Raw genomic sequence first — 57,671 nt, 5'->3', positions numbered from 1 at the left:
AAGCCGTTTTATTGTGTTTATTTCACCGCCTGCGTTAGTTAACAGTGCTGCTTTGCATCATTTAGGTGTTGATATTAGTCAAGTGTTAGTACTGTATCCTGAGCAACATAAAGATGCGCTTTGGGCAGTAGAACAATGTTTACAAAGTGGCAGTTGCAGCGATGTTATTTACTGGCCGCAGCAAGATTTAACGATTTCCCATATCCAGCGCTTTCAGCAAGCAAGTAAATCGGGTAAAAACCGTTTGTTTTACTTAAATAGCTATAAAACCAGTCAAGCGAGTTTGCCTGCTACTTTAAGCTTAACATTACAAGCACATCCACAAGGACTGAAAGTAAAGATAAACCGTCGAAAAGGCGGTTGGCCAAGTGATTATTTTATTGTTGATATGCAAACGACATGGCCTTATTGCACCATTGCATCTTCGCCTATCAGCAATGTTATTGCATTTCCGGTTGATAAGGCTGGTTAATGTTAAATTGGCTTTATCTTTACTTTCCACAGTTACAACTCGATACGCAATTTGCAATGTCGAGCACCGAGGTAATTGCCTTGGCCAATCACCAAGGTAATTTAGTACAACTTTCAACGGCGGCTAAAAAAAAAGGATTAACGCAAGGGCAAGGGTTAGGGCAAGCTAGTTTATTAGTTTCTGATCTTGCGGTTTACCCTTATCAAGAAGAAGTGGAAGTAGCAGAGCTTAAGCGCATAGCCAGTGTACTTTATAACTACACTGCAGATATTTGTATTATGCCGCCAAAAGGTTTACTGATAGCGTGTGATGGTATGCAGTCCTTATATAACAACAGTGATCAGTATTGGCATGTGCTTGAAACACAGTTAAAAACATTGGGGATTAAGTATTATTTCGCAAGCGGATCTTCACCGTTGTTGGCAAAAGCATTAGCACAAGCGGGTACTAATGTGATTTTTACAAACCAGCAAAATGCGCGTAATCAGCTTGCGTTATTGTCATTACAATTTGCTGATATCACTACAAAAGAAATTGCTTTGCTAACCCGCGTAGGGATTACGCACTTTAAGCAGTTGTTGAGTGTATCGCTTGATGAATTAGCTAAGCGCTACTCACGTGAATTAGTAATGTATGTAGGTAAATTAACAGGCCAATATCCGCATCGAGTGACTTTTTACATACCTGATACGCATTTTGAAAAACAACTAACCTTACATTATGAAGTATCGCTTACTAAGCATCTTGAAAAACCACTTTTGCTTGTATTAAAGCAACAACAAGCTTTTTTACTCTCTACTTGTAAGTTAGCAAAGCAAGTGACCCTTATTTTGCATTTTAGAGAAGTAGCCAATTTGGTATTTGAACTATCGTCAGCGCATGCTGAATATCGCGCTGAGCACTGGTTAACGCTTTTTTTATTACGTTTAGAAAATACCGAGTTACCAGCACCAGTTATCGCATTAACTATAAAAAGTGATTACCTTGTATCTAATTTAGGTGAAGAAGGCGATTTGTTTTCACAGCATAAATCAGGCTTAGATACTGCAATGTTAACTGCAATATTACAGGCAAAACTTGGGCAGGAGCAGGTTAAAACCTTAACTGTTTATAATGATCTAAGGCCAGAAATAGCCAGTCAAGAGAATACATTCAACACGTTATCAAATGCGCCACAAATGAAGTTAATCCGGCCAAGCTTTATGTTGCGCTCACCTGTAGAACTCACTCAGCCGATCACAATATCGCACGGCCCTGAACGCATCGTGACGGGTTGGTGGGATAATAATAATGTTGCTCGTGATTATTTTATTGCACGAGATGAGAGTGGACGGTGGCTGTGGGTTTTTCGTACGCCAAAAAAACAATGGTTTATTCATGGGTTTTTTAGCTAATGAATTATGCAGAATTAGTTTGCCAATCAAATTTTTCTTTTTTACATGGGGCATCACATCCCGAAGAACTGGTTGCCACTGCCGATAACCTTGGTTACTCCCATATTGCGATTACAGATGAATGCTCTGTTGCTGGAGTTGTACGTGCACACCGAGAGATTAAAAACCACAAACGGGCACTTAAGTTAATTGTTGGTAGCTTATTTACGCTTGAAGATAGTTTAACAGTTGTTTTGTTATGTCCAACAAGAAAAGCTTATGCAGAGTTATGTCGAATAATCACCAATGCACGGCGACGCAGTGAAAAAGGTAATTACCTGCTGACTCGGTGGGATTTAATGTCAATCAAACACTGTCTTTTTATTTGGTTACCAAAGGGCGAAAATATCGATCATCATTGGGCTAATTGGCTTAAAAAACACCATGAAGATCGTTTATGGCTGGGACTAACACGCTTTTTATTAGCGCACGAGTCAGAGTATATGGAGCACTGCCAACGCTTGATGGCGCAATATGATATAACGCCTGTGGCATGTGGTCATGTGCTGATGCATCAAGCCAATAGGTTGCCGTTACAGCACGTATTAAGTGCCATTAAAGCACGTAAAACCGTCGCTCAATTAGGGCAGCAACTACTTTCCAATGAAGAATATGCATTACGTGAAAAACAAAAGTTGTCACGTTTATTCTCACCTGATGCTCTAGCGCAAACGACGGTTATTGCAAACAGGTGCCATTTCAACCTTGATGAATTGAGGTATGAGTACCCAAGTGAATTAGTGCCAAAAGGCGTTAGTGCAACAGCTTATTTAAGGCAATTAGTGAAACAGGGCATTGCGCATCGTTTTCCAGAAGGGATCAGTGCGGATATACAGGCGACCATTGATAAAGAACTCGCATTAATTGAAGAGTTGGATTATCCATTTTATTTTTTAACTATTCATGACATTGTTATGTTTGCTAAAAATAATGGCATTTTGTACCAAGGCCGAGGATCTGCTGCTAACTCAGTAGTATGTTATTGCCTTGAAATTACCGCAGTTGATCCGCGACAAATAGCCGTATTGTTTGAGCGTTTTATTAGCAAAGAGCGAAATGAACCGCCTGATATTGATGTCGATTTTGAACATCAAAGGCGTGAGGAAGTGATCCAATATATTTATCAAAAATATGGTAGAGAACGCACCGCATTAGCCGCAACTGTGGTGAGTTTTCGTTTTAAAAGTGCCATTCGAGAGGTTGGTAAAGCACTGGATATTGAAAGCAGCAAGCTTGAATACTTTATTAAAAATATCAATCGTCGAGATAAAACAACGCACTGGCAAACGCAGTTACAGCAGCTGGGGTTAGATCCACAATCAAATAAAGCCCAGCATTTTGTATCGCTCACGGAGCAAATTTTAGGATTTCCAAGGCATTTATCGCAACATGTTGGGGGCTTTGTTATTTCATCAGGCCCGTTATATGAACTGGTTGCTGTTGAAAATGCCGCGATGAAAGAACGCACGGTGATCCAATGGGATAAAGATGATTTAGAAACCCTTGGTTTATTAAAAGTCGATATTTTAGCCTTGGGCATGCTCAATGCGATACGTAAATGTTTTCAAGAAATTAAAATGCGTCATCAAAGGCAGCTGTCTATCGCTGATATTACCCGGGTAAGCGATGATGCAGCTGTTTATCAGATGATCCAAAAAGCCGATACGGTTGGGGTATTTCAAATCGAATCGCGAGCGCAAATGAGCATGTTGCCGAGGCTAAAACCGGCAAGTTATTACGACTTAGTAATCCAGATAGCCATAGTGCGGCCTGGACCTATTCAAGGTGATATGGTGCATCCGTTTTTGAAACGACGTAATGGCATTGAGGCCATTTCATATCCCTCAAATGAGGTTAAAGAAGTATTGGCACGTACGTTAGGCGTGCCTATTTTTCAAGAGCAAGTTATCAAAATAGCCATGGTCGCCGCGGGCTTTACTGGTGGTGAAGCCGATCAGTTGAGACGTGCGATGGCCAGTTGGAAAAAGTCAGGGGAATTACAAAAGTTTAAGCAAAAACTGATAAATGGCATGTTGTCTCGAGGTTACCAAATGCAGTTTGCAGAACGTCTTTACCAACAAATATGTGGCTTTGGGGAGTATGGTTTTCCTGAATCGCATTCGGCGTCATTTGCCGTGCTTGCATATGTATCGGCTTGGCTTAAACATTATTATCCTGTCGAATTTTATACGTCCTTACTAAATAGCATGCCTCTTGGTTTTTATAGTGTGTCGCAGTTACTGCAGGATGCAAAACGACACAATATTGAAATTGCTCCGGTATGTGTTAATCACTCACATTATCAACATACAATTACTAAAGAAGGTGTATTACAAATCGGTTTTTGTATTATTAAAGGTGTTACTGCATCTGATATTGAACAGCTTATCAACCAGCGACCTAAAACAGGCTACGAAAGTGTTGAGCAGCTTAAAAAACAGGGCATTAAAGCTCGATTATTAGCGCAACTTGCTAGTGCCAACGCGTTATCTGTGCTTGCAGGAAACCGCTTTGCAACACGTTGGCAGATCATGAACAGTGAAAGTGATTTACCACTCTTTAACGGCTTTAACACTAATCAGGCAACAGAGCAAAGGCCAGCAGTGCAGTTTCATCAAGCACCCAGTGAATTAGATAATGTCGTTGAAGATTATCAATCAACCGGGTTTTCCCTTGGTTTACACCCAATTGACTTATTAGAAGCTGAGGGAGTATTACCATCGTTTTGTAAGGCAAATGAGTTAACAGGAAAAACACATAAATCATTAGTGACAGTGATTGGCGTTGTGACAGGAAAACAAGCGCCGGGCACTGCTGCTGGCGTGACGTTTATCACGCTTGAAGATGCGACAGGAAATATCAATGTGGTCGTGTGGCAGGGCACATCACACGCACAGAAAAAAGCATTTCTTGGCGCGAAAATTTTACAAGTTAAAGGAGTATTAGAACGAGAAGGCGATGTTATTCATATTATTGCAGGCAAACTTATCGACCTAACTGATAAGTTAGATAAATTAGCCGCGAAATCTCGGGAGTTTCATTAGTGCTTAAATGAGAATATGCAGTTAATGCTTTTCTTATACTAAGTTAAATGGCGTTAGCCTCTGTGTTTACGTGCTTTCCATTGTTTTAGTACTGAATAACGCCATAAATAATCAATACCAAAATAACCAATAGCAGAGGCTGCTGCTGCACACACTAAACTGCCTACCATAAACGCAGGACCAATGCTTGATAAGCTGTCAACAAACCACTGCCAGCTTGCTTGGAAGGTAAAATCTTGTTTTTGTTGCCCTAACACCAAATAGCCAACAAGGTAGTTAAAATAAAAAATCGGTGCCATAGTTAAAGGGTTGGTGATCCAAACCAATGCTACAGATAGCGGGAGATTTACGCGAAATGGAATCGCGATTGCTGCGCTTAGCAGCATTTGAAAAGGAACTGGAATAAATGCCCAAAATAACCCAACTGCAAATGCACCACGCGCTGAGCGTCGATTTAAATGCCATAAATTTGCATCGTGTAACATATCGCCAAAAATACTAAGCGTTTTGTTTTGCTTAATCTTATTATGATCAGGTAACAGCTTTTGGATCGTCTTTTTTGGCATGGCGGTTTACATCTTCCTTTTTGGCAAAGCATAGTGTGCTTTGTTGTTGGCTGCATATTGTCACTATTTTTCTTCAATACGCTAGTCTTTTTTTCGACAATTATACTGGTTGTACTAGTCATCGTCGCTATTACAACAAAAAACACCGCCAAATTTTACTCGATAATCACGCTACTAGTCGGTGCTAGTTACCCCATTTTATATTATCACTGTGTTTATAGTAGCAACCTAAGCTACGACGAGTTACAACAAAAACAAGTACTGCACGGGGTTATAGAACAAATAGATAACTATCAATTTAATGACCGTCTAATTGTTAAAACAACAAAAATTGCCCATACGAATTTAAAGCCTTATGCGTTAATGCGAGTACAAGTTTATATATCTCGTGCAATCAATACTCAGTATAGCCCCAAAGTAGGCGACACCATATCAATACGTGCCAAGTTCAAACCAATTAAACCCAGGTTAAATGAGGGATTGTTTGACAGGCGCTTACATAATTTTTATGTGGGATTAAAGTACAAAGGCAGCGTTTCGAAAACTGATGATTTTGCTGTGTTAACACGCGCTGCGCCGTCGCACATTACTAATCTGGGAAGTTTATCTCGTTATAGTTGGCTATATCGAGGCGTATTATTTGGTGATACAAGTGCAATGCCTGCAAATATTAAAAGCGCGGTTCGAAATTTAGGAATTGCACATTTATTTGCAGTTTCTGGCCTGCATATGGCAATTGTATTTGGCTTTTCATTTTGGTTAGGGAAACTAACGCTATTACTTGTGAGCAAGTTTGCATTTCACAACATACTCAGAATTGCACCTTATTTTATTGCCATAGCGGCGTGCGCAACTTATCTTCACGCTGCTGATTATGCCACCTCAGCAATACGTGCATTTATTATGATTGCATTAGTATGTTTATGCTTATTAGTAAATCGCAGTTATACCAGTAAGCGGGCATTATTGTGCGCGTTATTGCTGGTTATATTAGTTAACCCATTTGTGTTGTTAAGTGCGGGGTTTTATTTTTCATTTATTGCAGTTGCCAGCATTCTGGTTGCCCTTGATTTGGCAAATAAGCGGCGCATCACCCGTCCTCTGTATCAACTCGCATTTATTCAATTGGTAATTAGCATTACGATAGCGCCGTTGACTGTGTTGTTTTTTAACGGCACCAGTGTATTGAGTGTTTTTGTAAATCTTATAGCAATTCCGCTGTTTTCGTTCTTTGTAATGCCATTAATGCTTTGCGTGGTGTTAGTTGATTATGCGTTTTCTTTTTCAACGCCGTATCGTTGGCTGGATGCGCTATTGACATTACTTATCAAGTATATCGAGCGTATTGGTGAACATATAACATGGCATTATGTGCCTCAAATTAGTTGGCAGTTAATAATGCTAACAATCGCCGCTGTTTTATTGCTGCTTTATTATTATCGCAGCGCGTTGCTGACATTACCTATTCTAGTATTTTATTACGCCAATGCTCTTAATAAAGAGCCGAACCTGACAATACGTATATTGGATGTGGGCCATGGCTTATCGGTGATCATAAGTAAAAAAGGTGAAGCGGTGCTCTATGATTTAGGCGCGCGATATCAAGACTTCAGCTATTTTAATCATCTGGTGTTACCCACCTTAGCGATAAACCGTTTGAACTTAATCAAAACAGTGATAAGTCATGATGATAATGATCACAGTGGTGGGTTAACCGATTTACGACATGCTGGTTATTTTTCGACGATAAGTGGGTTTGAAAAAGCCTGTAATATAAATGCAAATTGGTTAGAAAATGTAAGGTTTAAGTCGTTTGCAGCACCTCATACAGCACACAGTGATAATAACAGTTCCTGTGTTCTACTTATCACAAGTGGCACATTTAAACTGTTATTAACAGGTGATATTGAAGCTGAGCGGGAGAATATGTTGTTATCAGAGCCGAGCATTCAGAATATCGATGTGCTTATTTCGCCCCACCATGGCAGTAATAGTTCATCAACCGAAGGCTTTATTAATAAAACGCAACCACGTTGGGTAGTTCATTCGGTGAATGCATATAATCGTTGGCGATTACCAAGTTTAGCGGTTGTTACGCGTTATGCTGAATATGGCACCAAGCAGCTGGCAACCTCGCGCGGCGCAGTCAAAATAGTGGTTACATCAAGCGGATATACTCTCAGTTATGCAAAACAGCAAAATTACTGGTTTCTCGTTGATTAACACTGCGAAATTCTTGGGTTTTGCATCATAGCGCTATACAATAGGCGCAAATAAATTCAAGTTAGCACCATGACAACCTCATCTGATTACTACAAGCGTTTATTAACCTACGTCAAACCGCATAAACTCGCAGCCACATTCGCCATTATTGGTATGTTAGGCTATGCCGCAATGGACGGATTATTTGTTTATTTAATGGACCCGTTTATTGAGCAAGGTTTGACGGCGAAAAATCAAGAGGTGATGAAGTGGGCACCGGTTGTGGTGATTTTATTGGTGCTATTTCGCGGTGTGTTTAACTTCGTTTCAAGTTACTGCTTAGCCAATGTGGGCTCACACGTGGTGATGGCAATTCGCAAAGAATTGTTTGCTAAGTTACTTCATTTACCAGTGTCATTTCACGATCAGCATTCAACCGGTGAATTAATTTCAAAAATTACCTTTGATGCAGAACAAGTACAAACAGCGATAACAAAAGCCTTGATCACCATAGTGCGAGAAGGGGCGTTTGTTATTTTCTTAGTGATCAATATGTTGATTGCCAGCTGGCAATTATCATTGTTATTTATTTTAGTCGTGCCCATTGTTGCAGGCATTGTATCAATCGTGTCTAAACGCTTTCGTGTTATTGCAAAACGTATTCAAGATGCCATGGGGGGCGTAACACGTGCGTCAGAACAAATGGTAAAAGGGCATAAAGTCATTCATTCATTTGGTGGTCAAGAGATTGAACAGCAGCGTTTTGCTGATGTGAATAACCGTAATCGCCAACAACGCGTAAAAATGGATGCGACGAAAGCGCTGAGCGTTGCCAGTATTCAAATTATTGCTGCATCTGCCATCGCCATGGTGTTGGCCGCAATTGGCTTTAAACTTGTTGAGCCTATTTCTACAGGCGCGTTCGTTAGCTTATTAACTGCAATGATGATGATGCTACGCCCGTTAAAACAGCTATCAAATGTGAATGTAGAATTGCAGCGTGGTATTGCTGCGGCAAAAAGTATTTTTGATATCTTAGATTTGGAGAATGAAAAAGACACCGGCTCAAAAACGCTGGAAAAATGTCAGGGCCATATCACAATCGAGAGCTTGTCGTTTGCCTACCCAAATACCGAGCGCAATATTTTAAACGAACTAACCATGGATATTAAACCTGGGCAATCGGTAGCCTTAGTTGGCCGTTCAGGCTCAGGAAAATCAACACTCTCTAACCTGTTACCACGTTTTTACGATACCTACACTAATGGCGATATCAAACTCGACGGGCTATCGGTTAATACCTTTGATTTAACTTGGTTACGCGAACAATTTGCTATCGTGTCGCAACAAGTAGTGTTATTCAACGATACTATCGAGAACAATATCACTTACGGCTTTAAAGGTGATATCACCCCTGAAAAGCTGCAAAAAATTGTTGAGCAATCGCACGTTTGGGAATTTGTAAAAGACTTACCAGGAGGTTTACAAACTATTGTCGGTGAAGATGGCGTAATGCTTTCTGGCGGACAACGTCAACGCATTGCTATCGCACGAGCATTGCTTAAAAACGCGCCAATTTTAATTTTAGATGAAGCTACGTCAGCACTCGATACTGAGTCAGAAAAATTAATTCAACATGCGTTAAACGATTTAATGAAAGGGCGCACGTCAATTGTTATTGCGCACCGCTTATCAACGATTGAAAATTCTGATGTCATTTATGTATTAGATAAAGGGCAAATAATCGAGTCGGGTTCGCACGCTGAGTTAATTGAAAAGCAAGGCGCCTATTTAGCATTGCAAAAAATGCAGGCTAACGACTAATGAATGTGATTGAAAAAAGCTGGTATCAAAAATTTGGTATTACTTGGCTTTTATTACCGCTAAGTGCGCTGTTTTATCTAATTACGCTATATCGCTTCAATCGCAAGCGAAAATTACAATTGGCGACTGATAAACCGAAAGTCATTGTTGTGGGTAATATTGCGGTAGGTGGCACAGGCAAAACACCATTTACCTTGTTTCTTGTCGATTATTTGAAGCAAAAAGGTTTATCGGTTGCGGTTATTTCACGTGGTTATGGTGGTCAAACTCAAAGCCAACCTTTATTAGTGACAGAAAAGGTATCACCTGAAGTTTGTGGTGATGAACCTAAGTTGATAGCCGTTCGCACAGGTGAACCTGTTGTAGTGTGCCCAAATCGAAATTTAAGTATCGATTATTTAAAGAAGCACATTAACCCTGATGTGATTATTGCTGATGACGGATTGCAACATTACCAAATGGCGCGTGCTATGGAGCTTTGCATTGTTGATGGGAAGCGTCGCTTTGGTAATGGCTTTGTTATGCCAGCCGGTCCACTTCGCGAAGCGAAAAGTAGACTAAAACATGTTGATTTAACCATTACTAATGGCACAGCAGTGGATAACGGTTACCAGCTAGCGGTAGATGGTGTATATGGCATAATTGATGGACAAAAAGTTTCCAATTTAGACAGCCCAGTTTACTTAGTGAGTGCAATAGGTAATCCCAGCCGCTTTGAGCAAAGTGTAAATGAGCAGAATATTCTGGTGCACGGGCATACTATTTTTAAAGATCATCACACATACAGTGAAAGTGACTTTGACGCACTAGACGGTGCCATCTTAATGACTGAAAAAGATGCGGTAAAATGCCAGTCATTCGCGAAAGCAAATTGGTATTATTTAAAAGTTACCGCTAAACCGACTAAACAACTGGTTGACAAACTCGACCAGTTATTAATTGAAAAAGGGATCCATAATCATGGCGTTTGACACAAAACTACTCGAAATCATTGCTTGCCCTGTAACAAAAGGTCATCTTAAATTTGACCGCGAGAATTTAGAGCTTATTAGCACTCAAGCAAAACTGGCTTACCCAGTAAGAGATGATATTCCGGTATTGCTTGAAGAAGAAGCACGCGAATTATCACTTGAAGAGGTTGAAAAGTGGAATTCGTAGTCATTATTCCAGCGCGCTATGCGTCGAGCCGTTTACCGGCTAAACCATTGGCTGATATACAAGGCAAGCCAATGGTACAGCACGTATATGAAAAAGCGCTGGCATCAGGTGCTAAACGGGTGATTGTCGCAACGGATCATATTGAGATAGAAGCAGCTGTTAAACGCTTTAATGGTGAAGTTTTAATGACTCGTGAAGATCATGAGTCGGGTACAGAACGCCTTGCTGAAGTAGTGACAAAACTTAACTTACCAGATGACACAATTGTGGTAAATGTGCAAGGTGATGAACCGTTAATTCCGCCGAAAAACATCGCGCAAGTAGCAAGTTTGTTAGCATCTGATTCAGCGCCAATGGCAACGTTAAGCGTGGCAATCGATGATATTGAAGAAGCTCTTAACCCTAACGCGGTAAAAGTTGTGGCTGATAATCACAATAATGCTTTGTATTTTTCGCGTGCAACGATTCCTTATGATCGAAACCGCTTTTTAGGCAAAGATGAAATTTCTGAAATTGGCGATTTCTATCAACGCCATATTGGTATTTATGCGTATCGTGCGGGTTTTATAAAAGAATATATTACACTCGACGTATCACCGCTTGAGCAAATCGAATCATTAGAGCAGCTACGTGTGTTGTATCATGGCAAAAAGATAAAAGTACAAACGGCAATCGAATCGCCGCAGCCAGGAGTTGATACGCCTGAAGATCTCGCTAAGGTGAATGCTTTTTTAAGCAAGTAAGTTGATGAGTTATCCAATAGTATTCGCATGCGATGAATTTTATGTGGTGAATAAACCCCATGATGTAAGCTTCCATAGCGAAGATGGAGAGGGTTTTTTTGTACTGTTTGAAAAGCAGGTGAATGAAAAGCTCTATCCGGTACATCGTTTAGATAAAATGACATCGGGCTTAGTTATTGTTGCAAGAACTAAACAAGCGGCTGCAGAATTTGGTGATTTGTTTAGTCAGAAGCATAAAAACAAACTGGAAAAATACTATTTAGCCGTTGCCCAAGGTAAACCAACAAAAAAGCAGGGTTGGGTAAAAGGCGACTTAGTTAAAGCGCGTCGAGGGTGCTATAAACTACAGAAACCCATGAAAAACCCGTCAATTACGCGTTTCCAATCGCAGTTAATTGAGCCCAGTTTACGTCTTTATTTGCTGCAACCAATTACTGGTAAAACGCATCAGCTGCGGGTTGTGCTTAAAAGCCTATCGGTGCCGATTTTAGGCGATGAACGCTATGGCGGTGAGCATAGCGAACGTGGTCATTTGCATGCATATGCCATTAAGTTCACGTTTGGTAATACACCATATCATTTTAGTGTTAAGCCATGCGGTGGCTTATTTGAGCACTGTGAAACAAAAAAGCTTATCGAACAATGGCACACGCCTTGGCACGAATTTAATTAAGGTTAGAAATTACATGACAGAGTCTTATCAAAATCGTTTTGGCGGCATTGCGCGTCTTTACGGAATTGAACAGCAAAAACTACTTAATAATGCCCATTTTTGTGTTGTTGGCATAGGTGGAGTGGGTAGTTGGGTCGCTGAAAGTTTAGCGCGTACGGGACTTGGTAACATTACCTTAATTGATTTAGATGATATTTGCGTTACCAACGTTAACCGTCAAATCCACGCGTTGACATCGACTATTGGCGAGGCGAAAGTTGACGCCATGGCAAGTCGAATTAACGAGATAAATCCTGATTGTAATGTGTCAGTTATCGATGATTTTTTAACACTTGAGAATATCAGAGAACATATTGAAAAATTTGATTATGTTATTGATTGTATTGATCAAGTAAAAGTTAAAGCGGCACTTATTGCCCATTGTAAGCGCAACAAATTACCGATTATCACAATAGGCGGCGCGGGCGGACAAATCGACCCAAGCCAAATCAGAATAGGGGATGTGGCTAAAACCAAGCAAGATCCTTTGCTTGCGAAAGTACGCTATTTACTGCGTAAGCAATACAACTTTTCAAGTAATCCAAAACGTAAATTTGGTGTGGATTGTATTTATTCAGAAGAGCAATTGGTGTACCCATCAAGTGATGGCAGTGTGTGTCATGCGAAAGCCGGTGCAGATGGCAATATGAATATGGACTGTCAAACAGGTTTCGGCTCGTTAACCATGGTGACAGGTAGTTTTGCGTTTTTTGCAGCGGCAAAAAGTGTGAAAAAATACTTAGAAAAATGTGAGCGTAACAATCAAAGTTAGTTGCTTTGATTGTTACCTATAAAACTTTGTTATAAAAATTGTATGCAATATAATCTTGTGAGCAGGCTTTAATCATCACTTTGTATTGCAAATTGTGTGATCGCATCTGCAATCGCTAAAATACCGTTCCCACGACTTGGGCTTAAGTGCTGTAAAAGCCCCAATTCATTGAATTCATGTTGAATATTTATGCGCTTAATTTCATCCACAGTTAAGCCGTTAACCAGTGTAGAAATAATGTAAATGAGTCCTTTCACAATGCGTGTATCAGAGTCTGCTGTCACGACAATATGCTTTTCGCTTTCGTCAAAGTCGACATAAAGCCAAACATTGCTTTCGCAGCCATTCACTTTTGCGTGGCCAACTTTGAGTTCAGCTGGTAATTTTGGTAACTGTTTACCAAGCAACATAATTTCACGGTACTTATCTTGCCATGCTTTTTTGGCGATAAAGTGCTGTTTTAATCTTTGATATTGTTCTGTCATAGTTAATCTAGTAATTCTATAGCTTGTTTTAATGCAACAATAAAGCGGTCAATATCATCAAAGCTGTTATAACAACTTAAACTGACACGAATGGTACCCGCAACACCGAGTAGATTTATCAATGGCTGAGTACAGTGGTTACCTGAACGTACAATAATGCCGGCTTGGTCGAGTAGGGTCGCAACGTCTAGGTTATGCTCATCTTTGTAGTTAAAACTAATTGTGCCGATATTATTGTTTAAATCGCCGTAAATTTTTATTCCATCAATCTGTTTAAGTGCGTTTAGCGTGTATTGATAGAGCGCTTTTTCAACAGCTAGTTGCGTTGCCATCTCGCTTGAGCCCATAAAATCAAGTGCAGCGGCAAAACCAATCACGCCGGCGATGTTCGGCGTGCCTGCTTCGAAACGGGCGTTACCGTGGCGAAAGCTTGTTTCATTAAAGCTAACGCGTTCTATCATTTCGCCGCCAGTTTGGTAAGTTGATAGTAAAGATAGGCTGTGTGGTTTAGCGATTAATGCGCCAACGCCTGTTGGTCCAAACATCTTGTGTGCAGAAAGCACATAAAAATCACAGCTTAGCGCACTAATATTTGGCCTTAAATGTTGCATCGCTTGTGCACCATCAACCAAAGTAATGGCGTTGATGGCATGTGCGGCATCAAGCAAGTCTTGTATTGGTAAAATATTACCTAAGGTATTTGATGCGTGACTAATCGCCATTAGTTTTGGCTTTAGTGTGTTAATCATGGCTAAACTAACATCTAAATTTAGTACGCCATTTGCATCGACTGGTAGAATGTGAAGCTTTGCACCTGTGCGTTTACACAGCGTTTGCCAAGGCACAATATTGGCGTGGTGTTCAAGCGCCGAAATAATAATAACATCATCTTTTTCGATATGTGCATCAATCGAGCTGGCAACCAGATTTATCGCTTCGGTAGCGCCTTTGGTCCAAACAATTTGTTCTGCTTTTACCTGACAATAGTGTGCTAATTTTGTGCGCGCTTGCTCATATAAAGCGGTAGTGTTTGACGCAAACTCACTGACGCCTCGATGCACATTGGCATTGTGGTATGTATAAAAGTCGGTAATTGCATCAATCACGTTCTGAGGTTTTTGTGTAGTTGCACCATTATCTAAATAAACTAATTCAGTGTGTTTAAAAAATGGAAAATGAGAACGGATTTTTTGATTATCTAACATAGTGCCACCTGAGAATGCGAGCGGCGATTTTAATGAAATACACTAATTTTCGCAATTATTGACGGGATTTAGACATTAAAAAAGCCGCAAGTAGCGGCTTTTTTAAACTCAAAGAGGATTAACGAGACGTTACGTCTTTATAATCACGCTTTGTTTCACCAGTGTATAACTGACGAGGACGACCGATCTTCTGACCAGGTTGAGATAACATCTCATCCCAGTGTGAGATCCAACCAACGGTACGTGACATTGCAAAGATTACAGTGAACATGCTTGTTGGAATACCAATCGCTTTAAGAATGATACCTGAGTAGAAATCTACGTTAGGGTAAAGTTTCTTCTCGATGAAGTATGGGTCTTCTAGTGCGATTTGCTCTAAACGCATTGCTACGTCTAGTAGTGGATCTTCAATGTTTAGTTCTTTAAGTACTTCGTGACACGTTTCACGCATTACTGTTGCACGTGGGTCGAAGTTCTTGTAAACACGGTGACCAAAGCCCATTAGACGGAATGGGTCGTTCTTATCTTTTGCTTTCGCAACGTATTCATCGATGCGGTCTACTGAACCGATTTCTTCTAACATTGTTAGACATGCTTCGTTAGCACCACCGTGCGCAGGGCCCCAAAGTGATGCAATACCAGCAGAGATACATGCATACGGGTTAGCGCCTGAAGAACCAGCTAAACGTACAGTCGATGTTGACGCGTTTTGTTCGTGATCCGCGTGAAGCATGAAGATGCGGTCCATTGCTTTTGCAAGAACAGGGCTTACTTCATATTTTTCAGCAGGTACAGAGAACATCATGTGTAAGAAGTTTTCTGCATAGCTTAAATCGTTGCGTGGGTATACGAACGGCTGACCGATGTTGTACTTGTAACACATCGCCGCAATTGTTGGTAACTTAGCAATTAGACGAACAGCACTACGATGACGTTGAGCTGGATCTGTGATGTCTAAATCTTTGTGGTAGAAAGAAGAAAGTGCACCAACAACACCACATAGCATTGCCATTGGGTGTGAATCTACACGGAAACCTTGGAAGAAAGCACCAATTTTTTCGTGAAGCATAGTGTTAGTTGTGATTTCGTTTTCAAAACCAGCTAACTGCTCGGCATTTGGTAACTCACCATTTAATAGTAAGTAACATAGTTCGATATAGTTTGATTGTTCAGCTAAATCGTCAATTGCGTAGCCGCGGTGTAATAAAACACCTTTAGCGCCATCAATGTACGTGATAGCTGATTCACATGAACCAGTAGACATGAAACCCGGGTCGAACGTGAAGTAACCATGGCTGCCTAGGGTACGAACGTCGATAACGTCCTGACCAGCTGTGCCAGAGTAAATAGGAAGTTCGATAGGATCTAGCCCATCAATATGGACCGTGGCTTTTTTGTCTGCCATCTAATTATCTCCTTTAAATATAACAAACCAGTTTGTTATTTTTGATACGGATGTTAAGCAAATTCTATCTATTCTAACTTATAAATAGGGAAGAAAGTCAATTTAAATGCATCAATTGATGATAACTATTCTTCGATCGAATAAATATTATACCAATGGCTACTTCGCAAGCACCTCTTATTAAACAAGAATTGTAATAGGCCATATGGTCTTATATACTGTGGTAGGCATTCTAAAACGTGAATGCCTTTCGTCTGGAGCGAATGCTGTTTTTTCATACTGCGACTCGTCATCGCTGTGTGGCAAATTTCGCTTTGATGGTTCCACCAATATTTTGGTGGGTTATAACAACAATTGTTGGACTCCTTAGAGTCAATGGGCAAGTAACAGTGAAAAAGCAAAGACCTGTAAATCTAGATTTATCTACTATCTCGATGCCAGCAACTGCTAAAGCTTCAATTCTGCACCGTATTTCTGGTGTGGCGTTGTTCTTCGCTTTATCTTTTGTAATTTGGGCATGGTCTGAATCACTTTCTTCTCCTCAAGGTTTTGAATTCGTCAAGAGCCTGTTTACCGGGTTCATTGCCAAATTCATTGCATGGGGTGCGGTAATCGCGCTTCTATATCACTTAGTTGCAGGTGTACGTCACCTTCTAATGGATATGGGTCGTTTTGAAGAATTAGGTTCAGGTAACGCAAGTGCTAAGTTTGTAATGGCACTATGGGTTGTATTAGCCGTGTTAGCAGGAGTATGGATATGGTAGTTAATCAAGCATCTCTAAAACGCGACGGTGTACAAGATTTTGTATCATTACGTGCAACAGCACTTGTATTAGCGTCATATGCTCTGTTTATCTTAGGGTATTTTCTTACTACTCCAACTGTAACGTTTGAAGCGTGGCAGGGATTATTTTCTAACTTAGCAGTAAAAGTGTATACCTTAGCTGCGCTAGTTTGCATGATGGTTCATACCCGTATTGGTTTGTGGCAAGTTCTAACTGACTATGTTAAGAACGCTAAATTGCGCGCAATCCTAGGCTTTTTCCTAAACCTGATGGCTTTTGCATATGTAGCTGTTGGTTTCTTTGTTCTTTGGAGTGTGTAAGTGGCTATTTCAACAAGAGAATTTGACGCTGTAGTAATTGGTGCCGGTGGTGCGGGTATGCGTGCTGCACTGGCTATCAGTGAATCAGGTAAAACTTGTGCACTTATTTCTAAAGTATTCCCAACCCGTTCTCATACGGTGTCTGCACAAGGTGGTATCACAGTTGCTTTAGGTAATTCCCACGAAGATAACTGGGAATGGCACATGTACGATACGGTAAAAGGTTCTGATTACATCGGTGACCAAGACGCGATTGAATACATGACCAAAACAGGTCCTGAAGCAATTACAGAATTAGAAAACATGGGTTTACCATTTTCACGTTTTGAAAATGGCCGTGTTTACCAACGTCCTTTCGGTGGTCAATCGAAAAACTTTGGTGGTGAACAAGCTGCACGTACTGCAGCAGCAGCTGACCGTACTGGTCACGCGCTTCTTCACTGCCTATACCAACAAAACGTTAAAAACAAAACAAATGTTTTCTCTGAATGGTACGCATTAGACCTTGTTAAAAACGACAAGGGTGACGTTGTTGGTTGTACTGCTATTGATATCGAAAGCGGCGAAGTAGTTTACTTCAAATCTAAAGCGGTTGTTTTAGCAACTGGCGGTGCAGGTCGTATCTTCGCATCTACAACAAACGCGCACATTAACACAGGTGACGGTGTTGGTATGGCAACACGTGCTGGCATTTCAATGCAAGACATGGAAATGTGGCAGTTCCACCCAACGGGTATTGCAGGTGCAGGTACACTAGTTACAGAAGGTTGTCGTGGTGAAGGTGGTTATCTTCTAAATAAAGACGGCGAACGCTTCATGGAACGTTACGCACCAAACGCTAAAGACTTAGCGGGTCGTGACGTTGTTGCTCGTGCAATGATGACAGAAATCCGTGAAGGCCGCGGTTGTGAAGGCCCATGGGGTACGCACATCAAACTTAAGTTAGATCACTTAGGTGCTGAGATGCTAAACCTACGTCTTCCAGGTGTTTGTGACCTTTCTAAGACATTCGCACACGTTGACCCTGCAAAAGAGCCAATTCCAGTAATCCCAACATGTCACTACATGATGGGTGGTGTACCAACTAACGTTAATGGTCAAGTTATTAACGTAGATGGTGCAGGCAATGAGAAATTAGTTGAAGGTTTATTCGCAGTAGGTGAAATTGCATGTGTATCTGTACACGGTGCAAACCGCTTAGGTGGTAACTCACTACTTGACCTTGTTGTATTTGGTCGTGCAGCGGGTAACTTCCTTGGTCAATACCTAAAAGATGCTGAAATTTCGAAAGACGCATCTGAATCTGATCTAGAAGCAGCGATGGCTCGTTTCAATCGTTGGGAAACTTCTAAACCAGGCCAAGGTGAAGACCCAGTACAGATCAAGAAAGACCTACAAAAATGCATGCAGCTTAACTTCTCGGTATTCCGTGAAGGTGATGCAATGGCAACAGGTCTTACAGAGCTTAAAGAAATTCGTGAACGCTTACAGCACGCACGTCTTGACGACAAGTCATCTGAGTTCAACACGCAACGTATTGAGTGTTTAGAGCTAGATAACTTAATGGAAACTGCGTACTCAACAGCTGTTGCTGCGAATTTCCGTACAGAAAGCCGTGGTGCACATTCGCGCTTCGATTTCCCAGAGCGTGACGATGAAAACTGGTTATGTCACTCAGTTTATAGCCCAGTGACGGAAGAAATGTCTAAGCGTGAGGTGAACTTCTCACCTAAAACACGTGAAGCCTTCCCACCTAAAGCACGTACTTACTAGGAGCGAAGTCAATGGCACAATTACAATTTTCTGTCTATCGTTACAATCCAGATGTAGACAACGCACCGCGTATGCAAGACTATACCCTTGAGGTAGAAGAAGGTCGCGATATGATGGTATTGGATGCACTTTTACAATTAAAAGAGCAAGATCCAACACTTTCTTTCCGTCGTTCATGCCGTGAAGGTGTATGTGGTTCTGACGGTGTAAACATGAATGGTAAAAACGGTTTAGCGTGTATTACTCCATTATCTGCACTAGGTAAGGGTAAAATCGTTATTCGTCCATTACCAGGCTTACCAGTTGTTCGTGATTTAGTAATTGATATGTCTCAATTCTATTCACAATACGAGAAAGTTAAGCCATTCTTAATCAACGATAAGCCAACAGGCGGTGAAGAGCGTCTTCAATCAATTGAAGAACGTGACAAGCTTGATGGTTTATATGAGTGTATCTTATGTGCATGTTGTTCAACTTCATGCCCATCATTCTGGTGGAACCCTGACAAGTTCATTGGTCCTGCTGGGTTGCTACACGCTTACCGTTTCTTAGCTGATAGCCGCGATACGGCGACAGAAGAACGTTTAGCAGATTTAGACGATGCATTCAGCGTATTCCGTTGTCACGGTATCATGAACTGTGTCAACGTGTGTCCTAAGGGCCTTAATCCAACTAAGGCAATTGGTCACATTAAGTCTATGTTACTAAACCGTTCGGTATAAAACGGCAGTAACACAAAACACCGCGGCGATAACTATGTTATCGCCGTTTAACTAAAACTTAGTATTCTGCGCTAGTAAAAAGGGCTTATAAATGCACGAAGGTGTAATGAAGGCATGGCTAGAGTCTTCTCACTTTAACGGTGGTAATGTCGCATACGTAGAAGAACTGTATGAAGCGTACTTAGATGACGCGAGTTCAGTTTCTGACGAATGGCGTGAAGTGTTTGATGCACTACCGAAAGTAGAAGGTGTAGATGTCGATGTAAAACATTCCGACATAAGAGCACAATTTGCCGAGCTTGCGAAAAACAAGCATAAAGAAGTAGTCGTTGCAGCAGGTGGCGCATCTGATGCAAAACAGGTTAGGGTTCTGCAATTAATTAATGCATACCGTTTCCGTGGTCACCAAAATGCAAACCTTGACCCATTAGGTTTGTGGCAGCGTGAAAAAGTACGTGATTTAACACTTGAACACCACGATTTAACGGATTCTGACCTAGATAAAGAATTCAACGTAGGGTCATTTGCTTCAGGCAGTGACACTATGAAACTAAAAGACTTATATGCAGCACTTAAGAAAACCTACTGTGGTTCGATTGGCGCTGAATATATGCATATCACGTCTACAGAAGAAAAACGTTGGTTACAACAGCGTTTAGAATCTAACTTTGCCCAGCCTCAATTTAGCAACGAAACTAAGTTACGCATCTTAAAAGGCCTAACGGCTGCTGATGGTCTTGAAAAATACCTAGGTGCTAAATTCCCAGGTGCAAAACGTTTCTCACTAGAAGGTGGTGATGCGCTAGTACCTATGCTTAAAGAATTAATTCACAGAGCAGGGGAAAGTGGTCAGGAAGAAGCCGTTATTGGTATGGCGCACCGTGGTCGTTTAAACGTTTTAGTTAACGTACTTGGTAAAAACCCTCAGGTTCTGTTTGATGAATTCGCTGGTAAATATGGCGAATTAGCAGGTTCTGGTGACGTTAAATATCACATGGGTTACTCATCTGATTTCGCAACTACGGGCGGCAACGTGCACATGGCACTTGCGTTTAACCCGTCGCATTTAGAAATCGTTAATCCGGTGGTAATGGGTTCAGTACGTGCACGTTTAGACCGTTTAGGCTGTACGAATGGCTCAAAAGCACTACCTATCACTATTCACGGTGACTCGGCAATTGCTGGCCAAGGTGTGGTTCAAGAAACATTCAACCTATCACAAACACGCGCATTCAGTGTTGGCGGTTCGATTCGTATCGTTGTAAACAACCAAGTTGGTTTTACAACTTCTAAACAAGAAGACGTTCGCTCAACTGAATACTGTACTGATATCGCGAAAATGGTGCAGGCACCTATTTTCCACGTAAATTCAGACGACCCAGAAGCAGTTGCTTTTGTAACGCAACTTGCGCTTGATTTCCGAAACAAGTTTAAGCGTGACGTAGTAATTGACTTAGTATGTTACCGTCGTCATGGTCACAACGAAGCGGATGAGCCAAATGCGACTCAGCCGTTAATGTATCAGAAAATCAAAAAGCACCCTGTGCCGCGTCAGATTTACGCTGATACGCTCGTGTCTCAAGGCGTATTAAGTGCTGATGAAGCAAAAGCGCTTGCTGATAACTACCGTAACGGTTTAGACAACGGTGTGTGTGTTGTTGATGAAATTCAACCAGACACAAAACACTCATCAGATTGGTCTAAGTTTGTGGGTCACGATTGGGACGTTGCATACGATCCAGCGCTGCCGCTTGATAAGCTGAAAGCATTGGGTGAATCAGTTGCTAATTACCCTGAAAACCACAAAGCACAGTCTCGCGTTAAGAAAATTTACGATGATCGTAAAGCGATGGCAGCGGGCGAAAAGCCGCTAGACTGGGGTATGGCTGAGACACTTGCTTATGCATCACTAGTAGACGAAGGTACAGATATTCGTATTACCGGTCAGGATTCTGGTCGTGGTACGTTCTTCCACCGCCATGCAGTAGTGCACAACCAAGCAGATGCTTCTACCTATTTGCCGCTACAAAATATTCGCCCTGAACAAGGCGCGTTTGAAGTGTACGATTCGGTACTATCTGAAGAAGCGGTACTTGCGTTTGAATACGGTTATGCAACAGCAGAACCAACATCGCTTGTATGTTGGGAAGCGCAGTTCGGTGACTTTGCCAACGGCGCACAGGTTGTATTTGACCAATTCTTAAGTTCTGGTGAGCAAAAGTGGGGCCGTTTATGTGGCTTAACTATATTGCTACCGCATGGCTATGAAGGCCAAGGTCCAGAGCACAGCTCTGCACGTTTAGAGCGCTTCTTACAGCTATGTGCTGACCACAATATGCAAGTATGTGTGCCGTCAACGCCAGCTCAGGTTTACGCAATGATCCGTCGTCAATCAGTTAGACCACTTCGTCGTCCATTGATTGTTATGACACCTAAATCATTACTGCGTCACCCACTTGCTGTTTCAAGCCTTGAAGAGCTTTCAACGGGTGTATTCAACAATATGATTGATGAAATCGATGATATTGATGCAAGCAAAGTTGAGCGTGTTGTGTTCTGTAGTGGTAAGGTTTATTACGAGCTACTGCAACAGCGTCGTGAACAAGAGCTAAACAATGTTGCTATTGTACGTGTTGAGCAATTGTACCCATTCCCACATGCGGAAATGGAAACAATTATGCAGCGCTACCAACATGTTAAAGATTTTGTATGGTGTCAAGAAGAGCCGCAAAACCAAGGTGCTTGGTACTGCTCGCAACACCATTTCTGGGAAGCAATTCCACAAGGTGCTAACTTAAGCTATGCAGGTCGTAAGGCATCAGCTTCGCCAGCATGTGGTTATATGTCAACCCATACTAAAGAACAAACTGCGTTGATCGCCGACGCTCTAACAATTAAAAAATAAGGAATAAGAGATGACAACCGAAATTAAGGTTCCTGTTCTTCCTGAATCTGTTGCAGATGCAACAGTTGCAACTTGGCACGTGAACGTTGGTGATACAGTTAGCCGCGATCAAAACCTTGTTGATATTGAAACAGATAAAGTAGTGTTAGAAGTAGTTGCACCGGAAGATGGTGTGATTACAGAAATTTCTCAAACGGAAGGTGCAACGGTACTTGGTGAACAAGTGATTGCACTATTAGGTGCGGCAGATGCAGCAGCTGCGCCAGCAGAAACAACAGCAGCGCCAGTAGCGGCGCCAGCAGCAGAAGGTAAAGAAGTGGATATTAAAGTTCCTGTACTTCCAGAATCAGTAGCAGACGCTACGATTGCAACATGGCATGTTCAACCAGGTGAAGCGGTAAGCCGTGACCAAAACCTAGTAGACATCGAAACTGACAAAGTTGTTCTTGAAGTTGTAGCGCCAGAAGATGGTGTAATGGGTGATCACATTCACGCAGAAGGCGACACAGTACTTGGCGAACAAGTAATCGGTAAACTAGTTGCAGGTGCAGCACCTGCGGCGGCAGCGCCTGCAGCAACAGCTGAAGCACCAGCAGCATCTGATGAAAATTCAGACGTATTAACACCTTCTGTTCGTCGTTTAATTGCAGAAAAAGGCCTTGATGCTTCACAAATCAAAGGTTCTGGTAAAGGCGGTCGTATCACTAAAGAAGACGTAGACGCGTTCTTAAAAGCACCAGCAGCTAAATCAGCAGCACCTGCGGCCGCAGCACCAGCTGTTGCACTTGGTGAGCGTACGCAAAAGCGTGTTCCTATGACACGTCTTCGTAAGACAATTGCAAACCGTCTTCTTGAAGCTAAGAATTCAACAGCAATGCTTACAACGTTTAACGAAGTAAACATGAAACCAATCATGGATCTTCGTAAGCAATACAAAGATGTATTTGAAGAGCGTCACGGCATCCGTTTAGGTTTCATGTCTTTCTATGTGAAAGCAGTTACTGAAGCGCTTAAGCGTTTCCCTGAAGTAAACGCGTCTATCGACGGTGATGACATTGTTTATCACAACTACTTCGATATCAGCATTGCAGTTTCTACGCCGCGCGGTCTAGTAACTCCAGTACTTCGTGACTGTGACAAGCTGTCAGTTGCTGAGATTGAAAAAGGTATTCGTGAACTAGCACTTAAAGGTCGTGACGGTAAACTTACTGTTGATGACATGACAGGTGGTAACTTCACGATTACTAACGGCGGTGTGTTTGGTTCACTACTTTCAACGCCAATCATCAACTTACCGCAATCATCTATTCTTGGTATGCACAAAATCCAAGATCGTCCAATGGCGGTAAATGGTAAAGTTGAAATTTTACCTATGATGTATCTAGCACTATCGTATGACCACCGTCAAATCGATGGTAAAGAATCAGTTGGTTTCTTGGTTACAATTAAGGAACTACTAGAAGATCCAACGCGTTTATTATTAGACGTATAATAGATTTGGATTAAAAAATAAGCTGTGGAGTGATTCGCAGCTTTTTTTTTGCGCCTTTGGTCGTACTGGGGTTTTCATACCTGATTGGTGCGACTATACTAGGTGCGCAATTTGGGATGGTTGAACAACGGTTCAACCCTTTACGTAATACAATTGGAAAAGCATCATGAATTTGCATGAGTATCAGGCAAAGAAATTATTTGCCGACTATGGTTTACCAGTTTCTGAGGGTTATGCATGTGACACTCCTCAGGAAGCTGCAGAAGCTGCTGATAAAATTGGCGGTGACAAGTGGGTTGTTAAATGTCAGGTTCACGCAGGTGGACGTGGTAAAGCGGGCGGTGTAAAGCTTGCTGACAGCAAAGAAGAAATCAAAGAATTTGCACAAAACTGGTTAGGTAAAAACTTAGTTACTTACCAAACTGACGAAAATGGTCAGCCAGTAGCTAAAATCCTTGTTGAAAGCTGCACAGATATCGCTAACGAATTATACCTTGGCGCTGTAGTAGACCGTGCTTCTCGTAAAGTTGTTTTCATGGCATCTACTGAAGGTGGCGTTGAAATCGAACAAGTTGCTGAAGAAACACCAGAACTAATTCACAAAGCTGAGATCGATCCACTAGTAGGTCCTCAAGCTTACCAGGCACGTGAACTAGGCTTCAAACTAGGTTTAAACCCTACACAAATGAAGCAGTTTGTTAAGATCTTCATGGGTCTTGCTAACATGTTCAACGACCATGATTTCGCACTATTAGAAATCAACCCATTAGTAATCACTGACGAAGGTAACCTTCACTGTCTAGACGGTAAAATCGGTGTAGATGGTAATGCTTTATACCGTCAGCCTAAAATCCGTGAAATGCACGATCCGTCACAAGAAGACGAGCGTGAAGCACACGCAGCTCAGTGGGAACTGAACTACGTAGCACTAGACGGTAACGTTGGTTGTATGGTTAACGGTGCTGGCCTTGCAATGGGTACGATGGACATCGTAAACCTACACGGCGGCAAGCCAGCTAACTTCCTAGACGTAGGTGGCGGCGCGACGAAAGAGCGTGTAGCTGAAGCATTCAAGATCATCTTATCTGATGACAATGTTAAAGCAGTACTAGTTAACATCTTCGGTGGTATCGTACGTTGTGACATGATCGCAGAAGGTATCATTGGTGCAGTTAAAGAAGTTGGTGTAAATGTACCTGTAGTTGTACGTTTAGAAGGTACTAACGCTGATCTTGGTCGTGACGTTCTTGCTAACTCTGGCCTTGACATCATCGCAGCTGAGTCACTAACTGACGCTGCTGAGAAAGTTGTTGCTGCTGCGGAGGGCAAATAATGTCTGTATTAATTAACAAAGATACTAAAGTAATCTGTCAGGGTTTCACTGGCGGCCAAGGTACTTTCCACTCAGAGCAAGCGCTTGAGTACGGTACACAAATGGTTGGTGGTGTTTCTCCAGGTAAAGGTGGTCAAACTCACCTAGGTCTTCCTGTATTTAACACAGTACGTGAAGCGGTAGAATCTACTGGTGCAACTGCATCTGTAATCTACGTTCCAGCACCTTTCTGTAAAGATGCAATCCTTGAAGCTATCGATGCAGGTATCGAGCTAATCGTTTGTATCACTGAAGGTATTCCAACGCTAGACATGGTTGACGTTAAAGTTAAGCTTGACGAAACTGGCGTTCGCATGATTGGTCCAAACTGCCCAGGTGTTATCACTCCGGGTGAAACTAAAATTGGTATTATGCCTGGTCACATCCACAAGCCAGGTAAAGTAGGTATCGTATCACGTTCTGGTACACTTACTTACGAAGCTGTTAAGCAAACAACTGATGCTGGTTTCGGTCAATCAACATGTGTTGGTATCGGTGGTGACCCAATCCCAGGTACTAACTTCATCGACGTTCTTGAAATGTTCGAAAAAGATCCACAAACTGAAGCGATCGTAATGATTGGTGAGATCGGTGGTACAGCTGAAGAAGAAGCTGCTGAATACATTAAAGCTAATGTAACTAAGCCTGTAGTTTCTTACATCGCTGGTGTTACTGCTCCTCCAGGTAAGCGTATGGGTCACGCTGGTGCGATTATCGCTGGCGGTAAAGGTACAGCTGACGAGAAATTCGCAGCGCTAGAAGCAGCAGGCGTTAAAACTGTTCGTTCACTAGCTGATATCGGTAAAGCACTAGCTGAGAAAACTGGCTGGTAATTTACCTATCGTTTAAAAAAGGCTGCATCTGCAGCCTTTTTTATTGGATAATTTTCTTAGTTCGTTTAGAAAGGCACTAATTGATACTCTTCGACACTGTATTTTTGCATTATCTTTTTATAAGAGCCTGACTTAAAGGCATTTCCGATTGCTTTATTCACAATGGAAAGGATTACATCTCTTTTTGGGTTTGTTTTGCCTACCGCAATATGTGCGGTATAAGTTTCAATCTTCTTTTCGTTAAACACTATTCGTTTATTTAAAGTGTGTAATTCATTATGTAATAAGTAGTCGCCATAACTACGTGACATGACAAATCCTTGTAATTTTTGATTACTCAATAACAGCAAGCCTTCTTGTGCTGTAGTAACTTTAATTTGTTTATTTTGGTCGAGAAAAGTTAATTGACTATAATTATTTAGTAGTCGCACTGAGCCAAAGGGGGCAAGTGGATCAGAGCGATGATTTTGAAATATGCCAAACTGATCTTGGCCAATAGCAATGCTTAAAGATGCCCAACTTTCTCTACCTTTGAAATTTGCTGCCAAAAATAACCCGTCACTTTTCCCTTTTTTTACTGATTCTTTGGCTCTTGCCCAAGGGGAAACATTGGTTTTTACTTCATAACCTATATTATTAAGTTCGACATTTAGTATTTCCCAAGAAGCTGCGTAAAAAGGGTAATCTTTTATCATTTTTAGATGGTCATGACCAACCGCAAAGGTAATAGAATTTGAAGCTGTGACTGAACAGCTCACAATAAACAACAATGCAAATAGTATTTTCACAAATTAAACAACTTTTATGATATGTAATTCTTAATGTAGCGTTATTTTTTTAACCTTGCAAAGTGATTGGAGCTAGTCGCTGAGCCTTTTATTTGTAATAATTAGGCCGTTAATTTATTTAATGAATATAGGAAAATTTCGCAATGGCGGAAGCAGAAAATCGAGCAACAAACTTTATCACTAATTTAATTGATAAAGATTTAGCATCAGGAAAACATGCAGCAACACATACACGTTTTCCACCAGAGCCGAATGGTTTTTTACATATTGGTCACGCAAAGTCTATCTGCCTAAACTTTGGTATTGCACAAGACTATAAAGGCCTATGTAACTTACGTTTTGATGATACGAACCCAGAAAAAGAAGACATCGATTACGTAAACTCAATTCAACAAGATGTTAAATGGCTTGGTTTTAACTGGGATGGCGATATTTGTTATTCGTCAAACTACTTTGACGAGTTATACGGCTACGCGGTAGAGCTAATTGAAAAAGGCTTAGCGTACGTCTGTTTCTTATCACCAGATGAAGCGCGCGAATACCGTGGTACTTTAACAGAAGCAGGTAAAAACAGCCCTTACCGTGATACCAGTGTTGAAGAAAACTTAGCGCTTTTCGAAAAAATGAAAAATGGTGAGTTTAAAGAAGGCGAATGTGTTCTACGTGCAAAAATTGATATGGCGAGCTCATTCATGGTGCTACGCGATCCAATTATTTATCGTATTCGTTTTGCACATCACCACCAAACAGGTGACAAGTGGTGCATCTACCCAATGTACGATTTCACACACTGTATTTCAGATGCGTTAGAGGGTATTACTCACTCACTTTGTACGCTTGAATTCCAAGATAACCGCCGTCTATACGATTGGGTGTTAGATAACATTTCACTTGAATGTCATCCGCAACAAATTGAGTTTTCTCGTTTAAATCTTGAATACACACTAATGAGTAAGCGTAAGTTAAATGCATTAGTTGAAGAAAAGCACGTAGAAGGTTGGGATGACCCGCGTATGCCTACAATTGCGGGTTTAAAGCGTCGTGGTTATACACCTGCTTCGGTACGCGAATTCTGTAAGCGTATTGGCGTTACAAAACAAGATAATATGGTAGAAATGGGCATGTTAGAAGCATGTATCCGTGATGACCTAAACGAAAATGCACCGCGTGCAATGGCAGTACTTGATCCGATTAAAGTCGTAATCGAAAATTTCCCAGAAGATAAAGTGGAAGAATTGACTGTTCAAAATCATCCAAATATCGAAGAAATGGGCACGCGTATCGTACCTTTCACGCGTGAAGTATTTATTGAGCGTGAAGACTTCCGTCTTGAGGCGAACAAAAAATATAAACGTTTAGTGCTGGGTAAAGAAGTGCGTTTACGTGGTGCGTATGTTATTAAGGCGGAACGTGTTGACCAAGACGAAGCAGGCAACATTACTACTATTTACTGTACATACGACGATGAAACACTGGGTAAAAATCCAAGTGATGGTCGTAAAGTAAAAGGCGTTATTCACTGGGTAAGTGCAAGCCAAGGTGTTCCAGCAGAAGTACGTTTATACGACCGTTTATTTACTGTGCCTAACCCGGCAGCGGAAGAGGACTTTGTCACAGTATTGAACTCAGAGTCTTTAGTACGTTTAACTTCTGCGGTTGTTGAGCCAGCACTTGCCAATGCAGAAGCTGAAGTAGGTTACCAGTTTGAACGTACAGGCTATTTCTGTCGAGATAGTAAAGCAGAAGGGTTAGTATTTAACCGTACTGTTGGCTTACGTGATTCTTGGGCGAAAGAAGAAAACAAAGCCTAATTTCAAAAAAGGATATGGGTTATACCTATCCTTTTTAAAAGACACAAAAAAAGCGCTGTGATAACACAGCGCTTTTTTATGATCTTACAATTATGATTTAACTAGGTTAATAATTGCTTCAATCGCGTTATCTAGGTCAATAAGTTCTTTTTCACCTGTAATACGATTTTTGTATTCGATTTGATTGTTATCTAGATTACGCTCACCGATCACTAACGTATGCGGTACGCCAACTAATTCCATATCGTTAAACATTACGCCTGGGCGTTCTTTACGATCATCAAATAATACATCAATACCAGCAGCTTGAAGATCTGCGTATAACTTGTCGGCAATCTCTGGAATACGATGCGACTTGTGCATATTCATTGGTACGATTGCCAGCTCAAACGGAGCAAGGGCAGTCGGCCATTTAATACCGTATTGGTCGTGGTTTTGTTCGATTGCAGCAGCAACGATGCGCGAAACACCGATACCATAACAACCCATGGTCATAATTTGGTTTTTACCGCTTTCAGCAAGTACGCCTGCTTTCATTGCCTCAGAGTACTTTGTGCCAAGCTGGAAAATATGACCAACTTCAATACCACGTTTGATATTTAATACGCCTTTACCACATGGGCTAGGATCGCCTTCCACAACATTACGAATATCTTCAACTGTGTAGTCGGTAACGTCACGGTCAAAGTTAATGCCACTGTAGTGAACACCATCTTCATTCGCACCCGCAACAAAATCCGCCATTACAGCCGCTGAACGGTCAACAATAATTGGCATATTTAAACCAACCGGACCAAGGGAACCTGGCTTTGCACCCGTTGCTTTAACGATGTCTTCTTCCGTTGCAAACTCAAGTGGTGAATCAACCAGTGTTAGCTTTTCAGCTTTAAGCTCATTAAGTTCATGATCGCCACGTACGACGAGTGCAACTAGACCACGTTCTTCGTTCTCATTTGGCGCGCCGTAGGCAATTAACGTCTTAACGCCGCGGTGTGGTTTAACACCATGCTGCTGTTTTAGATCTTCAATTGTTTTTGCATTAGGCGTATCGAAACGGTTTAGCTCTTTTGCTGGTGCAGGGCGTTCGATACTTGGTGCTACCGCTTCTGCTTTTTCAATATTCGCGGCGTAGTCTGACTCTGAGCTAAATGCGATGGCATCTTCACCAGATTCTGCAAGTACGTGGAATTCATGCGAAACTGAGCCACCGATTGAACCAGTATCTGCAATTACTGGGCGGTAATCTAACCCTAAACGCTCAAAAACATTACAGTATGCTTGGTGCATTTTCTTATACGTTTCATTTAAGCATTCTTCACTTAAATGGAAAGAATAGGCATCTTTCATGGTGAATTCGCGCGCGCGCATTACACCAAAACGTGGGCGAACTTCATCGCGTACTTTAGTCTGGATTTGATAAAGATTTACCGGCAGTTGTTTGTAACTGCTAATCTCTTTACGAACAAATTCAGTAATAACTTCTTCGTGTGTAGGACCTAACGCAAAAGGACGGTTGTGACGGTCATTAATACGCAGTAATTCTGGGCCAAATTGCTCCCAACGACCAGACTCTTGCCAAAGGTCGGCTGGCTGGATAATGGGCATTAACATTTCAATCGCACCGGCTTTGTTCATTTCTTCACGAACAATGTTTTCTACTTTACGTAGTACTTTTAAACCACTTGGTAACCAAGTGTATAAACCCGATGCTAGTTTGCGGATCATTCCCGCGCGTAACATAAGCTGATGGCTGATAATTTCTGCATCAGATGGCGTTTCTTTTAACGTCGCTAAAATATATTGACTAGTACGCATTTGCTTTCCGAAATGTTAAATCTATTTTTATAAGGTAAGGCGCTAAGTTTATCAGTGTATGTAAAAATTCAAAAGCCTTACTATGCTGGCTTTTCGCTATTTTTACTAATTTCTAATACGGTAACGTCGCTTTCAATCACTTGCCATTTAATATTTAAATCAAACAAGCTCATGCCGTATTCTTGTAACCCGGCTTTCGTTTTTTTATAGGCCGGTCGTGGGTCTTGTTTTAATACCTTCTCAATAAAGCTTTGTAGCTCAGGGTAAAGTGCCGAGTTATTCTCACAAAACGCAATGGCTTTATCTGCAAACTCAATGACTAATGGCGTTTCTGGGCGCGTATCTGCAAACCCTGCAGTTGCGTTTGGTAGGCTATCGGAATAGGGCAAGTAGGGCTTGATATCAAGAATCGGTGTACCATCTAGTAAGTCAATACCTGACAGCTCAAGCCAAAGTTGACCATGTTCATAGTGCACACCTTCGAGTTTAACCGCACTCATACCAATGCCATTTGGTCTAAAGGTGGCGCGGGTTGCAAACACTCCTTTTTTATCGTTGCCGCCTAAACGAGGTGGGCGAACTAATGGCGACCAGCCTTTATCGGCCGTTTCATGAAAACGAAAAATCAGCCAAACATGGCTAAAGTCTTCAATACCACGGACAAACTCTTCACGATTAAACTCACCAACAAATTTGCACTTGGCTTTTGCTTCTGGAATAAGGCGAGGCTGGCGAGGTATCGCAAATTTTTGTTTATAGGGAGATTCGATAAAGGCAATTGGACTTAATTGGTAGTCATTCATAACACTAACAAACTTAAATAGGCACTGTAAAAGCGCCTATTTTGCCATAAAACGTGTTGAATAAAATTATTCTTCTTTCATTTCTTGTTCGAACACTTTTTCCGCTTGCAGTGACATGTCTTTCATCTTCTGCGCGTATTTTTGAATACGCTTTTCATTTGCGGTTTTTGCTTCAAAGGCAGGAACCGGTACAGGGTAACCAGCTTGATCCGTAGCGACAAAATTGATGATGCAATTATTCGATTCTACCATCTGCCCAGATTTCGGATCGCCACAGCGAACAGCGATAAATATTTGCATACTGGTTTTACCTGTATTAGCTATTTTGGCTTCAACTTCAACAAGTTGCCCAACAAGAATAGGGCGATGGAATTTTATTGCCGCAACTGATACGGTAACACAGTAATGACCACTCCACAGCGCTGCACAAGCATAACCCGCTTGGTCAATCCACTTCATAACAATGCCACCGTGTACTTTACCGCCAAAGTTAACGTCGGTAGGTTCTGCCAAAAATCTAAATGTAACGCTGTCTTTATCCATAATTACTTGATAATCAGTGTGTTGTTTATTGAGTATTAGCGATAACTAAGGTTTTAACAAGTAATAAAAAAGGCATGCTCACGTGGGAGAGCATGCCTTTGACAAATACAATTGGAAATTACATATTCGGGTAATTTGGTCCGCCAGCACCTTCAGGTGTGACCCAAGTAATGTTTTGACTCGGATCTTTAATATCGCAAGTTTTACAGTGGATGCAGTTTTGCGAATTAATAACGAACGTTGGTTGACCTTCAACTTCGTTAATTTCATATACGCCTGCTGGACAATAGCGCTGTGCAGGCTCATTGTACTCAGATAAGTTTTTACCAAGCGGTATTGTATTATCTGCCAGTTTCAAGTGACATGGCTGATCTTCTTCATGGTTTGTGCTTGATAAAAACACTGAACTTAGTTTATCAAAACTAAGTGTGCCATCGGGTTTTGCATAGTTAATTTCCGAATGGCGACTAGCTGGTTCAAGGCAGGCATGATCAGGTGTGTCATCTTTAAAGCTAAATGGTAAACCGCCATTAAATAAGTTTTGGTCAATGGTGTTATACATACCGCCAAAAAACTTACCTAGCTTATGCATTGCTGGGCCAAAGTTTTTGCTGCTGTTTAATTCTTGATAAAGCCATGAATTCTCAAAACGCGATGCAAAGTCATCGAGCTCTGTATTAGCTTTATTTTCCTGTATCGCAGTGAAGATACTTTCCGCGGCCAGCATGCCTGACTTCATTGCGGTGTGATTACCTTTAATCTTGGCAAAATTAAGCGTACCAGCATTACAGCCAACTAACACACCACCTGGAAACGTCATTTTCGGTAATGAGTTTAAACCACCTTTTGCGATGGCCCGTGCGCCATAAGCTATGCGTTTACCGTGTTTCAGTGTATCTGCAAACACTGGGTGGTGTTTCATGCGCTGAAATTCATCAAACGGTGACAGGTGCGGATTGCTGTAGTTTAAATCAATGATTAAACCAACAACCACTTGATTGTCATCGCCATGATACATATAAGAGCCGCCGCCGGTATCTTTATCAAGTGGCCAGCCTGCACCATGTACAACAAGCCCGGGTTTATGGTGTTCGCTCGGAATTTCCCAGATTTCTTTAAACCCTAAACCATAATGTTGTGGTGACTTACCTTCATCTAGTTTAAATGTACTGATCAGCTCTTTGCCTAAATGGCCGCGGCAACCTTCAGCAAAAATAGTGTATTTAGCGCGAAGTTCCATACCTGGCATAAAGCCATCTTTTTCTTCGCCAGATTCACTTACGCCCATATCACCTGTGATTATGCCTTTTACCGCATCATCTTCAATTATCAGTGAATGCGCACTAAACCCTGGAAAGATTTCTACACCTAGGTTTTCTGCTTGTTGTGCTAAAAAGCGACATACATTACCCATGGAAACGATGTAGTTGTCGTCATTATGGAACGTTTTTGGCGTGGCAAAAGCAGGTAGCTTTTTCGCACTACGTTCATCATTGAACCAATAAATGTCATCTTGACTCACTTTAGTATTAAGTGGGGCGCCAAGTTCTTGCCAATTTGGTAGTAATTCATTAAGTGCACGGGGTTCAAATACCGCGCCTGATAAGATATGAGCTCCGACCTCTGAACCTTTTTCAACCACACAAATCATTAATTCTTGTTCATTTTCTTGTGCTAGTTGTGCCAGTTTTATAGCGCTTGATAAGCCCGCAGGCCCAGCGCCTACAATAACTACATCAAACTCCATGGTTTCACGTTGTACCATGATATTGCCCCTGTTGAATTAAGCTGGTCTTTGTTAACCAAATAACCTGTTATTGGCTTTAGCATATTTTAGGTTGACGTTTACGTCAACAGGAAGTAGCCTTAAAACCAAATAACGGTTAAATAAGTTTACCTAGGTTTACGTACACGTAAACATTAAAGGAGAGGTTATGAAAATCCTAGTTCCGGTCAAACGAGTGATCGACTATAACGTAAAAGCGCGCGTAAAAGCCGACAATAGTGATGTTGATCTTAATAATGTAAAAATGGCCCTTAACCCATTTTGTGAAATCGCGGTGGAAGAAGCTATCCGCATTAAAGAAGCAGGCAATGCAACTGAAGTTGTCGTTGTATCAATTGGCGATAAGGCTTGCCAAGAACAGCTTCGTACAGCACTTGCTCTCGGTGCAGACAAAGCAATCCAAATTGACACCAGCGAACGTTTGGAGTCGCTGCATGTAGCTAAGCTACTTGCCAAAGTTGTAGAGCAAGAAAACCCAGAGTTAGTCATTTTAGGTAAACAAGCGATTGATTCTGATAACAACCAAACAGGTCAGATGCTTGCCGCGCTAACAAACCGTGCACAAGCAACATTTGCCTCAGAAGTTGTAGTTGATGGCGATAAGCTTAATGTGACACGTGAAGTTGATGGTGGTTTACAAACAATTGTAGTTAACTTACCAGCGGTTGTGACTACGGATCTTCGCTTGAATGAACCTCGTTATGCAACGCTTCCTAATATTATGAAGGCTAAGCGCAAGCCGCTTGATGTATTAACCGCAGCGGATCTTGGTGTTGATGTTACGCCGCGTATTACAACCTTAAAAGTAGAAGAGCCAAGCAAGCGTGAAGCAGGCGAAATTGTCGCAGACGTAGCAACGCTAGTTGAAAAACTAAAAAATGAAGCGAAGGTGATCTAATGTCAGTACTTATTATTGCAGAGCACGAACATGGCGTGCTTAAAAACGATACAGCTAAAGTAGTTTCAGCCACGCAAAAACTCGGTAAGTCGATCACAGTTTTAGTTGCAGGCTTTAATGTAGCCGCAGTAGCAGAAGCTGCAAGCAAAATTGAAGGTGTATCAAATGTGATTGTTGCCGATAATGCAGCATTAGAGCATCAACTTGCAGAAAATATGGCAGATCTTGTTGTCGATTTAGCAGGTGATTATTCACATATTTTCGCAGCTGCAACCACAACAGGCAAAAACTTTATGCCGCGAGTGGCTGCACTGTTAGACAAAGTGCAAATTTCTGACATTATCGAAGTGATTGACGAAAATACATTTAAGCGTCCAATTTATGCTGGTAATGCAATTGCTACGGTACAAAGTAGTGAAGATAAACACATTGTTACGGTACGTTCGAGTGCGTTTGATGTAGCAGGTGAGCAAGCGCCAGTAGCTGTTTCATCGTTTGATGCAGTTAAAGAGAACGCGCTAAGCAGTTTTGTTTCACAACAAGAAACAGAAAGTGAACGCCCAGAACTTACCGCAGCAGATGTGATCATCTCAGGTGGCCGTGGTATGCAAAATGGCGAAAACTTTGCATTGTTAAATGGTATCGCAGACAAACTTGGTGCAGCGATTGGTGCATCGCGTGCAGCTGTTGACGCCGGCTTTGTACCAAACGACATGCAAGTAGGGCAGACAGGTAAAATTGTTGCGCCGCAGCTTTATATCGCGGTAGGTATTAGCGGTGCAATTCAGCATCTCGCAGGTATGAAAGACTCTAAAGTGATTGTTGCAATCAACAAAGATCCCGACGCACCAATCTTCCAAGTTGCCGATTATGGTCTAGTTGCTGATCTATTTGATGTACTTCCAGAATTAGAAGCATCTTTGTAACAACACAAGCTTATTCCAATTGTAAAAGCCTTGCTTCTTTAGCAAGGCTTTTTTTATGGTTCTTTTTAATTTAATTCTCTAACCCTAGGTTGATTCGCCACAAAACACTATACGTGTAAAAACTTGCGTGAGCAGATTATTGATTATCATGTGCTTTATAAGCCTGTTGATGTAGCAGATTACTAGGGTCTGTTGACCTTTCAAGTTCGTTTTTGCAGCAGTTTGATTGGGTTTTATACAAGGCGGAGGCTGCGTGGCATAGTTATTCTATGTGAGCCAGCGAAAAGCCAATCAAGCGCTGCCGAACGGTTCTTTTGAGCGCATTTTTCTCATTGTTGCCTATATGGATGTAGGTAAGGGGCGTGAGCAGGACGCGGAAGCTTTGCACGATATTCGCTTAGATTACTAGGCCACACATCGAGCGCCGCGATAAAAGCACGCTCAAACAGAACAAAAATAGAACAGCAAAAATCAACAGACCCTAGGCTAAAATGACAAAAACAAAAAAACCGGCATTTGCCGGTTTTTCATTACGTGTACTTAATTAAACGATACGCGTTTAGTAAGTAGCTGAACCTTTTGTACGCGGGAAGGCGATAACGTCACGTACGTTACCCATACCTGTTACGTAAGCTACAAGGCGTTCAAAACCCAGGCCGAAACCTGAGTGAGGAACAGTACCGTACTTACGTAAATCGCGATACCAAGAGTAATCTTCTTTGTCTAAGCCCATTTCTTCTAAACGCGCATCAAGTACGTCTAGACGTTCTTCACGTTGTGAGCCGCCAATGATTTCACCGATACCAGGTGCAACAACGTCCATTGCCGCTACTGTTTTGCCGTCTTCGTTTTGACGCATATAGAAGGCTTTAATGTCTTTCGGGTAGTTTTTAATAACTACTGGTGCATTAAAGTGCTCTTCTGCAAGATAGCGCTCGTGCTCTGATTGTAAATCCACACCCCATTCAACTGGGAATTCGAATTTCTTGCCACAGCCTTTAAGAATTTCAACAGCGTCTGTGTAGTCAACTTGTGCGAAATCTTTTTCAACAAAGTCTTCTAAACGTGAAATAGCGGTTTTCTCAACACGTTGTGCAAAGAATTCCATGTCATCACGGCGCTCTTCAAGTACTGCTTTAAATACGTATTTCAGCATGTCTTCTGCAAGTGCGGCAATATCGTTAAGATCTGCAAATGCTACTTCAGGCTCAACCATCCAGAATTCAGCTAAGTGACGAGAGGTATTTGAGTTTTCAGCACGGAATGTTGGGCCAAAAGTGTAGATTTTTGACATTGCTGAACAGTAAGTTTCGCCGTTTAGCTGGCCAGATACTGTTAAAAATGCTTCTTTACCAAAGAAGTCTTCGCTGTAATCTACATCGCCTTTATCAGTGCGTGGTAAGTTTTGCATATCGAGTGTTGATACGCGGAACATTTCGCCCGCACCTTCACAGTCACTTGCTGTGATAATAGGTGTAGAAATCCAAACGTAACCACGCTCATGGTAAAAACGGTGAATTGCTTGTGATAAGCAGTTACGAACACGCGTTACTGCACCGATAATATTAGTGCGAGGACGTAAATGTGCGTGTTCACGTAAATATTCAATACTGTGACGCTTTGCAGCCATAGGGTATGTATCTGGGTTTTCTACCCAACCTACTACTTCTACCGATTCCGCTTGAATCTCAAACGATTGGCCTTGGCCTTGTGATTCTACGATTGTACCAACAACCGTTACTGAACAGCCTGCGGTAAGCTTGGTCACTTCTTCATAATTATTGAGTGAATTCGGTACCACAGCTTGAATAGGATCGAAACAACTACCGTCATGAACGGCTAAAAAAGAGATTCCTGCTTTTGAATCGCGACGTGTGCGGATCCAACCTTTAATAGTAACGGTTGCACCTACTTCTACACGGCCTTTCAAAAGGTCTGTGATAGCTATATGGCTCATTTTCACTCCAATGATTAAAATGCCTAAATAAATTCTTGTTGTTCTTACTTAGCATGCGCTAAGAAAGTTTGTTATCTTACCTGTGAAAGAAAAATAAAAAAACAGCAAATTTCCCGATAATGTGTAATATGCTTAAAAATAGTGAAATTTCATTGAATAACTGACGCGTATGATAAAAGAAAGGCGCAGCAAATCACCTGTAAGGCAAAACGTATTACATGCGTTATCAATTATCGCGTGGTTTTTCTTTTTGCTTGCGCTGATTATGTTTCACTACGCAAGACCAGAGCTTGAATATGGCATTATCCGTTATTTTGGTTTATCGCATCGTGATCATTGGTTGATGACGCCACGTAACCTGCTGATTCTTTTTTTAATCTTAACTGGTATTATATCGAGTATTTCAATCATCATGCGTCAGCGTTACAACCGCCGCAGTGATGATAGTATCGCGGTTAATCAGATCAGTTTATTAGTTATTTGTATTATTTGTTTATTGGTAATTTTGTTTAGATGAAACAAGTGTTTATTTTAAGGGGTCTGCCAGGCGCAGGGAAAAGTCATTACGCTCAGAGTTTGTGTGATGAAATGGTAAATGGCGATGAAGGCCAATTTGTAATTTGCTCAACCGACGATTTTTTTATCAGTGATGGTCAATATCGTTTTGATAAAGCCAAGCTAAGTGAATACCACAACCTTAATTTAGCGCGTTTTATACGTGCGTTGAGCCAGCAAATTCCGTTGGTGATTTTGGATAACACCAACATTAAAAAGTGGGAATTTATTGCGTATGCTGAAGCGGCGCACGCGCTTGGTTATCAAGTTAAAGAAGTGGTTGTGGGTGAAATTAAAGATAAAGCGATGCAGCACCTTTATTATCAGCGCAACATTCATAAAGTACCGCTAAAAACCATCAATAAAATGGCTTACCTATTTGAATGGTAAGCCATTAGGCCTTAAATCCTACAAAATCGATTTAATCGCATTACACATTTTGATGATTGACTCATCTTGCATTATGTAAGGCGGCATCATATAAATCAGTTTGCCAAACGGCCTTAACCACACGCCTTGTTCAATGAGCTGTTTTTGCACTTTGGCAACGTCAACCGCTTGCTTCATTTCGACAACACCAATTGCCCCTAGAATACGAACATTTGCCACAGAATCTACATTTTCAAGCTTTTGTAAGTGTGCTTTAAAACAATGTTCAATGCGCGTAATGTTACTTTGCCAGTCTGTTTTAAGCAGTAATTCAATGCTTTTATTGGCAACCGCACACGCGAGTGGGTTTGCCATAAATGTAGGTCCATGCATCATCACACCTGCATCGCCTTCACTAATACCAATTGCCACTTTATCCGTTGTTAAGGTTGCCGACAGCGTCATATAACCACCGGTCATTGCTTTACCAATACACATAATATCAGGCTCAATATTGGCATGTTCAACGGCAAACATTTTTCCTGTACGACCAAAGCCCGTAGCGATTTCATCACAAATTAGCAGTATGTCGTACTCATCACATAATTCGCGCACCGCTTTTAAATAGTCGCTGTGATAAAAGTTCATACCGCCAGCATTTTGTACAATCGGTTCTAAAATAAAGGCGGCAATATCCAAGTGATGCTTTTCAAAGTATTGCGCTAATATATCGCGCTCTGCACGGTGAAATGCGTCACCAAACTTACTTTTTGGTGCAGGAACAAAATAGTGCTCAGGTAAAAAACCTTTGTACAACGAATGCATGCTATTAACCGGATCGCATACACTCATCGCCGCAAATGTATCGCCGTGATAACCTTTACTTAGTGCCATAAGTTTGTTTTTACGCGTATTACCTTTACTGCGCCAATATTGCATTGCCATTTTAATGGCAACTTCTACAGCAACGGAGCCTGAATCGGCTAAAAAGATACGCGTAAGCGAGTGTGGTGTAATGTCGAGTAGTTTCTTGCCAAGGTCAACTGCAGGTTGGTGGGTTAAACCGCCAAACATCACATGACTCATTTTATCAACTTGTTGCTTTATTGCGTTGTTAAGTTCAACGTTATTGTAGCCATGCAAAACGCTCCACCATGAGGCCATTCCATCAATTAATTTTTCACCCGTTTCCAAATGAATATGCACGCCATCAGCATGTGTAACTGGGTACACCGGCAGAGGATTTATCATTGACGTGTAGGGGTGCCATAAATGATTTTTATCAAAATCCAAATCAATTGTTTCTTTAGTATTCAAATGTAAACCCTTAAAGCTTGCGTTTGGTTGACAATGAGGTGTTGCTGCGTAGACTAGCGAAATTAAGTTCGAGAAACAAATAAAAACGAGAATTCCATGGAACAAGCTCAGGTGCGTAATAACTGGACACTCAGTGAAGTAAAGGCATTATTTAATATGCCGTTTAACGATTTACTGTTTCAAGCTGCCAGTGTTCATCGTCAACACTTTAATCCAAACAAAGTACAAATCTCTACGCTGTTATCTATTAAAACGGGCGCATGTCCTGAAGATTGTAAGTACTGTCCTCAATCAGGCCACTATAAAACGGATCTAGAACGCGAGCGTTTGATGGAAGTTGAGAAAGTAGTTGAACAAGCGCGTATTGCTAAAAATAAGGGTGCTACACGTTTTTGTATGGGGGCCGCTTGGTCTGATCCGAAAGATCGCGATATGCCGTACATTGCAAAAATGGTGAAAGAGGTGAAAGAACTGGGTCTTGAAACCTGTATGACGCTGGGTATGCTTGATAACGATAAAGCACATGCACTGCGTGATGCGGGACTGGATTATTACAACCATAACTTAGATACCTCACCTGAATATTACCAACAAATCATCACTACACGAACCTACCAAGATAGACTTGATACCCTTGACCACGTGCGTGACGCGGGTATGAAAGTATGCTCGGGTGGCATTGTTGGTATGGGCGAACAAGCAAAAGACCGTTACGGTTTATTAATGCAGCTTGCAAATTTACCAAAGCAGCCAGAAAGTGTGCCAATTAACATGTTAGTAAAAGTAAAAGGCACGCCACTTGAACATGTGGACGATTTAGATCATTTTGAGTTTATTCGTACGATTGCGGTTGCGCGCATTATGATGCCAAAAAGTTACGTTCGCTTAAGTGCAGGACGTACGGCGATGAATGAGCAGATGCAATCAATGTGTTTCTTTGCTGGCGCTAACTCAATTTTCTATGGTGATAAATTACTTACTACGGATAATCCAGAAGCAGACAGTGATATGATGCTAATTAAAAAGCTGGGTATGTCACCTGAAAGTGCTGAAGATTATTCCGATGAGGCATATCAAGCGTCGTTAGAATCAGCAATCGCTGATAAAGAAACATCAGAACTATTTTATCCTGCATAAATGGCGTTCGAATATTTAAATAAGACGCTTGCCGCTAGGCAGCAAGCGTCTTTATACCGTCAGCGCATTGCCTTTGAGCGTGTTGGTCCGCGTTTTTTGCTTAGAAATAATACACAGTATTTAAATTTCGCATCAAATGACTACCTTGGTTTAGGTGACGAGCCAATTACGGGTGTAGAAAATACCTTAGGTGCAAGTAGTTCCTCGTTAGTCACTGGCTATCAAAGTGCGCATATCGCACTTGAAAATTACCTCAAGTCTAAGCTCAATTATCAAGCGTGTTTATTGTTTAATTCAGGCTTTAGCGCTAACGCTAGTGTGCTTAAAAGTTTGATGAATGAAGCCAATAGTGAAATATTTCAAGATAAACTAAATCATGCCAGCTTGATTGACGGGGGCCTCGCGGCAAACGCAACGAATACTCGCTTTAATCATAACGATTTAAAACATTTAACACGTCGCTTAGAAAAATCAAAAGCGCAGCATAAGTTGATTGTGAGTGAAGGGGTGTTTTCAATGGATGGTGATAGTGCACCAGTTGCTGAACTTGCACACATCGCGAAACAACACAATGCCTGGTTAATGATTGATGATGCACATGGTTTTGGTGTAATGGGTAATCATGGTTTAGGCAGCTGTGATGACATTAAACCAGAAATACTGATTATCACTTTTGGCAAAGCTTGCGCAAGCAGCGGGGCAGCTGTGTTATGTAGCCAAAATGTGGCCAACTATTTATTGCAATTTAACCGCGATTATACCTATTCAACCGCAATGTCGCCTTGGCTTGCATCGGCAACGCTTTCGCGATTAGAACGGCTTTATAGTGCCGATGAAAAACGGGCACGCCTTAACGACAATATTGCGTATTTTAAAACCCTTGCAAGTAATCATAACCTTGCACTCATGCCGTCAAATAGCGCTATACAACCGCTGGTGCTTGGTGATAGTGAAAGCTGTTTAGCGCTGAGTGAGTATTTAAAATCAAATGGTATTTGGCTTACGGCAATTAGACCTCCAACGGTCCCCCATAATACAGCACGGCTAAGAATAACGCTTACCGCTGCACACCAAGCAGCAGATATTGAACAGTTGATAAATCAGCTTGTTGATGGGTTAAAATTGTTATGATGTTGTCTGCGTTAACCAAAAAGCAAGCTACTGCGTCTCATTTTTCTAAAGCGGCAGAGCGCTATCAAAGTCATGCCCATGTGCAAAAGCAAGCAGCCGATATACTGTTAAAATCATTGGGTGCAAGGTATAAGGTCGCGCTTGATTTAGGCTGTGGCCCCTTTGTTAATTCGTTTGAACTGAAAAAACGCTGCGATTATCTTGTAAGCATGGATTTAAGTGAAAGCATGTTACAACAAGGTGTTACACCTAGTATCTGCGCTGATATGGATACCTTACCGTTTCAGGGCGACTGTTTTGACCTGATATTTAGTAATTTTGCAATGCAATGGAGTAGTGATTTAGCGGCACTTTTAACCCATTTTTACCGTGTTTTAAAACCAGGTGGTCGCGCACACTTTAGTATTGTGGCCGATGGCACGTTGCAAGAAATTAAAGATGCTTTCTCAGTGCTCGACAATGAACCTCACATAAATCGCTTTGTAACACAAAACGATATCGCCAATGCAGTTGCACATACGCCGTTTAAATTAATCAGTAGTAGCTTTTGTCATCATAAAATATTTTACGATAGCCCTAAGCTTGCCTTAAACTCTATTAAAGAAATTGGTGCAAATCATAAAGTTAATAGTAGCGAGCAGCGCAGTGGATTGATGGGTAAACGTAAATACCGTGCATTGTTAGCTAATTATCCAAAAGAGCAGGGGCAATTTCCGGTAAGTTACCAAGTTGCTTATATAGTGATAGAGAAATGAATCAAGTTTTTATAACTGGCACAGATACAGAAGTAGGTAAAACCTATGTATCGAGCCTTTTAATTAAATATATTAAACAACATAAACGATCCGTTACCGGTTTTAAGCCGATTGCCGCAGGGGCTGAGCAGGCGTTTGGTGAGCTCGTCAATGAAGACGCGTTAACATTGTTGGAGTCTGGCAATGTAGCACTGCCGTACAAATTGATTAACCCGTTTTGCTTCGAGCCACCCATTGCGCCACATATTGCAGCAAAAAAAGCCGGAGTAGAGATAACTAAACCGGCACTATCAAACCATTTAGATGTGCTTAAGCAACAAGAGCTTGACCATTTGATAATCGAAGGTGCTGGCGGTTGGGCATTGCCAATTAATGATAGTGACTTACTGTCAGATTGGGTTTCTGAGCAAAATTTACCGGTGATTTTAGTTGTTGGTCTAAAGTTAGGCTGTTTAAATCATGCATTATTGACGTTAAGTCATATCAAACAAAGCGGCGTCAAATGCGTTGGTTGGATTGCCAATTATGTTGACGATGGCATGTTAGAACAAGACGAAAATCTGCAAACCCTAAAAGCACGATTAGATTGCCCATTATTGGCCATTGCTCCTAACTGTAAAAACGACAAACCAAAGCTTCAAGTGTATCAAGCACTTAACACTGCGCTTAATTTAACTAATTGAAACGAGTGCGTGTTGTCGCTTGTTGATTTAGCCCACGAGATCTACAAAGCGACGCCGCGACCAAAGCGGTTTGGATTTGCACAAAATTTAGACCATAAAGAACAACACCCTCTAAATAACTTTATGTAAATTTCATGGTGTGTTTAGTTTTAAATAATATGTGTGTCATTTTGTAAATTTATCTTGAAACGTAATCAAAAGACACTATATAAAGCGGTAGAAAACACATTTTGAGGTAACAATGAAAAGAGTTGTATTGTTTTTAATTACTAACCTAGCGGTGATGCTGGTGTTAGGTATTGTGCTGTCGGTTATTATGTCAGTACTAGGCATAGAACACCGAAGCTTAGGTGGCATTTTATTAATTGCCACGTTGTTTGGTTTTGGTGGCTCGTTTATTTCGCTGTTTATGTCGAAATGGATGGCGAAGAAATCAACCGGTGCCCATGTTATCGAGCAACCGCGTTCTGACGTAGAAAAGTGGTTAGTTGAGCGTGTTGCAGAGCAAGCTAAAAAAGCCAACATTGCAATGCCAGAGGTAGCTATTTACGACAGTCCTGAAATGAATGCGTTTGCAACAGGCCCAAGTAAAAATAATTCACTGGTTGCAGTAAGTACTGGTTTATTACACAACATGAGTCAAGACGAAGCAGAAGCCGTTCTCGCCCATGAAGTATCACATATTGCCAATGGCGACATGGTTACACTTACGCTTATTCAAGGCGTTGTAAACACATTTGTAATTGCCATCTCAAAGGTACTTGCAGGTATTGTCGATAACTTCTTAAATAGCGATGAAGAAGAGTCGGGTGGTTCTTGGACATACTTTATCTTTGATATGATCTTCCAAGTATTATTCGGTATTTTAGCAAGCTTTGTAGTGGCGTATTTTAGCCGTCAACGAGAGTTTGCTGCTGACAAAGGCGCTGCAGATCTTGTTGGTGCACACAAAATGCGTGCGGCACTTGAGCGCCTTAAAGTTAATCATCCGTCACAACTAGAAGGGTCGATGATGGCATTTGGTATTGCATCTGGTAAAGGTTTAATGGACTTAATGAGTTCACACCCACCACTTGATGCGCGTATTAATGCATTAAAATAAGTACTGATTTAATACCTACGAAAAAGGCGCCATTAGGCGCCTTTTTGTTGTTCTCGTTTTAGTTGATTGGGTAATAAGGTTTCAACAATTTCTTTTGCTGGAATGGTATATCGCGTTCCGTCAAACATTACCGAAGCATTTTCGTCAATGCCAGTAATGCCTGTGAGCGTCCAGCCTTCACCACGCTTTTCACAATACACAGTTGTCGTTGGTGGTATCACTTTAAATTCAGGCATTGGTTTTTCTAACTAGTGAAACAATTGGCTTAATTTACCTTACAGATTAGAGAATTCACAGTTTTTAATTGAGAAAATGAAGGGATTATTGGATAATTCGCAACTCGCAATCCCACATCGCGAAAACAATTTTTAACATTCACAATGCGCTTGGTAATAATCTAAAAGTGCAATTAATGTGAATTGAGTGCCTAACTATGAGGAGTGACTATGACTGTTGGCATTATTATGGGTTCAAAATCAGATTGGCCTACCATGCAACACGCTGCAGATATGCTAGATAAATTCGGTGTTGAATATGAAACAAAGGTTGTTTCTGCACACCGTACGCCACAGTTATTAGCCGATTATGCCAGCACAGCAGCTGAGCGCGGTATTAAAGTAATTATTGCAGGTGCAGGCGGTGCAGCACACTTACCTGGCATGGCAGCTGCGTTTACCAGCTTACCGGTACTGGGCGTTCCGGTTAAATCTAAAGCACTTAATGGTGTTGATTCACTTCTATCAATCTGCCAAATGCCAAAAGGTGTAGCGGTAGGTACGCTTGCGATTGGTGATCCGGGCGCTGCAAACGCTGGATTATTAGCGGCGCAAATTCTGGGTTGTCAGCAGCCTGAATTGCTAGCGAAAATCGACGAATTTAGAAAAAACCAAACTGATACTGTGTTAGCACATCCAAACCCAGCAGAATAATATGAATATTTTAGTTCTCGGCGCAGGCCAACTTGCCCGTATGATGAGTTTGGCAGGTGCGCCTCTTGATATAAATATCAAAGCCTATGATGTTGGTTCTGAGCAAGTTGTTCACCCGCTAACACTCGCCGTGTATGAGCAAGACTTAGTTACTGCTATTGCAGAATGTGATGCGATCACCGCAGAGTTTGAGCATATTCCTGATGATGTATTAGCGTTATGTTGTCAAAGTGGCAAATTTTACCCAGGTAAAGATGCCATTAAGGCTGGCGGCGACCGTAGCATCGAAAAAGCACTATTAGATCAAGCGAATGTACCTTGTGCACCGTATTTACTTATCACCGAGCGTGAACACTTAGACCGTGCCATTATCGATTTAGGATTGCCACTTGTGATCAAAACCTGTCAAGCAGGTTACGATGGTAAAGGGCAGTGGCGTATTAAACCAGATTCTAATGTAGATCAAATTTGGTCAGAAATGGCTGAGTTTATTGCAGCAGGTAGTATAGATTTCCCACACACCATTATTGCCGAAAAAATGATCCCGTTTAAGCGTGAAGTATCAGTGATTGGTGCACGTGATAAGCAGGGTAATACTGCGGTTTACCCTGTCACTGAAAACGAACACACTAATGGCGTGCTTACGTTATCAGTTGCTACTGATATTGATGAGCAAATTCAAAGCCAGGCGTTAGCGGCATTTAATAAACTATCAGCAGCGATGGATTATGTTGGTGTATTGGCAATTGAGTTCTTCGATGTTGATGGCCAACTAATGGTGAATGAAATTGCACCTCGCGTTCATAACTCAGGTCATTGGACACAGCAAGGTACGCTGTGTAGTCAGTTTGAAAACCACTTACGCGCTGTAGCTGGGTTGCCATTAGGTGATACCGCAATTATTGGGCCAAGTGCGATGATCAATGTGCTTGGTGAGCCGAGCATTCCTGCTGATGTGTTATCCGTTGCTGGAGTAACCAGTCATTGGTACGGCAAAGCAGTTCGCGCAGGTCGTAAAATGGGTCATATTAATGTCGTAGCGAGCAGCAATGTTGAGCTAGGTAAAAAGCTTGCAGTGCTTGCGAACTATTTACCAGAAGATGCTTATCCAGGCGTCGCAGCACGTGCCGTTGAACTGTCTAAATAAACTGTTTAGTTAACTATACAGCATGTGCATTAAAAAAACGGTTGTACGCGTTAGTGTGTATAACCGTTTTTTATGCGTTTAATTATACCTAAAAGATAAAACCATTTAATTTAATTCTGATTGAATATCTACTTCAACATAAAATGGCACTGCGTTGTTGGTAATGTATTTACCTTGCAATAACCGTTCGTGTCCTTCTAAGTATTGCTCATGGTGACTTTGTTTATTGTTTATCATGGTTTGCCAAAAACTTCCGATATCAAGCGAAATAATTGACTCGTTTCCATCACAATAAAAGTGTTGATAGCGTGACCAGTTTTCAAGTTCATCTTGTTTAAGCCATTTAGCTAAACTTGTTTTATCAGGTCCGCGATAAATACGTAATCTAAACTTGCTCATAACAGGCTATTCAAATTGGATATAGTTAAAGGGTAGTCAATGACTATCGGATTTGAGAAATTAAAATAAATTTTTTGAATAAATTTTGAACTAAATAATGAATCGCACGGTCTATTACTTTGAAACGAGAAATTACTTTTTCGTTTCGACCTAAATTGCTAGCGCAGAGTATTCGGCCAACACCTTGTTGGCCTTTTTTTGTTACAAATGTAATCGCTAAAATCACATAATTAAACGATAAGCGCAGTTTTATTATTGCCAATTGTTTGGTTAAATTAGTGTAATTTTAATTACAAAAAAACACACAATGTATAATAAATCTATTATTGCTCTTGCTGTAACTGCGTGTATTAGTTTGGCAGGTTGTAAAACGACTGAACAATCTACCATCGCAGGCGCTAACGAATTTTCACCAGTAGTTGAAACTACGACTCACCAAGGCCCAGAAACCATTACGTTAAAACAAGCAATGGCGCACCCAGATTGGTTAGGTCGTCAACCTGAGCGTGCATTTTGGTCGTTTGATTCTAAGTCGGTAAATTATGCACGCAAACAAGCGGGTAACGAATTACGCGATACCTACACTCGTATGTTGGGCAAGCAAGGCAATGGTGATTTAGTATCGCTGGATAAATTGCACACACTCGGTGCGAAACAATTAACCTTTAGTCAAGATAACAAGTGGGTAGCATATACCTTTAAAGGCAATATTTTTGCTGTTGAGCAAGCAACAGGTAAATTAAAGCAGCTGACCTTGAGTGATGATAATGCATCACAGCTTTTGTTTTTAACTAGCGGTGAACTTGCATATCGAGTTAACAATAATTTTTACAAAATTAATGTAGAAACGGGCCTGCGCTCACAAATAGCAGCACTTAAAGTTGCTGATAAACCAGAAGGCGTAAAAGAGCCAACAAGTTATATTGCTAAAGAGCAACATAAACTCATTGACTATGTAGCACTAACCCACAAGAACAAACAAGATAAACACGCCTACAACGAGTCATTAAAAACGCAAAACGAAAGCGTTATGAACGATACATATTACCTTGGTAAAGGTAATCGTATTGTCAGTGCAGTCGTATCACCAGCGGGCGACAAACTCATTACAGTTGTTACTAAAAGTTCACCGTGGCGTGATGATGGCGATATTATGCCAAACTACATTGGTCAAAACGGTGAAATTGTTGCTGAAAAAGTAAGACGTCGTGTTGCCGATACCAAGCCGTCTGGCTCAGAGTTGGTAATGATTGACCTCACTGAAAATACTCAAACAAGCCTACCATTCGATACATTACCAGGGTTTGATGAAGACGCATTAGCAAGTGTAAAAGCCGAAAACGCAAAAGCACAAGGTAAAACATACAAATCAGAAAAAGCACCTCGTCATATTAATTTAATGATGGACTGGGGTTGGTCACAAAATGCAATTCAGTGGAATAGCGATGGTTCACAAGTGGCTGTGATGCTTGAAGCGTTTGATAATAAAGACCGCTGGATTGCAACTGTAGACTTTGCAAGCAACAAACTGGTTTCGCAACATCGCTTACATGATAAAGCTTGGGTTAACTATACGTACAATAATTTTGGTTGGTTAAATCAACAACCCGATACGTTGTATTATTTGTCTGAGGAATCTGGTTACAGCCATATTTATACAAAAGCGCTTACGGGTAAAGCAAAGCAGCTAACAAGCGGTCAGTTTGTAGTATCAGAACTAACACAAGCTCGTAATAGCCAGTCAATTTTTTATAAAGCAAACAAAAAACACCCTGGCATTTACGAAATCTACAAGCTAGATCTAACAACGGGTGAAAGCGTTGCGCAAACCGATTTAAACGGCATGACCGATTACCAGCTTAGTCCGGATGAATCAAAACTATTGTTAACGCACTCAAAATTAGCATTACCGCCTGAACTGTACGTAACTATTGTTGATGGTGATACGGTAACGCGTTTAACCAATACTGTATCGGATAAGTTTATAAATACGCAACTTGTAGCGCCAAAAATTGTAGCCGTTCCGTCAAGCCATACTGAGCAGCCTATTTATGCAAAAGTGTATTATCCACGTGATTACAAAGAAGGTGAAACAGGTAAAGCACGCAAAGCGGTTATCTTTAATCACGGTGCAGGTTATCTACAAAATTCACATTTAGGTTGGTCAGGTTATTTCCGCGAATTTATGTTCCACTCATTCCTAGCAGAGCAGGGGTATGTGGTGATGGACATGGATTACCGTGCATCTAAAGGCTATGGTCGCGATTGGCGTACCGCAATTTACCGCCATATGGGTAAGCCTGAAATTGAAGATTTAGCCGATGGTGTAAAATGGATGACTGAAAACGCGAATGTTAACGACCAGCGCGTCGGTACATATGGTGGCTCTTACGGTGGTTTTATGACCTTTATGGCATTGTTAACTCGCCCAGAATTATTCCAAGCGGGTGCCGCACTTCGCCCTGTATCGGATTGGGCATATTACAATAATCCGTATACATCGAACATTTTGAACCACCCAGATGTAGATCCAATTGCCTATAAGCGCAGCTCACCGATTTATTTCGCTGAAGGGTTAGAAAAACCATTGTTAATTAATGCGCCAATGGTTGACGACAATGTATTTTTCCAAGACGTAGTGCGCTTAGTGCAGCGTTTTATCGAACTTGAAAAAGAAAACTACGAAACGGCAATATACCCGGTTGAGCCACATGGTTTTAAACAGCCTTCTTCGTGGTTAGATGAGTACCGTCGTATTTATAAGTTGTTTGAACAAAACTTATAATTTAAAAAGGCCGCATAGCGGCCTTTTTATTGGGTGATATTTTCACGAAGTGCGTGACGATTTAATTTCGCATAAACAAAAATACCGGATATTGCACCAATCAAGTGTGCTTCGGTTGCCACCCGTGCGTTAATTAGTTGTCCTAATTCCGCACTTGCGCCAGCATATTGCTCCCAAGCGATTTTTAACCAAACACCAATGAACAAAAGAAAACCCGTTTTCATACCTTTTTGGCAGTCAATTAACGCACCAACAATGATTAAACCATGTAAAACACCACTTAACCCATTATAAAGTGTATTTTCAGGATAAAAAATATAAAGCCCACCGCCAGTGTAGAGCGCAAGTAACAGAAGTGCCAATGCGTATTTTTTAATATCATAATATTCACCGTGTAACGCCCAGATGAGCGCAACGCCTGCTAGGTTTAACATTAAATGGTAGCTATTTGAGTGACTAAAATGAGCAGTAACAAGTCGCCAGTACTCACCATGAGAAAATAGGCTTCGGTTGTATTCAAATAATTCACTGAGCGGCGTTGCAAAAATAATTATCGCGGCAAAAATCAGAACAAGCGGGGCAGTGATATAACGTTTATCGGTTGGAAGATTTAACATTCGCTATCTGTGTTAATCAATATCAAATGTCTGTAAGATTATCACAAATAATAGATTTGCTTAATTATGAAAACATTAAAACAGACACTCTCACAAATACTTATCGCATCGAGCTTATTCTCATTCAATGTTGGCGCCACAATCGTTGGTGAACCAGAAGCAAATACCGGCTTTACTAAAAAACAACAAGTTGTTGCTGATAAGTTTATGGTTGCGGCTGCTAACCCCTATGCGGTAAAAGCAGGTCATGCAATTTTGGCTAAAGGTGGAAGCGCCGTTGATGCCGCAATTGCTGTGCAATTAGTACTAACATTAGTAGAACCTCAATCGTCTGGTATTGGCGGCGGGTTGTTTCTGATGCATTACGATAACGCTAATAGTCATTTAACTAGCTTTGATGGACGTGAAACTGCGCCAGCGAATGCGAGTGAATCTTTGTTTTTAGATGAAAATGGTAAACCAATTCGCTGGATTAATGCGGTTGTAGGTGGACGTTCAGTGGGAGTGCCTGGCGCGCTAGCTGCGCTAGAAAAAGCGCACAGTCGTTATGGTAAATTGCCATGGCATACATTATTTACTGACGCGATACAATTGGCGCAAGAAGGCTTTGTGGTATCACCGCGACTTGAAAAACTGGTCAGTCTGCAAATAAACCCTGGGGTTGCATTAATTGACGGCACCAAAGATTACTTTATGCCAAATGGCGCCGCGCTAAAGGCTGGCACAGTTAAAACTAATGTAAAGCTAGCGAACTTATATAAAGCGATTGCTAAAAACGGCATCGACGCGTTTTATCAAGGTGAAAATGCAAAGCAACTTGTTGAAACCGTAACAAATTCATCCATTGCGCCAGGCAAAATCAGCCTTCAAGATCTAGCCAATTATAAAAGTGTTGAGCGAAAGCCCGTATGTGCACCGTATAGAACATATAAAGTGTGCTCTATGGCGCCGCCGAGTTCCGGTGGCATTACGGTACTGCAAATTATGGCGTTACTTGAAAACACTAAAGCACCACTTAATACATCGTGGGAACTTGAATCAATTCATGCGTTTACTCAGGCATCACGTCTAGCGTTTGCGGATCGTGATCACTATATTGCTGATCCTGACTTTATCGACGTACCTGTCGCGCAAATGTTGGATAAAAATTATCTACAAGAGCGTAGTAAACTAATTGGTGAAAAAGACATGGGCACGGCGCAACCTGGCGAATTTTCACAAGATTGGTCTGTCGCGCAGATTAATTACGAGCAACCATCAACGTCTCATGTGTCAATTGTAGATAGCGCGGGTAATGCGGTTTCAATGACAACATCAATTGAAATGGGTTTTGGCTCAGCGTTAATGGTGAATGGTTACCTGCTTAATAACCAACTTACTGATTTTACCTTTAATCCTAAGATTGACGGTAAACCTGTGGCAAATCGTGTTGAGCCAAATAAGCGTCCGCGTTCTTCTATGTCGCCGGTTATGGTGTTTAATCATGACGGTAGTTTAAAAATGGTTATCGGTTCGCCGGGTGGTTCACGCATTATCAATTATGTAGTCAAAGCACTTGTTGGCGTACTTGATTTTGGTTTAACGCCACAACAGGCGATAGAGCTTGCCAACATTACTAACCGTAACCGCGTAACGACACTTGAAAAAGGCAGTGACGTAACACGTTACAAAGCAGCGCTTGAAGCACGCGGCCACAAAGTCGTTATTCGCGATTTAAATTCGGGTATTCACGCGGTAATGATTGAGGGTAATAAACTTATCGGTGCTGCGGATCCGCGCCGTGAGGGCATTGCACTCGGACAATAACCTGCGGCAAAGTAAATAGATTGATAGCAATACGTTAAACTTGGTTAATTTGAGGCAAGAATCATTGCTTTAACGTGTTGCTACTTAGATAATGTTTTCAATTATTCGTTATTTATCTTATAGTTTTGCATTTTTAAACTTTAGTCTAATAATTAAAGCTATTACAACACACCACCAAGAATACAATGACAGAACACACACATAAAAATTATTTGTACATCCCTTATGCTGGGCCGACGCTAATTGAAACACCACTATTAAATAAAGGCAGTGCTTTTAGCCAGCGCGAACGCGAACAGTTTAACTTAGCGGGTTTATTGCCGCCAATTTTTGAATCAATCGAAGAACAAGTTGAGCGTTGTTATCAGCAGTACAAAAGCTTCACCAATAACTTAAATAAGCACATTTACTTACGTGCCATTCACGACACTAACGAGACCTTGTTCTTCCGTTTAGTACGTGATCACTTAGAAGAAATGATGCCGATTATTTATACCCCAACGGTAGGTGAGGCGTGTGAGCGTTTTTCTGATATTTATCGTAAACACCGCGGTCTATTTATTTCGTATGAAGACCGCCATAGTATCGATGATATTTTACGTAACGCCACCAAAGGTAAAGTAAAAGTAATCGTAGTTACTGACGGTGAGCGTATTCTTGGTTTAGGTGACCAAGGTATTGGTGGTATGGGTATTCCTATTGGTAAATTATCACTTTATACCGCAGTAGGCGGCATTAGCCCAGCGTATACATTACCGGTAATGCTTGATGTGGGTACGAATAACCAAGCGCTACTGGATGATCCTATGTATATGGGGCGTCGTCATAAGCGTATTTCGCAAGAACAATACGACGAGTTTTTAGAGCTATTTATTAACGCAGTTAAACGCCGTTGGCCAAATGTTATGTTGCAGTTTGAAGACTTTGCACAACCAAACGCAATGCCGTTATTACAACGTTACCGTGACCGCATTTGTAGCTTTAACGATGATATTCAAGGCACAGCTTCGGTTACCGTAGGTTCATTATTGGCTGCGTGTCGTGTTAAAGGTGAAGCGCTATCTGCACAAAAAGTGGTATTTGTTGGCGCCGGTTCTGCGGGTTGTGGGATTGCCGAGCAAATTATTGCGCAAATGGTAAGTGAAGGTATTAGTGAAGCGCAGGCGCGTTCGCAAATCTTTATGGTTGACCGTTTTGGTTTATTAACCGAAGGTATGGGTGATTTACGTGACTTCCAACAAGTATTAACACAGAAAAAAGACGCCATTAGCGATTGGAATTACAGCGGCGATTATGCATCTTTGCTCGATGTAATGAACTGCGCAAAACCAAATATTTTAATTGGTGTATCGGGTCAACCGGGTCTATTTACTGAGCAGGTAATTAAGGCAATGCACCAAGGTAGTCAGCAGCCGATTATCTTCCCGTTAAGTAACCCAATCAAACAAGTTGAAGCGATGCCTGAAGACGTGATTGCGTGGACCAACGGTGAGGCAATAGTGGCAACGGGTAGCCCATTTGAACCAGTTACCTTTAATGGCAAAGAGCACATTATTCCACAATGTAACAATAGCTATATTTTCCCAGGCATTGGCCTAGGTGTAGTTGCAGTGGGTGCCAAGCGTATTACCGACGAAATGTTAATGGTGGCAAGTGAAACCCTTGCCGCAGAATCGCCAAGAGCAAATACAGGCGAAGGTAGCTTGTTGCCGCCGCTAACTAAAGTTGAATCGCTTTCTAAAAAGATTGCGTTTAACGTTGCGAAAAAAGCCATTGAACAAGGTGTGGCGCTTGAGATTTCAGATGAAAAATTAGCGAGCCTAATTGAAAAGAACTACTGGTTACCTGAATATCGTGATTACAAGCGCGTAAGCATTTAAGTTTATCGTGTGATAATAAAAAGCCCTGCAAATATGCAGGGCTTTTTAGTTTAAAAATGATACTTAACTAGTAAATTAACATTGTTTTCGTCAACACCACGTATACCAAATTTATCAAGCCAATAAACGTATTCGATACCTAGGTATAATTTTGAATCGATATTTAAATGCGGGGCAACATCATATTTTAGCTGCGACGTGAAATTCATCTGTGCGTCGCTGTTGTCTCTGCTTGTTGCATAATCAATAAAACCATCATAATAAAGCGGTCCGATTGGTAAACCCCATGTAACGGTTGTTTGGTAGTTATTATCACCATGCTCATTGTTACGGTAGTATAGGTTTACATTGAAAAAATCAAAGTAGGGCACATCAAACCCAGCACCTACGCCGTATAAGTAGTTTGTTAAGCTTGAACCAAAACCATCATGGGATGAAAACGTGCCGTACTCAATTGTAGTGGCAACGTAAAGTGCTTTAACGGGATTGTTTTCAAAGTCGGTGATTTTAAAGCGTGGCGAAAATTCGCCGTAGGTTTCTTTATCACCATTGTCAGACTCCAAACGGTCAACAAAAGTAAAGCTGTCTCCCCAGCTTGTAACCGCAAAGTGTTCTAGCGTTACGATTTGTTTTTTATTGTCGCCTACTTCATAGTTATTACCGTTTAAGTAACTCACACTAAAGTCAGAGAAATGTGTTTTTGCAGAAACCGTTGTTGAAAGACAAAGCGCTGCGAGTGATACAAGATGTGTTGTTATTTTCACAAAAGCCTCAGGTAGGGTTTTATTATAAATTTAATAGAATTTTAGCAGATTGTAGGAATGTTTCAGATAACTATCATTGATTTAGCGGCTAACAGGCTAAACAATAACCCTTTGTGATATGGCAACATGCCATTTGATGACGTTTATATTGATGATTTCTCGGTATGTTACTACAGGTAGACAATAAAAAAGGGCGTGTTAATACGCCCTTTTTGTTGGTATTTTCTCGGGTATTAGAAATAAACGCGTAGGCCTAACTGTACGTTACGACCTGGTAATGGTGCGATATCTTTAATAAACGAAGTATGGCTGAAAGCAAGTTCGTCTGTAATATTTTGCACTTTTGCAAATACAAACGAATCAGTGTTTAACACATCAAGATTATACTTCGCAGATACATCAAATAATGTGTAGCTGTCGGTGTGAGTTTCGTGTGCGCCTAACTTGTCTTGCTCAAAGTAATGCGTAGCAGCAAAGTTTACTTGCAATGCATGCCAGTCATATTCAGCTTCAAAACCTAATTTATTTTGCGGGAAACGCGGTAAATATTCCGATGAGTCTTTAACATCGTTGCGAATATGATCACCAATTAATTTTACTAGCAGTTGATTATTTACTTGATAGTGAACATCAAACTCAATACCGTACAAATCAACATCTGCATATTGATATTGGAAAACACGTGTTGCTTCATCTGCATCGTGACCATGCGATAAATACTCGTCCATAGAAAGCATTTCGTCATGGTGTGCATCAATTACCAACCCTGTATCTTGCTGGAAATAGAAGTTATCAATCTGATTATAAAAAGCGTTTATGGTATAGCCAAAATCGCCATTGAACTTACGTAGCGTTAGGTCGATATTATTTGATGTTTCGCTTTCAATGTTTTCAGGCTCAAAATGAATTTCACCGTCTTCAATTTCATAGCCTAGACCAAGATCATATGTGCTTGTTGCAATATGCAGACCATTTGATAGTAGCTCAGCTGCACTTGGCGCACGTTCTGAATGACCAAGAGAAAGCGCTACCGAATGACCTTCTTTGAAATTCCAGATAGAGCCTGCAGATAAACTTACGCTATCGAATTCACCAATGTATGCGTATTCTTCACCGTGATGATCTTCATCACCATGCGTTTCATGGTCGTGTTCGTCATGACCAAGGTGAATTTCTGGTGCATCGATTTCTGTATTTTCAAAACGACCACCCAACTCAACGCGAAAATCGCCAAACGTTTTTTCTTCCAATACGAAAAGTGCATGCTGTGTTGTATCGCTGTGTGGGGTAAATGCTTCTGCACCATCAGCACCGTAATCCGAATCATAGTAGTGGTAACCTACGACACCGTGCCAACCTAATAGGTTATGTTCAGCAGTTGCACGTAATTCTTTCGATTCGTTGGTAAATACAGTGCCTTCCATGCCTTCTTCGATTTCGGCGTGGCGGTAATCAGTATAACCAAGTTTCACATCAAAACGCTCAATCATAGAATCATGTAGGCTGTATGTAAAACGCGCTTGATAACGGTCTTGAGTTAATCGAGCGAATACATCGCCATGTTCTTCGTGCTCATCTTCATGCCCATGGTCTTCTTCTTCGTGTTCATGTCCATGATCATGGTCGTGGTGTGCATGAGAGTGGCCCGGAATACCGTAGTCTGATTCAATCTTGCCATAAGAAACCCCTACAACTAGGTGTTCGTTCACATAGCTTGTGCCTAAATTGAATGCAGTTGTGTCAATAAAACTGTTTTCAATTGAATCTAATACTTCTTCGTCATGCTCATCTGCGTGGTCTTCGCCTTCATGCTCTTCTTCGTGCTCTTCGTGATGCGCTTCAAACTTTGGCACTTCGGTGTCTTCAGTTTTACGTTTTAAACCATCGAGATGGAAATTAAAGCCATTATCACCACCATTTAGTACAAATGCTGCTGTATTGCCTTCGTTAACGGTATCGTGTTTATATTCAACAGCACCTTCTAACGACTCGTAGTTAGTTGTCGGAATACGGCCATCGACCACATTCACTACACCGCCAATTGCTCCTGAACCATACAGCAATGTTGCTGGTCCACGCAGTACTTCAATTTGTTCTGCGCTTAATGTTTCGTTGGTGTTTGCGTGATCAGGGCCAACGCGCGATGCATCACTACTTTCTAAACCATTTTGCATAACGCGTACACGTGGGCCATCTAAACCTCGAATAACAGGTGAAGACGCGACAGAACTAAAATATGTTTGGCTAACACCCGGTAGTCTATTTAGGGTTTCACCGAGTGTATTAGATGATTTATCTTTGAGCTCGTCTCCTGCAAGCACTGCTACAGGAGAGGCCATCTCAAGGTTACTTTTGTGAAGCGCTGAAGCATATACAGTGATTGCTTCAATTGATGATTTTTCTAGTACAAAATTGATTGTTTGCGCTTGGTTTTTAACGCTAATGCGTTTGTCTAGAAAACCATCTTTACTGAAATGTAGCTGGCTATCAGCATCCAGTTCAATTTGATATTGACCTTCACTGTTGGTTGTAACAGTTTTTTCTTTACCATGAACATGCACTGCAACACCAGTAATTGGCTTGCCTGAATTATCAGTTAATTGTCCTGAAATCTGTGCAGCGTGTGAGCTAAGAGGGAATACTACGCTTAGCACTGCCAAGCTAATGAGAGATTTTTTCATAACGAATACTTCAGTAAGATTAAAAAAATACGTGTTATGTGATACTGTAACATCATCGCACGTA

General features: G+C 41.3%; 49 protein-coding genes (1 of these 49 running past the window's edge). 33 read left to right on the top strand and 16 right to left on the bottom strand.

Annotation, left to right across the window (positions count from 1 at the left end; genetic code table 11):
• The 3 genes in view from imuA to PSPO_RS07600 are tightly spaced (each overlapping or abutting the next) and all read left to right on the top strand, a layout consistent with a single transcriptional unit that may run on beyond the window.
• Positions 1-472: the 3' portion of a translesion DNA synthesis-associated protein ImuA gene (gene imuA / locus PSPO_RS07610; protein ID WP_010560027.1), read on the top strand. The gene continues 215 nt to the left of window position 1, outside the view; 472 of the gene's 687 nt are visible here — the last part of the coding sequence; its start codon lies off the left edge, out of view; the stop codon is at positions 470-472.
• Entirely contained in the window at positions 472-1,866 is a 1,395-nt protein-coding gene (locus tag PSPO_RS07605; protein ID WP_010560028.1) for a Y-family DNA polymerase, read from the top strand. The genes imuA and PSPO_RS07605 overlap by 1 nt, the downstream gene beginning before the upstream one ends.
• Positions 1,866-4,949, top strand: coding sequence for an error-prone DNA polymerase (locus PSPO_RS07600; protein ID WP_010560029.1), 3,084 nt, complete (start codon positions 1,866-1,868; stop codon positions 4,947-4,949). Before PSPO_RS07605 ends, PSPO_RS07600 begins: the two co-directional genes overlap by 1 nt.
• Positions 4,950-5,002: 53 nt before the next feature.
• Here the strand turns inward: PSPO_RS07600 and PSPO_RS07595 are convergent, their stop codons facing one another.
• A complete protein-coding gene (locus PSPO_RS07595; RefSeq protein ID WP_010560030.1) occupies positions 5,003-5,515 on the bottom strand; it encodes a DUF2062 domain-containing protein in 513 nt (170 codons plus the stop codon).
• Here PSPO_RS07595 and PSPO_RS07590 point away from each other — a divergent pair.
• From PSPO_RS07590 to tcdA, 7 genes are all read left to right on the top strand, one after another.
• Entirely contained in the window at positions 5,495-7,738 is a 2,244-nt protein-coding gene (locus tag PSPO_RS07590) for a DNA internalization-related competence protein ComEC/Rec2 (RefSeq protein ID WP_010560031.1), read from the top strand. The two genes, PSPO_RS07595 and PSPO_RS07590, sit on opposite strands and share 21 nt — an antisense overlap.
• A 69-nt stretch (positions 7,739-7,807) precedes the next feature.
• The gene (msbA, locus tag PSPO_RS07585) at positions 7,808-9,541 is read left to right on the top strand and encodes a lipid A export permease/ATP-binding protein MsbA (RefSeq protein ID WP_010560032.1); all 1,734 of its coding nucleotides are present in this window, start codon (positions 7,808-7,810) and stop codon (positions 9,539-9,541) included.
• Complete coding sequence (gene lpxK, locus PSPO_RS07580) at positions 9,541-10,512, top strand: tetraacyldisaccharide 4'-kinase (RefSeq protein WP_010560033.1); 972 nt, start codon at positions 9,541-9,543, stop codon at positions 10,510-10,512. The genes msbA and lpxK overlap by 1 nt, the downstream gene beginning before the upstream one ends.
• Complete coding sequence (locus tag PSPO_RS07575; protein ID WP_010560034.1) at positions 10,502-10,699, top strand: Trm112 family protein; 198 nt, start codon at positions 10,502-10,504, stop codon at positions 10,697-10,699. The genes lpxK and PSPO_RS07575 overlap by 11 nt, the downstream gene beginning before the upstream one ends.
• The gene (gene kdsB / locus PSPO_RS07570) at positions 10,687-11,442 is read left to right on the top strand and encodes a 3-deoxy-manno-octulosonate cytidylyltransferase (RefSeq protein WP_010560035.1); all 756 of its coding nucleotides are present in this window, start codon (positions 10,687-10,689) and stop codon (positions 11,440-11,442) included. Before PSPO_RS07575 ends, kdsB begins: the two co-directional genes overlap by 13 nt.
• A gap of 4 nt (positions 11,443-11,446) precedes the next feature.
• Positions 11,447-12,115, top strand: a complete 669-nt coding sequence (locus PSPO_RS07565) for a pseudouridine synthase (protein ID WP_010560036.1) — start codon at positions 11,447-11,449, stop codon at positions 12,113-12,115.
• Between the two features lie 13 nt (positions 12,116-12,128).
• Complete coding sequence (gene tcdA, locus PSPO_RS07560; RefSeq protein WP_010560037.1) at positions 12,129-12,926, top strand: tRNA cyclic N6-threonylcarbamoyladenosine(37) synthase TcdA; 798 nt, start codon at positions 12,129-12,131, stop codon at positions 12,924-12,926.
• A gap of 68 nt (positions 12,927-12,994) precedes the next feature.
• Here the strand turns inward: tcdA and PSPO_RS07555 are convergent, their stop codons facing one another.
• The 3 genes from PSPO_RS07555 to PSPO_RS07545 form a co-directional block, all read right to left on the bottom strand.
• On the bottom strand, positions 12,995-13,411 hold the full coding sequence (locus PSPO_RS07555; RefSeq protein WP_010560038.1) for a SufE family protein: 417 nt from the start codon (positions 13,409-13,411) through the stop codon (positions 12,995-12,997).
• A 2-nt stretch (positions 13,412-13,413) separates the two neighbouring features.
• Complete coding sequence (locus PSPO_RS07550; RefSeq protein WP_010560039.1) at positions 13,414-14,616, bottom strand: aminotransferase class V-fold PLP-dependent enzyme; 1,203 nt, start codon at positions 14,614-14,616, stop codon at positions 13,414-13,416.
• A 118-nt stretch (positions 14,617-14,734) separates the two neighbouring features.
• On the bottom strand, positions 14,735-16,021 hold the full coding sequence (locus tag PSPO_RS07545; protein WP_010560040.1) for a citrate synthase: 1,287 nt from the start codon (positions 16,019-16,021) through the stop codon (positions 14,735-14,737).
• Positions 16,022-16,410: 389 nt separating this feature from the next.
• Here PSPO_RS07545 and sdhC point away from each other — a divergent pair, with 389 nt between their 5' ends.
• The 8 genes from sdhC (at position 16,411) to sucD (ending at position 26,223) form a co-directional block, all read left to right on the top strand.
• Complete coding sequence (gene sdhC / locus PSPO_RS07540) at positions 16,411-16,785, top strand: succinate dehydrogenase, cytochrome b556 subunit (RefSeq protein WP_138632531.1); 375 nt, start codon at positions 16,411-16,413, stop codon at positions 16,783-16,785.
• Positions 16,779-17,126 carry a succinate dehydrogenase, hydrophobic membrane anchor protein gene (gene sdhD, locus PSPO_RS07535; protein ID WP_010560042.1) on the top strand — a complete coding sequence of 116 codons (348 nt, stop codon included), beginning with the start codon at positions 16,779-16,781 and terminating at the stop codon, positions 17,124-17,126. Before sdhC ends, sdhD begins: the two co-directional genes overlap by 7 nt.
• A complete protein-coding gene (sdhA, locus tag PSPO_RS07530) occupies positions 17,127-18,899 on the top strand; it encodes a succinate dehydrogenase flavoprotein subunit (protein ID WP_010560043.1) in 1,773 nt (590 codons plus the stop codon).
• Between the two features lie 11 nt (positions 18,900-18,910).
• Complete coding sequence (locus tag PSPO_RS07525) at positions 18,911-19,621, top strand: succinate dehydrogenase iron-sulfur subunit (protein WP_010560044.1); 711 nt, start codon at positions 18,911-18,913, stop codon at positions 19,619-19,621.
• Positions 19,622-19,712: 91 nt separating this feature from the next.
• Entirely contained in the window at positions 19,713-22,526 is a 2,814-nt protein-coding gene (locus PSPO_RS07520; RefSeq protein ID WP_010560045.1) for a 2-oxoglutarate dehydrogenase E1 component, read from the top strand.
• A gap of 10 nt (positions 22,527-22,536) precedes the next feature.
• The gene (gene odhB / locus PSPO_RS07515) at positions 22,537-24,018 is read left to right on the top strand and encodes a 2-oxoglutarate dehydrogenase complex dihydrolipoyllysine-residue succinyltransferase (RefSeq protein WP_010560046.1); all 1,482 of its coding nucleotides are present in this window, start codon (positions 22,537-22,539) and stop codon (positions 24,016-24,018) included.
• A 166-nt stretch (positions 24,019-24,184) separates the two neighbouring features.
• Positions 24,185-25,351: an ADP-forming succinate--CoA ligase subunit beta gene (gene sucC / locus PSPO_RS07510; RefSeq protein ID WP_010560047.1), complete on the top strand. Its 1,167-nt coding sequence runs from the start codon at positions 24,185-24,187 to the stop codon at positions 25,349-25,351.
• A complete protein-coding gene (gene sucD, locus PSPO_RS07505) occupies positions 25,351-26,223 on the top strand; it encodes a succinate--CoA ligase subunit alpha (protein ID WP_010560048.1) in 873 nt (290 codons plus the stop codon). Before sucC ends, sucD begins: the two co-directional genes overlap by 1 nt.
• A gap of 65 nt (positions 26,224-26,288) precedes the next feature.
• On the opposite strand, the gene PSPO_RS07500 is transcribed toward sucD, so the two are convergent.
• Positions 26,289-27,011, bottom strand: coding sequence for a substrate-binding periplasmic protein (locus PSPO_RS07500; protein WP_010560049.1), 723 nt, complete (start codon positions 27,009-27,011; stop codon positions 26,289-26,291).
• 143 nt (positions 27,012-27,154) lie between these two features.
• Here PSPO_RS07500 and glnS point away from each other — a divergent pair, with 143 nt between their 5' ends.
• Entirely contained in the window at positions 27,155-28,822 is a 1,668-nt protein-coding gene (gene glnS / locus PSPO_RS07495; protein WP_010560050.1) for a glutamine--tRNA ligase, read from the top strand.
• Positions 28,823-28,912: 90 nt separating this feature from the next.
• On the opposite strand, the gene PSPO_RS07490 is transcribed toward glnS, so the two are convergent.
• The 4 genes from PSPO_RS07490 to PSPO_RS07475 all read right to left on the bottom strand — a co-directional run bounded on the left by PSPO_RS07490 (position 28,913) and on the right by PSPO_RS07475 (position 33,748).
• On the bottom strand, positions 28,913-30,637 hold the full coding sequence (locus PSPO_RS07490) for a proline--tRNA ligase (RefSeq protein WP_010560051.1): 1,725 nt from the start codon (positions 30,635-30,637) through the stop codon (positions 28,913-28,915).
• Positions 30,638-30,717: 80 nt separating this feature from the next.
• The gene (tsaA, locus tag PSPO_RS07485; protein WP_010560052.1) at positions 30,718-31,440 is read right to left on the bottom strand and encodes a tRNA (N6-threonylcarbamoyladenosine(37)-N6)-methyltransferase TrmO; all 723 of its coding nucleotides are present in this window, start codon (positions 31,438-31,440) and stop codon (positions 30,718-30,720) included.
• A 66-nt stretch (positions 31,441-31,506) separates the two neighbouring features.
• Positions 31,507-31,983 (bottom strand): acyl-CoA thioesterase, encoded by a 477-nt coding sequence (locus PSPO_RS07480; protein ID WP_010560053.1) that lies wholly within the window; start codon positions 31,981-31,983, stop codon positions 31,507-31,509.
• Positions 31,984-32,101: 118 nt separating this feature from the next.
• Entirely contained in the window at positions 32,102-33,748 is a 1,647-nt protein-coding gene (locus PSPO_RS07475) for an electron transfer flavoprotein-ubiquinone oxidoreductase (RefSeq protein WP_010560054.1), read from the bottom strand.
• A 169-nt stretch (positions 33,749-33,917) separates the two neighbouring features.
• Here PSPO_RS07475 and PSPO_RS07470 point away from each other — a divergent pair, with 169 nt between their 5' ends.
• Positions 33,918-34,667 carry an electron transfer flavoprotein subunit beta/FixA family protein gene (locus PSPO_RS07470; RefSeq protein WP_010560055.1) on the top strand — a complete coding sequence of 250 codons (750 nt, stop codon included), beginning with the start codon at positions 33,918-33,920 and terminating at the stop codon, positions 34,665-34,667.
• Positions 34,667-35,593, top strand: coding sequence for an electron transfer flavoprotein subunit alpha/FixB family protein (locus tag PSPO_RS07465; protein ID WP_010560056.1), 927 nt, complete (start codon positions 34,667-34,669; stop codon positions 35,591-35,593). Before PSPO_RS07470 ends, PSPO_RS07465 begins: the two co-directional genes overlap by 1 nt.
• Positions 35,594-36,152: 559 nt before the next feature.
• Here the strand turns inward: PSPO_RS07465 and asnS are convergent.
• Positions 36,153-37,550: an asparagine--tRNA ligase gene (asnS, locus tag PSPO_RS07460; RefSeq protein ID WP_010560057.1), complete on the bottom strand. Its 1,398-nt coding sequence runs from the start codon at positions 37,548-37,550 to the stop codon at positions 36,153-36,155.
• Between the two features lie 169 nt (positions 37,551-37,719).
• On the opposite strand from asnS, the gene PSPO_RS07455 reads away from it, so the two are divergent.
• A complete protein-coding gene (locus PSPO_RS07455; RefSeq protein ID WP_010560058.1) occupies positions 37,720-38,067 on the top strand; it encodes a hypothetical protein in 348 nt (115 codons plus the stop codon).
• A complete protein-coding gene (locus tag PSPO_RS07450) occupies positions 38,064-38,495 on the top strand; it encodes an AAA family ATPase (RefSeq protein ID WP_010560059.1) in 432 nt (143 codons plus the stop codon). The genes PSPO_RS07455 and PSPO_RS07450 overlap by 4 nt, the downstream gene beginning before the upstream one ends.
• Positions 38,496-38,513: 18 nt before the next feature.
• On the opposite strand, the gene bioA is transcribed toward PSPO_RS07450, so the two are convergent.
• Positions 38,514-39,791 carry an adenosylmethionine--8-amino-7-oxononanoate transaminase gene (gene bioA, locus PSPO_RS07445; protein WP_010560060.1) on the bottom strand — a complete coding sequence of 426 codons (1,278 nt, stop codon included), beginning with the start codon at positions 39,789-39,791 and terminating at the stop codon, positions 38,514-38,516.
• A 96-nt stretch (positions 39,792-39,887) separates the two neighbouring features.
• Here bioA and bioB point away from each other — a divergent pair, with 96 nt between their 5' ends.
• The 5 genes from bioB (at position 39,888) to htpX (ending at position 44,599) form a co-directional block, all read left to right on the top strand.
• Positions 39,888-40,928 carry a biotin synthase BioB gene (bioB, locus tag PSPO_RS07440; RefSeq protein WP_010560061.1) on the top strand — a complete coding sequence of 347 codons (1,041 nt, stop codon included), beginning with the start codon at positions 39,888-39,890 and terminating at the stop codon, positions 40,926-40,928.
• Positions 40,929-42,059, top strand: coding sequence for an aminotransferase class I/II-fold pyridoxal phosphate-dependent enzyme (locus tag PSPO_RS07435; RefSeq protein ID WP_010560062.1), 1,131 nt, complete (start codon positions 40,929-40,931; stop codon positions 42,057-42,059).
• Entirely contained in the window at positions 42,056-42,814 is a 759-nt protein-coding gene (gene bioC, locus PSPO_RS07430) for a malonyl-ACP O-methyltransferase BioC (RefSeq protein WP_010560063.1), read from the top strand. The genes PSPO_RS07435 and bioC overlap by 4 nt, the downstream gene beginning before the upstream one ends.
• The gene (bioD, locus tag PSPO_RS07425; protein WP_010560064.1) at positions 42,811-43,497 is read left to right on the top strand and encodes a dethiobiotin synthase; all 687 of its coding nucleotides are present in this window, start codon (positions 42,811-42,813) and stop codon (positions 43,495-43,497) included. Before bioC ends, bioD begins: the two co-directional genes overlap by 4 nt.
• 241 nt (positions 43,498-43,738) lie before the next feature.
• Complete coding sequence (gene htpX, locus PSPO_RS07420) at positions 43,739-44,599, top strand: protease HtpX (RefSeq protein WP_010560065.1); 861 nt, start codon at positions 43,739-43,741, stop codon at positions 44,597-44,599.
• 32 nt (positions 44,600-44,631) lie between these two features.
• On the opposite strand, the gene PSPO_RS07415 is transcribed toward htpX, so the two are convergent.
• Complete coding sequence (locus PSPO_RS07415; protein ID WP_010560066.1) at positions 44,632-44,835, bottom strand: hypothetical protein; 204 nt, start codon at positions 44,833-44,835, stop codon at positions 44,632-44,634.
• 210 nt (positions 44,836-45,045) lie between these two features.
• Between PSPO_RS07415 and purE the strand changes: the two genes are divergently transcribed.
• Both purE and PSPO_RS07405 read left to right on the top strand, forming a co-directional pair.
• Positions 45,046-45,528: a 5-(carboxyamino)imidazole ribonucleotide mutase gene (gene purE, locus PSPO_RS07410; RefSeq protein WP_010560067.1), complete on the top strand. Its 483-nt coding sequence runs from the start codon at positions 45,046-45,048 to the stop codon at positions 45,526-45,528.
• Between the two features lies 1 nt (position 45,529).
• Positions 45,530-46,675: a 5-(carboxyamino)imidazole ribonucleotide synthase gene (locus PSPO_RS07405; protein WP_010560068.1), complete on the top strand. Its 1,146-nt coding sequence runs from the start codon at positions 45,530-45,532 to the stop codon at positions 46,673-46,675.
• A gap of 105 nt (positions 46,676-46,780) precedes the next feature.
• On the opposite strand, the gene PSPO_RS07400 is transcribed toward PSPO_RS07405, so the two are convergent.
• A complete protein-coding gene (locus tag PSPO_RS07400) occupies positions 46,781-47,074 on the bottom strand; it encodes a hypothetical protein (RefSeq protein WP_010560069.1) in 294 nt (97 codons plus the stop codon).
• A gap of 307 nt (positions 47,075-47,381) precedes the next feature.
• Between PSPO_RS07400 and PSPO_RS07390 the strand changes: the two genes are divergently transcribed.
• On the top strand, positions 47,382-49,859 hold the full coding sequence (locus PSPO_RS07390) for a S9 family peptidase (RefSeq protein ID WP_010560071.1): 2,478 nt from the start codon (positions 47,382-47,384) through the stop codon (positions 49,857-49,859).
• Positions 49,860-49,885: 26 nt separating this feature from the next.
• Here PSPO_RS07390 and rrtA read toward each other — a convergent pair whose 3' ends face one another.
• Positions 49,886-50,476 (bottom strand): rhombosortase, encoded by a 591-nt coding sequence (gene rrtA, locus PSPO_RS07385; RefSeq protein WP_010560072.1) that lies wholly within the window; start codon positions 50,474-50,476, stop codon positions 49,886-49,888.
• 66 nt (positions 50,477-50,542) lie between these two features.
• Here rrtA and ggt point away from each other — a divergent pair, with 66 nt between their 5' ends.
• Together ggt and PSPO_RS07375 are read left to right on the top strand one after the other, a co-directional pair.
• Positions 50,543-52,282 (top strand): gamma-glutamyltransferase, encoded by a 1,740-nt coding sequence (gene ggt, locus PSPO_RS07380; RefSeq protein WP_010560073.1) that lies wholly within the window; start codon positions 50,543-50,545, stop codon positions 52,280-52,282.
• A 185-nt stretch (positions 52,283-52,467) separates the two neighbouring features.
• Positions 52,468-54,162 carry an NAD-dependent malic enzyme gene (locus PSPO_RS07375; RefSeq protein WP_010560074.1) on the top strand — a complete coding sequence of 565 codons (1,695 nt, stop codon included), beginning with the start codon at positions 52,468-52,470 and terminating at the stop codon, positions 54,160-54,162.
• A gap of 50 nt (positions 54,163-54,212) precedes the next feature.
• On the opposite strand, the gene PSPO_RS07370 is transcribed toward PSPO_RS07375, so the two are convergent.
• Positions 54,213-54,926, bottom strand: coding sequence for a hypothetical protein (locus PSPO_RS07370; RefSeq protein WP_010560075.1), 714 nt, complete (start codon positions 54,924-54,926; stop codon positions 54,213-54,215).
• Between the two features lie 233 nt (positions 54,927-55,159).
• Positions 55,160-57,607 carry a TonB-dependent receptor gene (locus tag PSPO_RS07365; RefSeq protein WP_010560076.1) on the bottom strand — a complete coding sequence of 816 codons (2,448 nt, stop codon included), beginning with the start codon at positions 57,605-57,607 and terminating at the stop codon, positions 55,160-55,162.
• Between the last annotated feature and the right edge of the window lie 64 nt (positions 57,608-57,671).

This window comes from Pseudoalteromonas spongiae UST010723-006, from assembly GCF_000238255.3.
GTDB classification, from domain to species: domain Bacteria; phylum Pseudomonadota; class Gammaproteobacteria; order Enterobacterales; family Alteromonadaceae; genus Pseudoalteromonas; species Pseudoalteromonas spongiae.
Note: the sequence above shows the minus strand (reverse complement) of the source record. Positions and strands in the feature narration are given on the sequence as shown.

Excerpts from the sequence above, each read along its gene's own strand:
- PSPO_RS07605 (WP_010560028.1), top strand. The coding sequence starts at position 472 with ATGTTAAATTGGCTTTATCTTTACTTTCCACAGTTACAACTCGATACG.
- PSPO_RS07600 (WP_010560029.1), top strand. The coding sequence starts at position 1,866 with ATGAATTATGCAGAATTAGTTTGCCAATCAAATTTTTCTTTTTTACAT.
- PSPO_RS07595 (WP_010560030.1), bottom strand. The coding sequence starts at position 5,515 with ATGCCAAAAAAGACGATCCAAAAGCTGTTACCTGATCATAATAAGATT.
- msbA (WP_010560032.1), top strand. The coding sequence starts at position 7,808 with ATGACAACCTCATCTGATTACTACAAGCGTTTATTAACCTACGTCAAA.
- lpxK (WP_010560033.1), top strand. The coding sequence starts at position 9,541 with ATGAATGTGATTGAAAAAAGCTGGTATCAAAAATTTGGTATTACTTGG.
- PSPO_RS07575 (WP_010560034.1), top strand. The coding sequence starts at position 10,502 with ATGGCGTTTGACACAAAACTACTCGAAATCATTGCTTGCCCTGTAACA.
- PSPO_RS07565 (WP_010560036.1), top strand. The coding sequence starts at position 11,447 with ATGAGTTATCCAATAGTATTCGCATGCGATGAATTTTATGTGGTGAAT.
- tcdA (WP_010560037.1), top strand. The coding sequence starts at position 12,129 with ATGACAGAGTCTTATCAAAATCGTTTTGGCGGCATTGCGCGTCTTTAC.
- PSPO_RS07555 (WP_010560038.1), bottom strand. The coding sequence starts at position 13,411 with ATGACAGAACAATATCAAAGATTAAAACAGCACTTTATCGCCAAAAAA.
- PSPO_RS07550 (WP_010560039.1), bottom strand. The coding sequence starts at position 14,616 with ATGTTAGATAATCAAAAAATCCGTTCTCATTTTCCATTTTTTAAACAC.
- PSPO_RS07545 (WP_010560040.1), bottom strand. The coding sequence starts at position 16,021 with ATGGCAGACAAAAAAGCCACGGTCCATATTGATGGGCTAGATCCTATC.
- sdhD (WP_010560042.1), top strand. The coding sequence starts at position 16,779 with ATGGTAGTTAATCAAGCATCTCTAAAACGCGACGGTGTACAAGATTTT.
- PSPO_RS07525 (WP_010560044.1), top strand. The coding sequence starts at position 18,911 with ATGGCACAATTACAATTTTCTGTCTATCGTTACAATCCAGATGTAGAC.
- PSPO_RS07520 (WP_010560045.1), top strand. The coding sequence starts at position 19,713 with ATGCACGAAGGTGTAATGAAGGCATGGCTAGAGTCTTCTCACTTTAAC.
- odhB (WP_010560046.1), top strand. The coding sequence starts at position 22,537 with ATGACAACCGAAATTAAGGTTCCTGTTCTTCCTGAATCTGTTGCAGAT.
- sucC (WP_010560047.1), top strand. The coding sequence starts at position 24,185 with ATGAATTTGCATGAGTATCAGGCAAAGAAATTATTTGCCGACTATGGT.
- sucD (WP_010560048.1), top strand. The coding sequence starts at position 25,351 with ATGTCTGTATTAATTAACAAAGATACTAAAGTAATCTGTCAGGGTTTC.
- glnS (WP_010560050.1), top strand. The coding sequence starts at position 27,155 with ATGGCGGAAGCAGAAAATCGAGCAACAAACTTTATCACTAATTTAATT.
- PSPO_RS07490 (WP_010560051.1), bottom strand. The coding sequence starts at position 30,637 with ATGCGTACTAGTCAATATATTTTAGCGACGTTAAAAGAAACGCCATCT.
- tsaA (WP_010560052.1), bottom strand. The coding sequence starts at position 31,440 with ATGAATGACTACCAATTAAGTCCAATTGCCTTTATCGAATCTCCCTAT.
- PSPO_RS07480 (WP_010560053.1), bottom strand. The coding sequence starts at position 31,983 with ATGGATAAAGACAGCGTTACATTTAGATTTTTGGCAGAACCTACCGAC.
- PSPO_RS07475 (WP_010560054.1), bottom strand. The coding sequence starts at position 33,748 with ATGGTACAACGTGAAACCATGGAGTTTGATGTAGTTATTGTAGGCGCT.
- PSPO_RS07470 (WP_010560055.1), top strand. The coding sequence starts at position 33,918 with ATGAAAATCCTAGTTCCGGTCAAACGAGTGATCGACTATAACGTAAAA.
- PSPO_RS07465 (WP_010560056.1), top strand. The coding sequence starts at position 34,667 with ATGTCAGTACTTATTATTGCAGAGCACGAACATGGCGTGCTTAAAAAC.
- asnS (WP_010560057.1), bottom strand. The coding sequence starts at position 37,550 with ATGAGCCATATAGCTATCACAGACCTTTTGAAAGGCCGTGTAGAAGTA.
- PSPO_RS07455 (WP_010560058.1), top strand. The coding sequence starts at position 37,720 with ATGATAAAAGAAAGGCGCAGCAAATCACCTGTAAGGCAAAACGTATTA.
- PSPO_RS07450 (WP_010560059.1), top strand. The coding sequence starts at position 38,064 with ATGAAACAAGTGTTTATTTTAAGGGGTCTGCCAGGCGCAGGGAAAAGT.
- bioB (WP_010560061.1), top strand. The coding sequence starts at position 39,888 with ATGGAACAAGCTCAGGTGCGTAATAACTGGACACTCAGTGAAGTAAAG.
- PSPO_RS07435 (WP_010560062.1), top strand. The coding sequence starts at position 40,929 with ATGGCGTTCGAATATTTAAATAAGACGCTTGCCGCTAGGCAGCAAGCG.
- bioC (WP_010560063.1), top strand. The coding sequence starts at position 42,056 with ATGATGTTGTCTGCGTTAACCAAAAAGCAAGCTACTGCGTCTCATTTT.
- bioD (WP_010560064.1), top strand. The coding sequence starts at position 42,811 with ATGAATCAAGTTTTTATAACTGGCACAGATACAGAAGTAGGTAAAACC.
- htpX (WP_010560065.1), top strand. The coding sequence starts at position 43,739 with ATGAAAAGAGTTGTATTGTTTTTAATTACTAACCTAGCGGTGATGCTG.
- PSPO_RS07415 (WP_010560066.1), bottom strand. The coding sequence starts at position 44,835 with ATGCCTGAATTTAAAGTGATACCACCAACGACAACTGTGTATTGTGAA.
- purE (WP_010560067.1), top strand. The coding sequence starts at position 45,046 with ATGACTGTTGGCATTATTATGGGTTCAAAATCAGATTGGCCTACCATG.
- PSPO_RS07405 (WP_010560068.1), top strand. The coding sequence starts at position 45,530 with ATGAATATTTTAGTTCTCGGCGCAGGCCAACTTGCCCGTATGATGAGT.
- PSPO_RS07400 (WP_010560069.1), bottom strand. The coding sequence starts at position 47,074 with ATGAGCAAGTTTAGATTACGTATTTATCGCGGACCTGATAAAACAAGT.
- PSPO_RS07390 (WP_010560071.1), top strand. The coding sequence starts at position 47,382 with ATGTATAATAAATCTATTATTGCTCTTGCTGTAACTGCGTGTATTAGT.
- rrtA (WP_010560072.1), bottom strand. The coding sequence starts at position 50,476 with ATGTTAAATCTTCCAACCGATAAACGTTATATCACTGCCCCGCTTGTT.
- ggt (WP_010560073.1), top strand. The coding sequence starts at position 50,543 with ATGAAAACATTAAAACAGACACTCTCACAAATACTTATCGCATCGAGC.
- PSPO_RS07375 (WP_010560074.1), top strand. The coding sequence starts at position 52,468 with ATGACAGAACACACACATAAAAATTATTTGTACATCCCTTATGCTGGG.
- PSPO_RS07365 (WP_010560076.1), bottom strand. The coding sequence starts at position 57,607 with ATGAAAAAATCTCTCATTAGCTTGGCAGTGCTAAGCGTAGTATTCCCT.